We start from the raw sequence: 55435 nt of genomic DNA on the forward strand, positions 1-55435 counted from the left end.
CCGCCGCCATCACCGACGAGCTCGCCGCCCGCAGCGCACCCCCGGAGCCAGGCACCGTCACGGCCGCCGACGTCGACCAGGCCGTCGGCCTGCTCGTCGCCCAGGCCGACGACCGCCACGGCGGCTTCGGCACCGCCCCCAAGTTCCCGCCGTCCACCGTGATCGACGCCCTGCTGCGCCGCGCCGCCCAGGCCGACGGGCCCGTCGCCGACGAGGCCTGGCGCGTCGCCAGCCACGTCCTCGGCGCCATGGCCCGTGGCGGCATCCACGACCAGCTCGGCGGCGGCTTCGCCCGCTACTCCGTCGACGCCGGCTGGGTCGTGCCCCACTTCGAGAAGATGCTCTACGACAACGCGCTCCTGCTCGGCGGCTACGCCCGCGGCGCCGTCGAGGCCGCCCGCCGCGGCGACCACGACCTCGCCGCCCTCTGCGAGCGCGTCGTCACCGACACCGTCGGCTGGCTGCAGCGCGAGATGACCACCCCCGAGGGCGGCCTCGCCGCCTCCCTCGACGCCGACAGCCCCGACGCCACCGGCCACCCGCAGGAGGGCGCCTTCTACGTCTGGACCCCCGCCCAGCTGCGCGACGTCCTGGGCGACGACGACGGCGACCGCGCCGCCGCCCTGCTCGGCGTCACCGAGGCCGGCACCTTCGAGGGCGGCGCCTCCACCCTCCGCCTGCTCGCCGAACCCGACGACGCCGCCTGGTTCGCCGGTGTCCGCGAACGCCTCCTCGCCGCCCGTGCCCAGCGCCCCCGCCCCGCCCGCGACGACAAGGTCGTCGCGGCCTGGAACGGCTGGGCGGTCGTCTCCCTGGTCGAGGCCGCCGTGCTGCTCGACCGCCCCGCCTGGCTCGAGCCCGCCCGCCGCGCCGCGCACCTGCTGCGCACCCTGCACGTGCGCGACGGCCGCGTCGCGCGCGTCTCGCTCTCCGGCCGCCTCTCCCCCGCGCCCGGCACCGCCGACGACCACGGCGCCGTCGCGCACGCATTCCTCGCCCTCGCGGCCGTCGACGGCGACCCCAGCCTCCTGGCCGACGCCCTCGCGCTGCTGCGCACCCTCGACACCGCCTTCGTCGCCGACGCCGGCGGTCTGCACGACACCGCCGACGACGGCGAGCAGCTGGTCCGCCGCCCGCGCGACGTCGCCGAGAACGCCACCCCGAACGGCTCCAGCGCCGCGCTGCACGCCTACCGCTGGGCCTACCGGCTCACCGGCGACCACCACTGGCGCGACCGGGCCGACGCCGTCGCCCGCACCCTCGGCGCCCTCGTCACCCGCGCGCCGCGCGCCGCCGGCTGGGGACTCGCCGACGCCGTCGCCGAGGTCGGCGCCCGCCGGCCCGTCGAGGTCGCGATCGTCGGTCCCGACGGCGACGACCGGGGTGCCCTCGTGCGCACCGCCTGGCGCGAGGCACCGCCCGGTTCGGTCGTCGCGGTCGGCGACGGCGACGGCACCGACCACGGCGTGCCGCTGCTCGCGCACCGCACCACCACGCGCGGCGCCCCGAACGCGTACGTCTGCCACGACCAGGTGTGCGACCTGCCGGTCACGACCCTGGAGCTACTGCGGCAGCGCCTCGGCTGAGGCGCCCCGCGCCCCGACGTCGAGGTCGAAGATCTCGGCGAGCACGCGCGCGACCCCGTCCTCGTCGTTGCTCGGTGCCACCTCATCGGCCACCGCGAGCAGGTCCGGGTCGGCGTTCGCCATCGCGTAGCCGCGCCCGGCCCACGTGAGCATCGGGATGTCGTTGGGCATGTCGCCGAACGCGACGACCTCCTCGCGGGCCACGCCCAGCTCCTCGGCCACCCGCGCCAGCGTCGCCGCCTTGGTGATGCCCGCCGCGCTGATCTCCAGCAGTCCCGGCCCCGTCCAGGTGACGACGGCGCGGTCGCCGACCGCGTCCAGTGTCGCCTCCCGGAACCTCAAGGGGTCGACGCCGGGCGCCATCACCAGCAGCTTGACGACCGGGTCGGTCCAGATCTCGGCGAGCGGGCCACGGTGCTCCTCCGGCGCCGGGTCCCACTCGTCGACGAACCGCGGGTCGTAGCGGATGCCGTGCTCGGTCTCGAGCGCAAAGGTCGCCTCCGGCACAGCCGCCGCGATCGCCGCGGTCAGCGGCACCCCGACCGCGGCGTCCATCCCCCACAGCTGCCGCACCCGGCGACCCTCGACGTCGAACCAGATCGCGCCGTTGCTCACGATCGCCATGCCGTGACCGCCCACGAACGGCCACAGCTCCTCCATCCACCGCAGCGGCCGCGCCGTGACGAACAGCACCGGCACGTCCCGCTCGTCGAGGGCGGCGAGCACCCCGCGGGTGCGGTCGGAGACGGTGCCGTCCGAGCGCACCAGCGTGCCGTCGAGGTCGGTGGCCACCAGCCGCGGGCCCTGCACGTGCGTCCCCCTACCCCTCACGCCGTCCGCGGTCGACGTACGGCGACTCCGACGGGTCGCTCGCCGAGGCGCTCGGGTAGTGGCCGGTCGCGCCCCCGGGCGCCGGGTAGCCGGGCGAGCCCGCCGGGTCGACGGCGTACCCCGCCGACACCGCCGGGTTGCCGCCGTCGTGGGCCGGCACGCTGCGCGCCGCGACCAGCGCGGCCACCCAGCCGACGACGACACCCCAGTACGGGACACGCGTCGCGTAGCCGAGCTGCTCGAGGAAGAAGCTCGACGGGAACTGCTGGAGCACCAGGAGCAGGACCTGCCCGACGAGACCGGCGACGCCGACGGCCAGGACGACCCCCATCCAGGACGCCATGAACACGGTCCCGCGGCTCGCGCGCCCCCGGCCCGTCGCGGCGCGCACCAGCAGGTACACCCCGGCGAGCAGGACCCCGAGCGCGACCAGCAGCCCGACCAGGTCGAGCACCCGGCCGCGTGCGATCGTCTGCACCGTGAACGGGCTGCCCGGCGGCCAGAACTGCTGCAGCGGCGGGTCGATCGAGGCGCGGATCATCAGCGCCCGCACCTCGGTCGTCAGCTGCCACAGCACGACCGCGACGACGGCCGCGCGCAGCGCCGCCCGGCTCCTCTCTCGCGTCTCCATGCCGCCACCGTACGCAACGACCGCTGTCGTCGCCCGTGCGTAGGGTGTTCACGTGCCTGCGACCGCCTTCCCGGAGCACGCCTGGCTCGTCGACCTCGTCGACGACCTGCCCGGCGCCCGCGCGGCCGACCAGCCCGCCTGGGACGCCGTCGTGCTGTGGATCGGCGACAAGATGTTCGGGACGATCGGCACCGACGGCCGCGGGCGCGACCTGCTCACGCTCAAGCTGCCGCCGGAGGACGGCGAGGCGCTGCGCCAGGCGCACGCGTTCGTCGAGCCCGGGTACCACCTGAACAAGCGGCACTGGAACTCGGTCGTGCTCGCGGACCCCGGCGCCCACCGGGACCTGCTCGCCGAGCTCGTCGAGGACTCCTACCACTGCCTGCTCGCCACGCTCCCCCGCTGGCGACGACGAGAGATCGGACTCCTGGCATGACGACCGACCCCGCGGCCACACGCGCCGCACAGGCGGCCTCCTTCGACGCCGCAGCCGACGTCTACGAGCGCGCCCGCCCCGGATACCCGGACGAGGTCGTCGACTGGCTCCTCGCGTCGCGGCCGCGCGAGGTGCTCGACCTCGGTGCCGGCACCGGGAAGCTGACCCGCTCGCTCGTCGACCGCGTCGCGACCGTGCACGCCGTCGACCCCAGCCCCAACATGCTCGCCCAGCTGGGGGCCGCGCTGCCCGAGGTGCGCACCGCCGTCGGGACCGCGGAGGCGGTCCCGCTGCCCGACGCCGCCGTCGAGGCGGTGCTCGTGGCACAGGCGTGGCACTGGGTCGACCCCGAGCGCGCGCTGCCGGAGGTACGCCGGGTGCTGCGCCCCGGCGGGGTGCTCGGCCTGGTCTGGAACGTCCGCGACGAGTCGGTCCCGTGGGTGGCGCGGCTCACCGAGATCATCCACGGGTCCGCCGCCGAGCGGTTCATCGCCGAGGGGCGCGGCATGCCCGACGGCGTGGGCGACGTCGAGCGGCTCACGTGGTCGTGGCAGCGGCCCGTCGACCGGCAGGGCCTGCTCGACCTCGTCGCCTCCCGCAGCTACATGATCACCGCGCCCCCCGAGGTCCGCGCCGACGTGCTGGCGCAGGTGTCCGACCTGCTCGACACCCACCCCGACCTCGCGGGGCGCGACCGCTGGGAGCTGCCCTACCGCACCGAGGCGTTCCGGGTCGCGCTCACCTGACCCGCTGCACGCGGCCCTCGTCCCACACCGGCTCGTCGGACTCGACGACCTGGCCGTCGGCCCGCAGCACGAGGAACCGGTCGAACGAGCGGGCGAACCAGCGGTCGTGGGTGACGGCGAGCACCGTGCCCTCGAACGTGTCCAGCGCGCTCTCCAGCGCCTCGGCGGACTCCAGGTCGAGGTTGTCGGTCGGCTCGTCGAGCAGCAGCAGCGTCGCACCCGAGAGCTCGAGCAGCAGGATCTGCAGCCGCGCCTGCTGGCCGCCCGAGAGCGTGTCGAAGGTCTGCTCGGCCGACCGCGCCAGCCCATAGCGGTCGAGCACGCGCGCCGCCTCGTCGCGCGGGCGGCCGCGCCGGTGCTCGTCGCCGCGGTGGAGGATGTCGAGCAGCGTGCGCCCGGCGAGGTCGGGCCGCACGTGCGTCTGCGCGAACCACCCCGGCCGCACCCGGGAGCCGAGCCGGAGCGTCCCGGTGTGGGCGACCGGCTCGGGCAGCACGTCGCCGACCGGGCGGTGCTCGGGGTCCGGGTCGCTGCCGCCCGCGGCGAGCAGCCGCAGCAGGTGCGACTTGCCGGACCCGTTGCTGCCGAGCACCGCGACCCGCTCGCCGAACCAGACCTCGAGGTCGAACGGCTGCATCAGCCCGGTGAGCTCCAGCCGCTCGACGACCACCGCCCGCTTGGCGGTGCGACCGCCGTCGAGCCGCATCCGGATGCGCTGCGGCACCGGGACCGCCTCCGGCGGGCCGGCCTCCTCGAAGCGCGCGAGCCGCGTGCGCGCGGCCTGCAGCCGCGACGCCATGTCGGAGTTGTACGCCGCCTTCTGCTTGTACATCTGCACGAGCGCCTTGAGCTTGGCGTGCTCGGCGTCCCACCGCCGACGGCGCTCCTCGAGGTCGGCGTTGCGCGCCTCGCGCGCCTGCGCGTACGTCGTGAACGGGCCCGGGTGCACCCACAGCCGCGACCCCGCGCCGCCGGGCTCCAGGGTGGCGACGGCGGTCGCGACGCGGGCGAGCAGCTCACGGTCGTGGCTGACGAGCAGCACGGTCTTGCCCGAGGCGAGAAGCTGCTCCTCGAGCCACCGCTTGCCCGGCACGTCGAGGTAGTTGTCGGGCTCGTCGAGCAGCAGCACCTCGTCCGGGCCGCGCAGCAGCGCCTCGAGCACCAGCCGCTTCTGCTCGCCGCCCGAGAGCGTGCGCACCTCGCGCCACCGGGCGCGCTCGTACGGGACGCCGAGCGCGGCCACCGTGCAGACGTCCCACAGCGTCTCCTGCTCGTAGCCGCCGACGTCGGCCCAGTCGGCCAGCGTCTGCGCGTAGGCCATCTGCACCCGCTCGGAGTCGTCCTCCATCATCGCGAGCTCCGCGCGCTCCAGCGCGGCGGCGGCCGCGCGCACCGGCTCGGGCGCCACCCCGAGCAGCAGGTCGCGCACCGTCGTCTCGTCGCGCACCTGACCCACCAGCTGGCGCATGACGCCGAGCCCGCCCGAGCGGACCACGGTGCCCTGCTGCGGCGCGAGGTCGCCGGCGATCACGCGGGTGAGCGTCGTCTTGCCCGAGCCGTTCGGCCCGACGAGCGCGACGCGCGCGCCGTCGCCGACGCGCAGCGCGACGTCGTCCAGCAGCGGCCGCCCGTCCGGGAGCGTGACGCCGATGCCCGACAGCTCGATGTGACCCACGACCCGAGTCTCGCCCGTGCGGGTGCGTGGCGTCACGTCGATAACACCGGACGGGGCTGTGGACGTCGGCGCGCTCGCGTCGGTGCGCGTGGGTACCGTCGAGGCATGAGCGACGCCAAGCCCTCGACCAGCACCGTGGACGTCGCCGACGGCCCTGACCTGCGCGCGGAGGCCACCGCGGCGCTGCGGCGGCTCGTCGGGCGCGACGACGCCGAGCTGCGCGAGGACCAGTGGCGCGCCATCGACGCCCTCGTGAGCCACCGCCGTCGGGCGCTCGTGGTGCAGCGGACCGGGTGGGGCAAGTCGGCGGTCTACTTCGTCGCCACCGCGCTGCTGCGCGCCCGCGGCGCCGGACCGACCGTCATCGTGTCGCCGCTGCTGGCGCTCATGCGCGACCAGATCGCCGCCGCCGACCGCGCCGGCATCCGCGCGGTCACCGTCAACTCCGCCAACACCTCCGACTGGTCGGCGATCTACGAGCAGATCAACGCGGGCGAGGTCGACGTGCTGCTGTGCTCGCCCGAGCGGCTCAACAACCCCGGCTTCCGCGACGAGGTGCTGCCGCGGCTCGCCGCCGGGGCCGGCCTGGTCGTCGTCGACGAGGCGCACTGCATCTCCGACTGGGGCCACGACTTCCGGCCCGACTACCGGCGCATCCGCACGCTGCTGGAGGAGCTGCCCGAGGGCATCCCGGTGCTCGCGACGACCGCGACCGCCAACCAGCGGGTCACGCGCGACGTCGCCGAGCAGCTCGGTGCGGGCGGGCAGGTGGAGGAAGGCGAGGTGCTCGTGCTGCGGGGCGGGCTCGACCGGGCGTCGCTGCACCTCGCGGTGGTCCGGCTGCCCGACCCCTCCACCCGCCTGGCCTGGCTGGCGGAGAACCTGCGCGGCTACACCGGCTCCGGCATCGTCTACTGCCTCACCGTGGCCGCCGCCGAGCAGACCGCGAGCCGGCTCCGCGAGGCCGGCTACCCGGTCGCCTCCTACACCGGCCAGACCGAGCCCGCCGAGCGCGAGCAGCTCGAGGCCGACCTCAAGGAGAACCGCGTCAAGGCGCTGGTCGCCACCTCCGCGCTCGGCATGGGCTTCGACAAGCCCGACCTCGGCTTCGTCATCCACCTCGGCGCGCCGCCGTCACCCATCGCCTACTACCAGCAGGTCGGCCGCGCGGGGCGGGCGGTCGAGCGAGCCGACGTCGTGCTGCTCCCCGGCGAGGAGGACAAGGCGATCTGGGACTACTTCGGCTCGATGGCGTTCCCGCGGCAGGCCGACGTGCGGGCCACGCTCGACCTGCTCCCCCGGCTCGGCGAGGGCACGATGTCGGTCGCGGCGCTCGAGCCGCTGGTCGACCTGCGCCGCACCCGCCTGGAGATGATGCTCAAGGTGCTCGACGTCGACGGCGCGGTACGCCGGGTCCGCGGCGGCTGGGCGAGCACGGGTGAGCCCTGGACCTACGACGGCGAGCGCTACCAGCGCGTCGAGGAGGCCCGGCTGGCCGAGCAGGAGGCGATGCTCGCCTACGAGCGCACCGAGGGCTGCCGCATGACGTTCCTGCGGCGCTGCCTCGACGACCCCGAGCTCCAGCCCGACGAGCGCTGCGGGCGCTGCGACCGGTGCGGCGGCGTCACGCCGCCCGGGCCGCCGAGCGAGGACGCGGTCGCGGCCGCGCGGGCCGGGCTCGACCAGGTCGGCGTCGAGGTGCTGCCGCGGCGGCAGTGGCCCACCGGGATGGCGGCGCTGGGCGTCTCCCTCAGCGGGCGGCTCGCGGCCGACGAGCAGTACGAGCCCGGCCGCGCGCTCGCGCGGCTCGACGGCCTCGGCTGGTCGCAGCCGCTGCGGGACCTGTTCGCCGGTCCCGACGGCGACCTGCCGGTGCCGCTGCGCGCGCCGCTCGCCCGGCTGCTGCAGGAGTGGCGGCCGGAGGTCGACGCGATCGTCGCGATCGACTCGGCCACCCGGCCGCAGCTGTTGCGGCACCTCACCTCGGGCGTCGCACAGCTGCTCGGCGCGCCGGTGCTCGGCGCGCTGCGCCCCGACCCGGACCGGGCACCCGGGCCGCACGACGTCAACTCGGCGCAGCGGCTGGCGTCGGTCGTCGCGCGGCTGCGGCTGCCGGAGGGGCTCGCGGTCGAGGGCAGGCGGGTGCTGCTCGTCGACGACCGCACCGACTCCGGCTGGACGCTCACCCACGCCGCACGACTCCTGCGGCAGTCCGGCGCGACCGCCGTCCTGCCGCTCGTGCTCGCGCAGGGCTGACCGGCCTGGTTCAGGCGCGTCCGGAGAGGAACCGCTCCAGCGGGATCGTCCCGTCCTGCCACGGCAGCAGCAGCCACCCCACCAGGTAGGCGGCGACGCCGAAGAACGGCAGCAGGAACGCCACGAGCATGAGGACCCGCACGAGGAGCACGGGCAGCGACGTCTTCTCCGCGATGCCGCCGCAGATGCCGCCCACGAGCCGCTGCGGGCCCCGTGTGAAACCGGTCCGTCGGATGCTGTCGAAGAAGGTCTCCATGCGTCCAACCTAGGCGTGGCACACCCGCGCCACCACGGGGATGTCCCCCCTCAGCGGCGCCGGATGACCGCGGCCGTCCCGTGCGCGGGCAGGTCCTCGGCCTCGGCGAGCACGCACAGCCGGTCGGTGACCTCCTCGAGCGCCGCCGCGGTGTACTCGACCACCTGCACCGAGCGCAGGTAGGCGTGCACGTTGAGCCCGGAGGCGAACCGCGCCGTACCGCCGGTGGGCAGCACGTGGTTGGAGCCGGCGATGTAGTCGCCGAGCGGCACAGGCGTGTACGGGCCGACGAAGATCGCGCCCGCGTTGCGCACGCGCGCAGCCACGGCGGCGGCGTCGGCCGTCTGCACCTCGAGGTGCTCGGCGGCGTAGGCGTCGACGACCTGCAGGCCGTGCTCGATGTCGTCGACGAGCACCACCCCTGACTGCGGGCCGCCGAGCGCGGCCCGGATCCGCTCGCTGTGCTTGGCCTGGCGCACCTGCTCCTCGATCTGCGCCGCGACGGCGTCGGCCAGCTCGGTGGAGTCGGTCACCAGCACCGATGCGGCGGCGGGGTCGTGCTCCGCCTGCGAGATCAGGTCCGCAGCGACGAACGCCGGGTCGGCGGTCGCGTCGGCGAGGACGGCGATCTCGGTCGTGCCTGCCTCGGCGTCGATGCCGACGACGCCCATGACCGCGCGCTTGGCGGCCGCGACGTAGATGTTGCCCGGGCCGGTGACGACGTCGACCGGCTCGCACGCGTTGGCCGCGTCGTCCCCCGGCACGCCGTAGGCGAGCATGCCCACCGCCTGGGCGCCGCCGACCGCGTACACCTCGTCGACGCCGAGCAGCTCGCAGGCGGCGAGGATCGTCGGGTCGGGCCAGCCGTCGTTGTCCTTCTGCGGCGGGCTCGTGACCGCGAGGGACTCCACGCCCGCGACCTGCGCCGCCACGACGTTCATGACGACCGACGACGGGTAGGCGGCGAGCCCGCCCGGCACGTACAGCCCCACGCGCCGCACCGGCACCCAGCGCTGGTGCACGAGGCCGCCGTCGGCCATCGCGGTGGTCCGCTCGGTGGGCAGCTGCGCCTCGTGCCCGAGCCGCGCCCGCCGGATCGCCTCGACGAGAGCCTCGCGCACGTCCTCCGGCAGCGTCTCGACAGACCTGGCGAGGACCTCGCGCGGCACCCGCAGCGAGTGCGGCACCATCTGGTCGAGCTCCTCGCTCAGGCGCCGCACACCCTCGGCGCCGTCGGCCCGGACGGTCGCCAGGATCGGCGCGACCCGCTCGGTGGCGACCTCGATGTCGACCTCGGCCCGCGGCAGCCGGTCACGCAGCTCGCTCGGGCTCAGGGTGGTGCCACGCAGGTCGATCGTCCTCATGGGGAGCGAGTGTAGGCAGCACGGCGAGGCGGTCGCGCCGCCGCCCGGGACGTGGCCGCTCAGACCTGCACGAGGAAGAAGAACCCCGTCGGGCGGCAGTCGCCGGGGATGTCGGTGCGGAACCCGGACACCGGGATCTTCACCACGCGGCCGCGCAGCGCGATCGAGCGGTCCAGCGGGTAGCGGCTCCGCTCGACGAACAGCGCGTCGTTCTCCCACCGGGTGCCGAGGTCGGGGAACAGCACGATCCAGCGACGCCCGTCACGCCCGTCGAGGTAGGTGCAGCCGGCCTCGCGGCGCAGGTCCCCTCGGATCACGTCGGGCGAGCGCCCGGTCAGCGGCGGCCGGAACACAGCCACGTCCTCGGCACGACCGTGCGTCGGCTCCTGCGCCGAGACCAGCGCAGCGACCCCGGCGACCGCCAGCGCGAGCGCGGTGATCCCGATGATCACGGGAGCCCAGGCACGCAGCCACGACCGTCGCCGACGCATCGCTACACCAGGCAGTTCGGCCCGAGCAGCGCCTTGAGGTCGCCGTACAGGGCAGGCGTGCGCTGCACCCGCAACGAGTCCTGCAGCCGCAGCACCGTCGCGCGCCCCGGCGACGTCAGCCGCAGGTGCACCTCGGTGACACCGGGGTGGGTGGCGAGGATGTCGCGCAGCTGCTCGACGACCGGCGGCGTGCACCGGTTGGACGGGATGCTGAGCGTGACGGGGGCGTCGTCGACGACCGTCGTGTCCGGCACCGACATCTCCATCGCGAGCAGCGCCATCGTGTCGTCGCGGCGCCGCACCCGGCCCTTGACGACGACGACGGCGTCCTCCGCGAGCTGCGTCGAGTACGCGAGGTAGGTCTCGCCGAAGAACATCACCTCGACGCTGCCGGCCATGTCCTCGATCGTGACCGCCGCCCACGCGTTGCCCTGCTTGGACACCTTGCGCTGCAGACCCGTGATCAGACCCGCGATCGTGACCGTCGAGCCGTCGGGACGCTCGGTGTCCTCGTTGAGGGTCGCGATCGAGACGTCCGCGGCCTGCTCCAGGACGTGCTCCAGCCCCGCGAGGGGATGGTCGGAGACGTACAGCCCGAGCATCTCGCGCTCGAACGCGAGCTTCTGCTTCTTGTCCCACTCCGGCAGGTCCGGGACGGCGACCGCGAACGTCATCCCGCCCATGTCGTCGTCGCTCTCACCGCCGAGCGAGGCGAACAGGTCGAACTGGCCCTCGGCCTCCTTGCGCTTGGCGCCGATCACCGAGTCGACCGCGGCGTCGTGGATCGACAGCAGCGCCCGCCGGGTGTGGCCGAGCGAGTCGAACGCGCCCGCCTTGATCAGCGACTCGATCGTCCGCTTGTTGCAGACGACCGCGGGCACCTTGTCGAGGAAGTCGGTGAAGGAGGTGAAGTCGCCCTTCTCCTCGCGCGCCTTGACGATGGCGTCGACGACGTTGGTGCCGACGTTGCGGACCGCGCTGAGCCCGAACCGGATGTCGTCGCCGACCGGTGTGAACGTGCCCGCCGAGGCGTTGACGTCCGGCGGGAGCACCGTGATGCCCATCCGGCGGCACTCGTTGAGGTAGAGGGCCGACTTGTCCTTGTCGTCGCGCGTGCTCGTGAGCAGCGCCGCCATGTACTCGGTCGGGTAGTTGGCCTTGAGGTAGGCGGTCCAGTAGGAGACCAGGCCGTACGCCGCCGAGTGCGCCTTGTTGAACGCGTAGTCGGAGAACGGCACCAGCACGTCCCACAGCGCCTTGATGGCCTCCTCGGGGTAGCCGTTCGCGCGCATGCCGTTGCTGAAGGGGACGTACTCGGCGTCGAGCACCTCCTTCTTCTTCTTGCCCATGGCGCGGCGGAGCAGGTCCGCCTGTCCGAGCGTGTACCCGGCGAGCCGCCGGGCGATCTCCATGACCTGCTCCTGGTAGACGATCAGGCCGTAGGTCGTGGACAGGATCTCGTCGAGCGGGCCCTGCAGGGCCGGGTGCAGCGGCGTGATCGGCTGCAGGCCGTTCTTGCGCAGCGCGTAGTTCGTGTGCGAGTTCGCACCCATCGGGCCCGGGCGGTAGAGCGCGCCGACGGCGGAGATGTCCTCGAAGTTGTCCGGCCGCATCTGCCGCAGCAGCGTGCGCATGCCGCCGCCGTCCAGCTGGAACACGCCCAGGGTGTCGCCCCGGGAGAGCAGCGCGTACGTCGCGGGGTCGTCGAGCGGCAGCTCCTCCAGGACCACCGGCTCCTTGCCGTTGATCTCGATGTTCTTGACGGCGTCGTCGAGGACGGTGAGGTTGCGCAGGCCCAGGAAGTCCATCTTCACCAGGCCGAGGTCCTCGCCGGCCGGGAAGTCGATCTGGGTGATGACGGCGCCGTCCTGCTCGCGCCGCATGATCGGGATGATGTCGATCAGCGGCTCGGAGGCGATGATGACGCCCGCCGCGTGCACGCCCCACTGGCGCTTGAGGTTCTCCAGACCCTTGGCGGTCTCGAGCACCTCCTGGGCAACCGGGTCGGACTGCACGACCTGGCGGAACTCGCCGGCCTCGGCGTAGCGCTTGTCGTTCGGGTCGAACATCCCGCTCAGCGAGACGTCCTTGCCCATGACGGCGGGCGGCATCGCCTTGGTGAGCCGCTCGCCCGTCGCGAAGTCGTGGCCGAGCACGCGCGCGGCGTCCTTGAGCGCCTGCTTCGCCTTGATCGTGCCGTAGGTGACGATGTAGGCGACCTTGTCCTCGCCGTACTTCTCGCTGACGTAGCGGATCACCTCGCCGCGGCGACGCTCGTCGAAGTCGATGTCGAAGTCGGGCAGCGACATGCGCTCGGGGTTGAGGAACCGCTCGAAGATCAGCCCGTGCTTGAGCGGGTCGAGGTCGGTGATCCCCATCGCGTACGCGGCCAGCGACCCGGCGCCCGAACCACGGCCCGGTCCGACCCGGATGCCGTTGCGCTTGGCCCAGTTGATGAAGTCCGCGACCACGAGGTAGTAGCCCGCGTACCCCTTCGAGGTGATGACCTCGACCTCGTACTCGGCCTGCTTGCGCACGTCGTCCGGCACCCCGTTCGGGTAGCGGCGGTGCAGCCCGGCCTCGACCTCCTTGACGAAGTAGGAGATCTCGTCCTCGCCGTCGGGCACCGGGAAGTGCGGCATGTAGCGGCCGACCTGCTCGGTGAACTCGACCTCGCACCGCTGCGCGACCAGCAGCGTGTTGTCGCACGCCTCCGGGTGGTCGCGCCACACGTCGCGCATCTCGGCGGCGCTCTTGAGGTAGTAGCCCTCGCCCCCGAACGCGAACCGGTTGCCGCCCTGCTCGTAGGTGGGCTCGTTGAGCGTGGAGCCCGACTGCACGCACAGCAGCGCCTCGTGCGCGTGGGCGTGCTCGGCCTTGGTGTAGTGCAGGTCGTTGGTCGCCAGCAGCGGGGCCCCGAGCTCCTTGCTCAGCCGGATGAGGTCGGGCAGCGTGCGCCGCTCGATCTCCAGCCCGTGGTCCATGACCTCGATGAAGAAGTTGTCCTTGCCGAAGATGTCCTGCAGCTCGCCGGCGGCGCGGCGCGCCTCGTCGTGCTGGCCGAGCCGCAGCCGGGTCTGGATCTCGCCCGAGGCGCAGCCGCTGGTCGCGATCAGCCCCTTCGCGTAGGTCTGCATGAGCTCGCGGTCGATGCGCGGCCACTTGCCGAGCTGGCCCTCGAGCGAGGCGAGCGAGCTCATCCGGAACAGGTTGTGCATGCCGGGGGTGTCCTCGGCCAGCAGCGTCATGTGCGTGTACGCGCCGCGCGCGGACACGTCGTCGGTGCGCTGGGACTCGTCGCCCCACCGCACACGGCTCTTGTCGAACCGGCTGGTGCCCGGCGTCACGTACGCCTCGACGCCGATGATCGGCTTGACGTCGAACTGCTTGGCGGTGCGCCAGAAGTCGTAGGCGCCGAACAGGTAGCCGTGGTCGGTGGTGGCCAGCGCGGTCTGGCCGAGCCGTTGCGCCTCGGCGAACAGCTCCTTCACCCGTGCGGCGCCGTCCAGCATCGAGTACTCGGTGTGGACGTGGAGGTGGACGAAGTCGTCGGAGCTGTGAGAGCCAGGGGCGGGCATGATCCTCAGATCTTAGGTCGCCTCTCCGACGTCCGGGCGGCGACCCTCCGTCCGGTCCGCACTAGGCTCGGCGTGGTGCGCACCGGACCCTGGCAGGACGTCGCCCGAGCCGTCGGGCTGCTCGCCCCGGACGGCGGGACCCGACCCACGATCTTCGCCGAGATGTCGGCGCTCGCGCTCGCGACCGGGTCGGTGAACCTCGGGCAGGGGTTCCCCGACGAGGACGGTCCCGAGTCGGTCAAGCAGGTCGCCGCGCGGGCGCTGCTCGACGGCGTCAACCAGTACCCGCCCGGCCCCGGCGTGCCCGCGCTGCGGCAGGCGGTGGCGGCGCACCAGCAGCGGCACTACGGGATCGAGCTCGACCCCGACACCGAGGTGCTCGTGACCACCGGTGCGACCGAGGCGATCGCCGCCGCGCTGCTGGCGCTGGTCGGGCCCGGTGAGGCTGTCGTCACGCTCGAGCCGTTCTACGACGCCTACGCCGCGGTGGTCGCGCTGACCGGCGCCGAGCTCGTCACGGTGCCGCTCGTGCCCTCGGCCGAGGGCTTCCGGCCCGACCTGGCGGCCCTGCGGGCCGCGGCCGCGCGCACGGGCGCGCGGGTGCTGCTGCTCAACTCCCCGCACAACCCGACCGGGTCGGTGCTGCGGCGCGAGGAGCTCGCGGCGGTCGCGAGCGCCGCCGTCGCGCACGACCTGCTGGTCGTCACCGACGAGGTCTACGAGCGGCTCACGTTCGACGGCGCCGAGCACGTCCCGGTCGCGACGCTGCCCGGGATGCGTGAGCGCACGCTGACGATCTCCTCGGTCGGCAAGACGTTCTCGTTCACGGGCTGGAAGATCGGCTGGGTCAGCGGCCCGGCCGACCTGGTCGACGCGGTCCGCGCCGTCAAGCAGTTCCTCACCTACGTCTCCGGCGCACCGTTCCAGCCGGCGGTGGCGCACGCGCTCGACCTCGAGACGACCGACGGGCCCGACGCCGGGTTCGTCGCCGGGCTGGCGGCCTCGCTCGCCCGCCGCCGGGACCTGCTCGTCGAGGGCCTGGAAGCCGCGGGGCTGCGCACCGTGCCCGGCGAGGGCACCTACTTCGTCGTCGCCGACGCGAGCGACGTCGTCGAGGCCCACGGGCTGGCCGACGCCGACGCGCTGTGCCGGGCGCTGCCGGACCTGTGCGGCGTCGTCGCGGTACCGGTCTCGGCGTTCACGGTCGCCGGCTCCCCCACCCGCGAGGCGCTGCGGCACCACGTGCGGTTCACCTTCACGAAGTCCGAGGCGACGCTGGCGGAGGCGGTGCGCAGGCTCGCCCGGCTGGCCTCCTAGCCGACCGAGCCGTCCGGGCCGTTCGAGCCGTCCGGGCCGTCCGGGCCGTCCGATGCCGCCGTGAGCGTCTTGCTCGCGTCCCGGTGCCAGATGCGTGCGTCGAGGTAGCGCTCGCCCGAGATCGCGTAGCCGAGCGTGGTGTAGAACCCGATCGCGGTCTCCTGCGCCGACAGCTCGACGCGCACCGCACGCCCCTCGGGGCCCTCGACGGCGTGGTCGGCCAGCGCGATCCGCTCGACCTCGGCCATCAGTGCGCGCCCGACACCGGTGCCCCGGCCCGCCTGCCGCACCGCCACCCGGCCCACGTGCACGACGCCCGGGTGCTCGGGGTCGGTGAGCAGGCGCGCCGTGCCGACCGGCTCGCCGTCGGGCGCGACCGCCAGCACGTGGGTGGTCGAGGCGAGCTCGTCGAGGCCGTCGTGCTCCTCCTCGAGCGTCACGCCCTGCTCGCCGACGAACACCTCCTCGCGGATGCGCAGCGCCGCGGCCATGTCCTGCTCGTCGGTCACCCGGCGGACCGTCGTCTCCTGTGCCACGCGTCGTATCGTGCCACCGCGCTCAGCGGCGCAGCGTCTCCAGCGCGTGCCGCAGGTCCTCGGGGTAGTCGCTGGTGACCTCGGTCCAGCGCCCCGTCCGCGGGTGCTCGAAGCCGAGCCGCACCGCGTGCAGCCACTGCCGCTGCAGCCCGGTCTCGGCGGCGAGGACCGGGTCGGCTCCGTAGGTGAGGTCCCCGACGCAGGGGTGCCCGATCGCGGAGGTGTGCACGCGGATCTGGTGGGTGCGCCCGGTCTCGAGGTGGATCTCGAGGAGCGTGGCCGCGCGCAGCGCCTCGATCGTCTCGTAGTGCGTGACGCTGGGCTTGCCGTCGGAGACGACCGCCCACCGGTAGTCGTGCGTCGGGTGGCGCCCGATCGGCGCGTCGATCGTGCCGCGCGTCGGGTCGGGGTGGCCCTGCACGAGCGCGTGGTAGACCTTGCTGACCGTGCGCTCCTTGAACGCCCGCTTGAGCACCGAGTAGGCGAGCTCGCTCTTCGCGACGACCATCAGCCCGGAGGTGCCGACGTCGAGACGGTGCACGACGCCCTGCCGCTCCGCGGCCCCGGACGTCGCCACCCGGTACCCGGCGGCCGCGAGGCCGCCGACCACGGTCGGCCCGGTCCAGCCCGGGCTCGGGTGCGCGGCGACGCCCACGGGCTTGTCGACGACGACGACGTCGTCGTCCTCCAGCAGCACCCGCATCCCGGGCACGGGCTCCGGCGGCGCGGCCGGCACGGAGGGCGCGTCGGGGAGCGTGACCTCGAGCCAGGAGCCGGGCGTGAGGCGGTGGGACTTGCCGACCTGGGCGCCGTCGACGCTCACCTCGCCGGCCTCCGCCAGCTCGGCGGCGCGGGTGCGGCTCAGGCCGAGGAGGCGCGCCACGGCGGCGTCGACCCGCTCCCCCGCCAGCCCGTCCGGCACGGGCAGCGACCGTACCTGTGCCATGTCAGCCCGCCGGGTCGGGCTCGGCGCCCGCGGTGCTCGCGTCGTCGGTGCGCTCCGGCTGGGAGTCGGGGTCCTCGGCCGCACCGGTGGCCGGATCCTCGTGGTCCCCGCCGCCCTCGGCGTCCTGCTCCTGCGGGGCGTGGTGCCGGGAGCCGTCGACGCCGATCCCGAGGAACGCGAGCAGCGCCATGCCGGCGGCGCCGAGCACGATCGCGATGTCCGCGACGTTGCCGACGAACCAGCCGTTGTAGTTGAGGAAGTCGACGACGTGGCCGCGGCCGAAGCCCGGCTCACGGAACAGCCGGTCGGCGAGGTTGCCGACGTTGCCGCCCAGCAGCGCGCCGAGCGCGATCGCCCAGCCGCGCGAGCCGAGCCGGCGCGAGATGCGGACGATGACGACCGCCACCACGACGGCCACGATCGTGAACACCCACGTGGAGCCGGTCGCGAAGCTGAACGCCGCGCCGGAGTTGAACACCAGCAGCAGGCCGAACGCCTCGCCCAGCACGGGGACGTTGACACCGGGGGTCAGGCCGGCCAGCGCGATGGCCTTCGTGACCTGGTCAGCGACGAGGACGCCGACCGCCAGCAGCCACAGGGCTGCCGGCAGCCGGCGTCGTCGAACGTCGTGCGAGTCGCGGCCGACGGCCGCGGGTCCCTCGTTACGGACGGTGGATCTCGCTCTCGGGACCGGTACCGGCACCTGCGAGGGAACCGCGCCCCTCGACGTCGTTGAGCAGACCCTCGAGGTAGCTCTTGAGGCGGGTGCGGTAGTCGCGCTCGAACACGCGGAGCTCGTCGATCTTGCGCTCGAGCAGCGAGCGCTCGCCCTCGAGCTGGCCGAGCGTGCGGTTGCGCTGCTCCTCGGCCTCGCGGGCGACCCGCTCGGCCTCGGCACGGGCCTCGGCGAGGATGCGCTCGGCCTCCGCCTTGCCGTTGCTCACGTACTCGTCGTGGACGCGCTGCGCCAGCGCGATCAGGCCGGTCGCGGACTCCGGCTCGCCCTGCGCCGTCTGCGGCGCGGGAGCGGCGTAGGCGGGCACCGGGGCCGGCTGCGGCTCGGGCTCAGGCTCGGGCTCGACGGGCGACTCGGCGACCGCGGGCATCTGCTGCGTGCTCTGCTCGGCCGCCGGCGCAGCGGAGGGCGCCTCCTGCAGGCGCCGCTCGGCGGCCTCCAGCTTGGCCTTGAGCTCGCTGTTCTCGGCGTCCAGCGCGCGCAGCGTGTTGACGACCTCGTCGAGGAAGTCATCGACCTCGTCCTGGTCGTAGCCCTCGCGGAACTTGGTCGGCTGGAACTTCTTGTTGAGGACGTCGTCCGCTGTCAGCAGCGCCATGTCGTCGTCACCTCGGTCTGTCGGTCGTTCGGCAGTGTTGCCACGGATCAAACTAGCTCATGTCAGGAGAACCTGGCGATCAGGCTGCTGAGCACGGCCAGCCCGATCGAGCACGCGAACATCACGATGAGGAACGCGAGATCGAGCGCGACCCCGCCGATCCTGATCGGTCGGATCCTACGCCGCAGCCACCGCAGCGGAGGATCGGTCACGGTGTACACGGCCTCGGCCACGACGAGAGCGATCCCGCGCGGCTTCCAGTCCCGGGCGAACACCTGGACCCAGTCGAAGACGAGCCGGATCAGCATCGCGACGACGAACAGCAGCAGCAGGAGGTAGGCGATCGCGAAGAGCCACCGCATACGTCAGCGGCTCAGCTCTGGTTGAAGAAGCGTGCGTGCGTGACCTCGGGCTCCGCGGCCTCCGCCGCGATCTCCACCGAGGCAGGCGACAGCAGGAACACCTTGTTGGTGACGCGCTCGATCGCACCGCGCAGCCCGAACACGAGACCGGCGGAGAAGTCGACGAGCCGCTTCGCCTCCGCGTCGCTCATGTCGCTGAGGTTCATGATGACGGGCGTGCCGGCGCGGAACGCGTCACCGATCACCTTCGCGTCGTTGTAGGTCCGGGGGTGGACGGTGGTGATGCGGCGCAGCGGACCGGCGTCCAGCCGCGCGGCGCGGTTGATCGGTGTCACCTCGGCGGCCGGAGCCTCCTCCTCGTCCTCGTAGGCCTCGTAGCCACCCTCGTAGGTCTCCTCCTCGGCGTAGCCGTGAGGATCCTCGGTGTGCTCCTCGCGATCGGCCTCGGAGAGGCCGAGGTACAGCATCGTCTTGCGCAGCGCTCCGGCCATGCCTACTCCCGTCGAACGTTGGTGGCTGTCGTCGTGCCTCGAACGCTAGACCAGCCGCGGGATGCGACCGGGCAGCGACGGCGGCGTGTCGTCGCGGCCGCTCACTTGAGGAAGTCGGGGATGTCCAGGTCGTCGGGGGTGGGCCGACGCAGCGGCGCCTCCTCGACGATCCGGGGCACCTCGACCGTCTCGACCGGCGAGCTCTCGTTCTCGACGGCGGCGACCGGCTCGGGCGCGACCGGCTCGGCGGGCACGTCCTGGGCCGGCGGCTCGACGACCGCGGGCGTGGGCGCCGTCCGGACGGCGGCGGGGGCAGCCGCGGCGGCCGCGCTCTCCTTCGCGGCGCGGGCCGCACGGCCGGCCGGGCCGTCGTTGGAGTCGAAGCCCGCGGCGATGACGGTCACCCGCACCTCGTCGCCGAGCGCGTCGTCGATGACCGCACCGAAGATGATGTTCGCCTCCGGGTGCGCGGCCTCCTGCACGAGGCGGGCGGCCTCGTGGATCTCGAACAGGCCGAGGTCGCTGCCGCCCTGGATCGAGAGCAGCACGCCGTGCGCGCCGTCGATCGAGGCCTCGAGCAGCGGCGAGGAGATCGCGAGCTCGGAGGCCTGCACGGCACGGTCGTCGCCGCGCGCGGAGCCGATGCCCATCAGCGCCGAGCCGGCGCCCTGCATGACCGACTTGACGTCGGCGAAGTCGAGGTTGATCAGACCCGGAGTGGTGATGAGGTCGGTGATGCCCTGCACACCGGAGAGCAGCACCTGGTCGGCCGACTTGAACGCGTCGAGGACCGAGACGTTGCGGTCGCTGATGCTGAGCAGCCGGTCGTTGGGGATGACGATGAGGGTGTCGACCTCGGCGCGCAGCGCGTCGATGCCGGAGTCGGCCTGCACGCCGCGCCGGCGTCCCTCGAACGTGAACGGGCGGGTCACGACGCCGATGGTCAGGGCACCCAGCGAGCGTGCGATCTTCGCGACGACCGGCGCGCCACCGGTACCGGTGCCGCCGCCCTCGCCCGCGGTGACGAAGACCATGTCGGCGCCGCGGAGCACCTCCTCGATCTCCTCGGCGTGGTCCTCTGCCGCCTTCTTGCCGACCTCGGGGTCCGCCCCCGCCCCCAGGCCGCGCGTGAGCTCGCGGCCGACGTCGAGCTTGACGTCGGCGTCGCTCATCAGCAGCGCCTGGGCGTCGGTGTTGACGGCGATGAACTCGACGCCCTTCAGCCCGACCTCGATCATGCGGTTGACGGCGTTCACGCCGCCACCGCCGATGCCGACCACCTTGATGACCGCTAGGTAGTTCTGCGGTGCCGCCACGTCAGTCCCTCTCGCCGATGCTGCCTCGGACACTTCCCTCAACCTTCAACCTCAACCTGAGGGTGAGAGTTATGTCATTTCTGATCGCGACGACGGTAGGTCCGCGACCGGGTCCCACCAACGACATCCGTGGGCGTGTCGCAGGTCGGTGCCGGCGGCCTCAGCGCGTGATCGGGTTGAGCGGCGCCGAGACGTCGTAGACCTCCGCCGGCACCTGCAGCAGGCGCTCGAGCACCGCGGCCTTGAGCTCGCTGTCCTCCGCGCTCCCCCACACCACCCGGGCACCCGAGTCGAGCACGAGCTCGACCTCGTACGCGGTCGGCGCCGAGACGCTGACGACGCGCTGCAGCAGGGACTCCCCGAGCGCGTCCATCGCGGTCAGGACGGCCTCCAGGGCCTCCGCGGTCGTGTCGCTGCCCACCGGCACGTCGACGACGGGCACACCCTCGTGGGGCTCCTGCGTGACCGCCAGCTCGACGCCCTCGGCGTCGAGCAGCACGTAACCGTCCTCGGCGGCGACGGTCGCCACCGGCACACGCGGCACGACCGTGATCTCCAGGCCGTGCGGGAGCACGCGCCGCACGGTCGCCTCCCCCACGCCGGCGACGGCCTCCAGCTCGTCGCGCAGCCGTGGCGCGTCGAGGCGCAGCAGCGGCTCTCCCTCGTGCGGCGCGACGACCGCGAGCACGTCCTCGGAGCGCGCGATGTCGTCGGTGCCCACCACCTCGACGTCGTCGAGCCGCAGCGCCAGCAGCGAGGAGGCGAGCGCGACCCAGCCCACCCCGGCGAGCACCAGCACGCCCGCCACCACCATCGCGACCGCGCGCAGCCGCAGCCGCCGTCGGGCACGGCGGCGCTCCTCGAGCCGCTCCGTGAGCCCGTCGCTCACGCGGTCGGTGCGGGCGCTCGCGCGCTCGGCGACCGCCACCGTGGTACCCGTGCCGCCCGAGCGGGCCGTGCGCTGCCGGGAGGCCGGCGGGATCGACGGCGGGAGCGTGGGTCGGCGTGCCATCACGCCTCCTCGCGCGCCGCCAGCGCGGCGAGGATCGTCTCGCCCAGCTCGGTGACGTCGCCCGCGCCCACCGTGAGCACCAGGTCGCCGGGGCGCGCGGCCTCGGCCACCGCGGCGGCCGCCGCGAGCCGGTCGGGCACGTGCCGGCCGGACCGCATGCGGTCGGTCACCAGCGCCGAGGTGACCCCGGGCACCGGGTCCTCGCGGGCACCGTAGACGTCGGTGACGACCACCTCGTCGGCGGCGTCGAGCGCCGCGGCGAACTCGGCGGCGAACGCCTGCGTGCGCGAGTACAGGTGGGGCTGGAACAGCACGAGCACGCGACCGCCCCGCGCCGCCGCGCGCGCGGCCTTGAGGAGCTCGGCGACCTCGGTCGGGTGGTGGGCGTAGTCGTCGACGACACGGACACCGGCGACCTCGCCGCGCAGCTGGAACCGGCGCGCGGTGCCCGTGAACGCGCCGAGGGCGCGAGCCATCGCGGCGCGGTCGACGCCGAGCTCGACGCCGACGCACCAGGCGGCGGTCGCGTTGCGCAGGTTGTGCGCGCCGGGCACGCCGAGCCGCAGCTCGACGTCGTCCTCCCCCTGCTGGCGGAGCACCGCGGTGCTGCCGTCACCGCTCAGGCGCACGTCGTGCAGCAGCACGTCCGGGCGCGCCGAGGGCGGCGGCTCGGGCCACGCACCGCCCGCGACCGCGTCGGCGACGCCGTAGCGCTGCACCCGCACGCCGTTGCCGGCCGCGCCGGCGGCCAGCGCCGCCGAGCCGGCGTCGTCCGCGCAGGCGACGAGCAGCCCGCCGGGCTCGACCCGGTCGACGAACCGCTCGAAGGCCTCGTGGACGGCCGCCGTCGAGCCGTACCGGTCGAGGTGGTCCGCCTCGACGTTGGTGACGACCGCGACGCGGGGACGGTAGTTGAGGAACGACAGGTCGGACTCGTCCGCCTCGGCCACGAACGCCCGGCCCGACCCCAGGTGGGCCCCGGTGCCGGAGCTCACGAGCACGCTGCCGATCGCGTACGAGGGGTCCGCGCCGACCTCGGCGAGCGCGGTGGCGAGCATGCCCGACGTCGTCGTCTTGCCGTGCGCGCCGGCGACCGCGACGAAATCGAGCCCGGCAGCGGCGCGCGCGAGCGCGACCGACCGGTGGATGATCTCGGTCCCGGCGGCGCGGGCGGCGAGCAGCTCCGGGTTGTCCTCGCGGATGGCGGTGCTCACCACCACGGTCGTCGCGCCCTCGACCGCCTCGGCGGCGTGGCCCACGCGCACGTGCGCACCCAGGCCGGCGAGCCGCTGGAGCGCGGCGGAGTCCTTGGCGTCGGACCCGCTGACGGCGTGGCCGCGCGCGAGGAACAGCTCGGCGACGACCGACATGCCGGCGCCACCGATCCCGATGAAGTGGACCCGCTCGGTCATCGGCCCTCACCGATCGCACGCGCGACGAGGTCGGCCAGCCGGGCCGCGCCGTCGCGCACACCGGCGCCTGCGGCGCGCTCCCCCATGCCGGCGAGCCGTCCCGGGTCGGCGAGCAGCGGCACCGCGGTCGCGACGACCCACGCCGGCGTGAGGTCCTCGTCGGCGACCAGCAGTCCGCCACCGGCCTCGACGACGCCCGCGGCGTTGAGCCGCTGCTCGCCGTTGCCGATCGGCAGCGGCACGTACACGGCCGGGATGCCGAGCGCCGCGAGCTCGCACACGGTGCCCGCACCCGCGCGCCCCACCACGAGGTCGGCGCACGCGAGCGCGTGCTGCATCTGCTCGAGGTAGGCGAGCACGTGGTAGTCCGGGTGGGCCTGCGCGCCCAGCGCGCGCGCGAGGTCGCGGCGGGTGTCCTCGTCCTTGCCGGCCCCGGTGAGGTGCAGGACCTGGGCGCCCGTCGCGAGCACCTCGGCCGCCGCACCGGCGACCGCGGCGTTGACGCGCGCCGCGCCCAGCGAGCCGCCGGTCACGAGCAGCACGGGCCGGGACGGGTCGAGGCCGAGCGCCTCGGCGCCCGCGCGGCGTGCGGCCGCGGCATCGTCCTCGCGTGCCGCGACCAGGTCGGCGATCGCCGGGCGCAGCGGCAGCCCCGTCACGGTCGCTCCCGGCAGCCGGGTGCCCGGGAAGGTGACCCCGACCTCCGCGGCCCGGCGCGCACCGAGCCGGTTCGCGAGCCCCGGGCGCGCGTTCTGCTCGTGCACGACGACCGGGACACCGGCCCGGCGTGCCGCGATGTAGGCCGGCGTGGCGACGTAGCCGCCGAACCCGACGACGGCGTCCGCACCGCCGTCGGCCGCGATCGCCTCGGCCGCGACGGCGACCGCCCGGCGCCACCGGCCCGGGAACCGCAGCACGTCGGCCGACGGGCGGCGTGGCAGCGGCACGCGCGGCACCGTGACGAGGTCGATGCCGGCCGCGGGCACGAGCGTGGACTCGAGGCCCTCGGCGGTGCCGAGCGCGACCAGCCGGGTGCCGGGGTCGCGGCGGCGCAGCTCGGCCGCGAGGGCCAGCAGCGGGTTGACGTGCCCGGCCGTGCCGCCGCCGGCGAGCACGACCCTGCGCTCAGCCACGGGCCGCGCTCCGGGCGGCGCCACCCCGACGCAGCCGGGGCGCGAGGACCGCGAGCGAGCGGCGCACGGAACCCCGGCGGGCCGCGAGCGCCTCGCGGGCACCGGGCTCGGTGCGCGCGAACGACAGCAGCACGCCGAGGGCGATCAGCGTCGTGATGAGGGAGGAGCCACCGGCCGACACGAGCGGCAGCGGCACGCCGATGACCGGCAGCAGCCCGATGACCACGCCGATGTTGACGAACGCCTGCCCGATCACCCAGGCGCCGATCGCCGCCGTCGTGATCTTGGCGAACGGGTCGGTGTGACGGCGCACGACACGGGTGATCCCGATGGCGAGCGCGACGAAGAGGAGGATGACGAGCAGCGTGCCGAGCAGCCCGAGCTCCTCGCCGATGATCGCGAAGATGTAGTCGTCCTGCGCCGCGGGCAGCCCGCGCCACTTGATGCGGGAGGCGCCCAGCCCGACGCCGGAGATCCCTCCGGACCCGAGCGCGTCGATCGCCAGCTGCGGCTGGAAGTCGTCGACAGCCGTCGCGGTCGAGCCGTCCGAGAGGTTGAGGAACTGCATGACGCGCGCGCGCCGGTTCTCGGAGGAGAACACGAGGAAGCCCGCCGCGGCCGCGGCGAAGGAGCCGAGCAGGACGAACAGCGAGGCCGGCACCCCCGCGACCCACAGCGCGCCCGCGACCAGCGCCATGATGATGAGCCCGGTGCCGAGGTCGTGGCCGCGCAGCACCAGCCCGAGGAAGCCGCCGGCGACCAGCACGCCCGGCACGAGCGCGTGGCGCCACTGGCGCAGCAGCTCGCCCTTGGTCGCGAGCACGGCTCCGAGCCAGACCGCCAGGCCGAGCTTGGCGAACTCCGACGGCTGGAAGGTGCCGATGCCGGGCAGCTGGACCCAGTTGGTGTTGCCGCCGACCCGGATCGCCAGCGGCGTGAACAGCAGCGCCTGCAGCGCCGCGGCGCCGGCGAGGGCGACCCACGCGAGACGCCGGTACCACTCCGGCCGGAACCGTGAGGCGACGACGGCCAGCGGCACGCCGATCGCGGCGAACGTCAGCTGGTCGAGGAAGTCGCGGAACGGCGTCGGACCGCCTGGGCTGCTCGCCGTCTTGTTGAGCGAGTCGACCATCGAGGCCGACAGCACCATCACGAGCCCGATCGCGAGCAGCAGCACCACGGCGCCGCCGACGAGGTAGTAGCTCGTGGTCGGCGACGCCCACACGGCGGTGCGCCACTGCGCGAACGCCGACGGCGCCTGCGTCCCGCGCGGGCGCGAGGTGCCACGCCGCTGCGTCGCTCGCCCCGGCCGGGCCGTGGTCCGCTTGCGCGTGGCCAGCCCGACGGCGCTCATGCCTGCGCCGCCAGCGCCCGGACGGCCTCGGCGAACGCCTCGCCGCGGTGCGCGTAGGAGTCGAACTGATCCATGGACGCGCACGCCGGTGCGAGCAGCACGACGTCGCCCGGCGTGGCCAGGCGCGCTGCTGCGGAGACGGCGGCGGTCATCACCTCATGCTCACCCGGGTCGATGCGCGTTCGCGGGATCTCGGGGGCGTGTCGGGCAAGCGCGTCCAGCACGGGCTGCTGGTCGACCCCGATGACGACGACGCCCCGCAGCCGGTCGGCCCGGTCGCGGACCAGCTCGTGCAGGCTCGCGCCCTTCGCCAGCCCGCCCGCGATCCACACCGCGCGACCGGGCGGCACCGACGCGAGCGAGGCGGCCGCCGCGTGCGCGTTGGTGGCCTTGGAGTCGTCGACGTAGTCGACGCCGTCGACGGTCGCGACGAGCTCGATGCGGTGCGGCCCGCCCCGGTAGTCGCGCAGCCCCTGCGCGACCGCCTCGGGCGCGGCACCGGCCGCGCGCGCGAGCGCCGCCGCGGCGAGCGCGTTCTCCACGAGGTGCGGCGGCACGCTGGCGCCGCTGCCCGCGGCGAGGTGCGCGAGGTCGGCCAGGTCAGCCACCACCTGGCCGTGGGTGTGCCGGTCGGTGATGAACGCCCGGTCGACGAGGTGGGACTCCACGACGCCGACCTCCGCGACGCGGGGCGCCGCCAGCGTGAACCCGACGGCCCGGGCACCCTCGACGACGTCGGCCTCCTCGACCATCCGGCGGGTCGCGCCGTCGGCCACGTTGTAGACGCACGCCACCCGGGTGTGCTCGTACACGCGAGCCTTGTCCGCCCGGTAGCCCTCGGGACCACCGTGCCAGTCGAGGTGGTCGTCGGTGATGTTGAGGCACGCGCTCGCCAGCGGCGAGGGCGAGCGGGTGAAGTGCAGCTGGAAGCTCGACAGCTCGACCGCGAGACCGTCGAGCGGGCGACCGCCGGCGCGCGCGTCGAGCACCGTCGTCGAGATCGGGGTGCCGACGTTGCCGACCGCCGGGGCGTGCCAGCCGGCCGCCGCGAGCACCGACGCCAGCATGCCGACCGTCGTCGTCTTGCCGTTGGTGCCGGTGAGCGTCAGCCAGCGCGTGCTCGGCCGGTCGATCCGCCACGCGAGCTCGACCTCGCTCCAGACGTCGACGCCGGCGCGCGCCGCGGACGCGAGCACCGGGTTCGCGGGCGGCACCCCGGGCGAGGCGACCAGCAGGCCAGGGTCGGTCGCGGCGACCAGCTCTGCCAGCCGGTGCGGGTCGCGGTCGGCGACGACCGCGACACCCGCGGGCAGGTCGGCGCGCTCGGCCTCCTCGGCGTCGGGCACCGCGACCGTGACGCGCGCACCGACCTCGTGCAGCACCGCCGTGGCGGCGCGGCCGCTCGCGCCCAGCCCGACGACGACGGCGCGCGCAGCGCGCAGCGCGTCGATGTCCTGCACCGTGCCCGCCCCGGCCACTACCGCGGGATCCACTCGGCGTAGAAGATCGCGAGGCCGGTCGCGACGAACAGCACGGCGACGATCCAGAACCGCACGACGATCGTGACCTCGCCCCACCCCATCAGCTCGAAGTGGTGGTGCAGCGGTGCCATCTTGAACACCCGCTTGCCGGTCATCTTGAACCACCCGATCTGGATGACGTCGGAGAGGATGACCAGCACGAACATCCCGCCGATGATCGCGCCGAGGATCTCGGTGCGGGTGAGGATCGTCAGCCCGGCCAGCGCGCCGCCGAGCGCGAGAGAGCCCGTGTCGCCCATGAAGATCTTGGCGGGCGAGGTGTTCCACCAGAGGAACCCGACGCAGGCGCCCACGATCGCGGCGGCGGCGATCGAGAGGTCCTGAGGGTCGCGCACCTCGTAACAGCTCGACAGCGCCTGGCTCAGCACCTGGCAGCTCTGGTTCGCCTGCCAGATCGTGAGGATGACGTAGGCGCCGAACACCAGCGCCGACAGCCCGGTGGCCAGGCCGTCCAGGCCGTCGGCGAGGTTGACGGCGTTCGACCACGCCGTGATGAGGAAGTTCGACCAGATGACGAACAGGACGAGACCGACGGTCGCGCCCGCGAACGCCAGGTCGAGCCCGAGGTCGCGGATGAACGAGATGTGGGTGCTGGCCGGGGTGCGGAACCGCTCGTTGGGGAACTGCAGAGCCAGCACCGAGAACGTGATGCCGACGGCACCCTGCCCGATGATCTTCCACATCGGCGAGAGCCCGAGCGAGCGCTGCCGGCTGATCTTCGTGAAGTCGTCGAGGAACCCGATCAGCCCCAGGCCGACCATGAGGAACAGCAGCAGCACGCCCGAGGCGTTGGGGCTGCGGCCGGCCACGACGTAGGCGACCGCGTAGCCGAGCACGGTCGCGCCGATGATGACGACACCGCCCATCGTGGGCGTGCCGCGCTTGGTGAGGTGCGCCGTCGGGCCGTCCTGCCGGATGAACTGGCCGTAGTTGCGGCGCACGAGGAACCGGATGAACAGCGGCGTGCCCAGCAGCGAGACGAGCAGCGCGACGGCGCCGGAGACGATGACGGAGATGATCATGGCGTGGCGGCTCCCAGCGCTCCCGTGGCGAGCGCGTCGCCGATCCTGGACAGGCCGACACCGTTGGAGGCCTTGACGAGCACGACGTCACCGGGCCGCAGCAGCCCGCGCAGGAGCTGCTCGGCCTCGTCGACGTCGGCGGCGTGGTGCCCGCCGCTGCCGCCCGCGACGGCGGCTGCGAGCAGCGGCGCGGTGCCCGCACCGACGGCGACGACCTCCTCGATGCCGAGCTCGGCGGCGTAGGCACCGATCTCGGCGTGCTCGCGGCCGCTGTCCGGACCGAGGTCGAGCATCTCTCCCAGCACGGCGACTGCGCGGCGCTCGCCCGCGGTCATCGCGGCGAGGGCGCGCAGCCCGGCGCGCATCGAGGTCGGGTTGGCGTTGTAGGCGTCGTCGACGACGCGGATCCCGTCGGCGCTGTCGGTCACCTGCATGCGGTGCGGGCTGATCGGGGCCGCGGCCGCGAGCTCCTCGACGACGTGGGCCAGCGGCAGCCCGAGGTGCAGCGCGACGGTGGCGGCCGCCAGTGCGTTGGTCACGTGGTGCTCGCCCGCGAGCCCGAGCCGCACCGGGAGCCGCTCCTCGCCCGCGGCCAGCACGAACCGGGCGTGGCCCTCGTCGTCGACCGTGACGTCGAGCGCACGCACGTCGGCGTCACCCGACCGGCCGAACGTCGTCACGCGCGGTGCGAGCGGCGCCATCGCGCTCACGCGCGGGTCGTCGGCGTTGAGCACCGCGACGCCGTCGCGGCGCAGCCCCTGCACCAGCTCGGCCTTGGCGCGCGCCACTCCGTCGATCGAGCCGAAGCCGCCGAGGTGGGCGTGCCCGACGATCAGCTCGACCGCGACGTCGGGCGGCGCGACCGAGGTGAGGAACGTGAGGTTGCCGGGGGCGTCGGCGCCCATCTCGAGCACCAGCACGCGGGTGCGCTCGTCGGCGCGCAGCACCGTCAGCGGCAGGCCGATCTCGTTGTTGAACGAGGCCACCGGCGCCACGACGGGGCCCAGCGGCGTGAGGAGCACCGAGAGCAGGTCCTTGGTGCTGGTCTTGCCGACCGAGCCGGTGATGCCGACCACGACGACGTCGTCGGCGGCGCGCAGGCGTGCGAGGACCTCGCGCGCGAGGTCGGCCAGGCCGGCGGCGGTGTCGGGCACCTGCACGCACGGCAGCGGCGGGTCGTCGACCTCGCGCGAGACCAGGGCGGCCACGGCGCCCGCGCGTGCGGCGGCGTCCAGGTAGTCGTGACCGTCGTGGTGCTCGCCCGGGAGCGCGACGAACAGGCAGCCGGGCGCGACCGCGCGCGAGTCGATCTCGACCGACGTCACGACGGCGGCGGAGCCCGGCTCCGCCACTCCACCGCCGAGCGTGCCTGCGGTGATCGCGGCGACCTCGGCCAGGGTGATCGGGATCATGACGTCGCGGGCGCGGCGCCTCGCTGCGCGATGCCGGCCCGCACCTCCTCACGATCGTCGAGGTGCCCCTGCACCTCCCCCGTCTGCAGCCTCGTCAGGTGGCCGCGGCCGGCGACGAGCACGGTGTCCTGGGGCGCCGCGAGCGCGACGGTGCCGCGGATCGCCGCGGCGCGCGGAGCGACCTCGCTGACCGTGGCGGCGCCGGCCTCGCGCGCGGCGGCGAGCACGTCGGCGCGGATCGCCGCGGGGTCGTCGGCGGGGCCGTGGTCGTCGTCGGTCACGACGACGACGTCGGCACCTGCGGCCGCGCGGCCGATCGCCCGACGCTCCTCGGGGGTGTGGTCGCCGCGTGCGCCGACGACGACGTAGAGGCGGCCCTTGGTCGAGCGGCGCAGCTGGGTGACCACGCGCTCCAGGCGCTGCGGCACGTAGGCGATGTCGACGATGCAGCGCGGCCGGTCCGCCACGCGCTCGACGCGGCCCGGGACCGCCGGGCGCAGACCGCGCGGCAGCACGCGCGGGATCGTCGCGCCGCTCACCCCCAGCTCCATGACCGCCACCAGCGCGAGCGCCGCGTAGCCGACCGAGAAGCGAGTCGGGATCCGCAGCGACGTCGACACGCTGCGACCGCTGCGGTGCGTCACGGTGAAGTCGATGTGGTCCGGCCGGCTCGCGTTGACGCTGGCGAGCCAGTCGGTGTCGGGCCCCCGCAGGTGGGTGCCGACGGTGATCGCGCCGGGCACGCGCGCGGCCATCTCGACGCCGCTGTGGTCGTCGGCGAGCACGAGCGCACGGTCGGCCGAGCGCAGCAGCGCCTCGGCGGCGGCCAGGCGCTCGTCGCGGTGCTCGCCCTCGATCCCCTCGTCGAGGTAGGTGAGCATCGCGACGTCGAGGTGCGGCACGTCCGTGCGCTCCAGATCGACCCAGCGCAGCTCGAGGATCGTGTCGTCGACGCCCGCCTGCTCGGCACGCGCGACCAGCGCCGCGACGTCGAGCGCGGCGGCGTCCTCGACGGGGGCGCGCTCCGCCCCGACCTTGAGCTCGACCGTGCTGTACAGCGCGGTGCTGCGACCGAGGGCGGACAGCACGTGCTCCAGCAGGTAGCACGTCGTCGCCTTGCCGGTGCTGCCGACGACGGCGTACGTGCGCCTGGAGTCCTCGGCGCCGGCCTCGATCGTCATGGTCGCGAATCTACCCGTTCAGGTCCTGGCCCCGGCGCAGCCGTGGCTCCCTCGAGCATCGGTCAGCCGTCGGCGCCCGACGGCGTCAGCGGGTACGGCGAGGCGGGCTCGTCCGACGGCCGCACCCCGAGGTCCGGCAGCGCGAACGCCGCGACGTCGCGGAACACCGGCGCCGCGACGGTGCCGCCGAAGAAGCCCGACGTCGGCTTGTAGACGACGACGGCGATCGTGAGCTCGGGGTCGTCGGCGGGCACCAGACCCACGAACGAGGCGGTCGTCGCGCTGATGCCGCCCGCGCCGTCCGCGGTCTGGGCGGTACCGGTCTTGCCGGCCACCCGGTAGCCCTCGACCGCGGCGTGGGTGCCGGTGCCGCCCTCGTCGGTCACCGACTCCAGCATCCGGATCATCTGGGCGCTGGTCTCCGGCGAGAGCACCTGGTCGGGCTCGGGTGCGGGCGCCTCCTCGAAGACGCCGTCGCACGACCAGCCGTCGACCAGGCGCGGGTCGAGGTGCATGCCCTGGTTGCCGATGGTCGAGAACACCCCGGCGTTCTGGAGCAGCGACACCGCCACGCCCTGGCCGAACATCGTCGTGTAGCGCTGGCGGCCGTCCCACGACTCGTACGGGTGCAGCTGGCCGGGCGTGTCACCGGTCAGCCCGATGCCCGACGGCCGGCCCCAGCCGAGCCGCTGCATGTAGGAGTAGCGGGTCTCGTCGGTCATCAACCTGCCGATGTTGATCGTGCCGGTGTTGGCCGACTCGGCGAGGACCCCGGTCGTCGTCAGCACCTGGTCGGGATGCTCGGAGTGGTCGTGGAAGCGCTGACCGTCGACCGTCATCGCGTAGGGGTCGTCGATCGGCGTGAGCGGCGTGACGTGCCCCTCCTCCATCGCGGCCGCGACCGTGAGCACCTTCCCCGTCGAGCCGGGCTCGTAGATCGCCTGGTACGACGGCGCGAGCACCGCGTTGCTGGACGAGTAGCGGTCGATCGGCGGCTTGTTCGGGTCGTAGCTGTTGGAGTCCGCGAGCGCCAGCACCCGGCCGGTCTTGGTCTCGATCACCGCGACCGCGCCCCACTCGGCGCCGTACTTCTTCACGGTCTCGTCGATGACCTGCTGCGTCATGTACTGGATGTCGAGGTCGAGCGTGAGCACGATGTCGCAGCCGGGCCGCGCCGGCACCTGCGACTGGCTGCCGGTGGGGATGAGCTGTCCCGCCGAGCCCAGCTCGTAGCTCTGGGCGCCGTCGGTGCCGGCCAGCAGAGCCTGGTAGGCCTCCTCGACGCCGACGATGCCCTCGCCCTTGCTGTTCACCCAGCCCAGCACGGTGCCCGCGACGTTCCCGTTGGGGTAGGTGCGGGTGTTGTTCTCCTCCACGGTGAAGCCCGGGATCCGCAGCTCGGCCACCTGCTGGCGGACCTCCGGCGTCACCTGCCGGGCGAGCACGTGGTAGCGCCGGCCGCGCGGCTCCTCGGGGTCGCCGACGAGCTCGGCGCCGAGCACGTTCGGGTCGCGGCCGAGGATCGGGGCGAGCTGCTGGGCGAGGGCGGCCGCACCGCGGCCGATCACCTCGCCGTCCTCGTCCTTGAGCGTGTAGGTCGGCACCTGCTCGAGGTCGAGGATGAGGTCGTAGGTGGTGACCGAGGTCGCGAGCACCTCGCCGTCGGCGTCGAGGATGTCGCCGCGCGGGGCGACCAGCACGCTCGTGAAGCTGCGCGCCTGCGCCGCGGCCTGCGCGATCGTCGGCCCGGCGATCGCCTGCACGTACACGAGCCGGCCGGCGAACAGCGTCGCGATCGCGCAGACGATCGCGAGCACGACCGCCTGCCGGCGCTCGGCGCGCGGCGGGGTCGGCCGTGCGGCGGGCCGCCTGCTGCGCACCGACGAGCGACCGCGCGTCGTGGTGCGCGTCCCGGTGCGCGGCGTCGCGCGCCCGGTGCCGCGGGCGGTCCCGGTCCCCCTCGTTCCCCTGCTGCTCATCGCTCCCCCGCGCTCAGCCGTCGCCCTCACCGACCAGCGCCGCCGCCGGGCCGCTGATCGTGCCGGTCTCGAGATCGATGTAGCTCAGACCCTCGGCGGGCACCATCCCCAGTCGCTGCGCCTGGTTGGCCAGCTGCGCCGGCGAGCTCAGCTGCTCGACGGTCGCGGTCAGCTGCTGCTCGCTCTCGGTGAGCCGCGCCAGCTCGACCTGGCGCTCACGCAGCACGTACGCGGTCGTCGCCATCGCGGTGTTGAGCGCGAGCGCGCCGAGCATCGCACCGCCGAGGATGCCCACGCACAGCAGCAGGAACAGCAGCCGGGACCGAGCCGGCGCGGGCGCGCGGACCAGCCGCAGCCGGGGACGCCAGCGCAGGCCGGCGTTCCCGCTCGGTCGTGGTGCGCGCAACGGCATCGCGCTCATGCGGCCTCCTCTCGGTCGCGGACGACCTCGGCGGCGCGCAGCCGGACCGAGGCGGAACGGGGGTTGGTGGCGATCTCCTCGGGCGACGCCGTCTCGGCGCCGTGGGTGAGCAGCCGCAGGTAGGGACGGTGCTCGGGCAGCTCCACCGGGATGCCGGGCGGCGTGCGCGAGGTCGCGCCCGCTGCGAGGGCGCGCTTGACGATGCGGTCCTCCAGCGACTGGTACGACATGACGACGAGACGCCCGGCGACGCTCACCGACGCGATCGCGGCAGGCACCGCGCGGGCGAGCACCTCGAGCTCGGCGTTGACGGCGATCCGCAGCGCCTGGAAGGTCCGCTTGGCCGGGTTGCCGCCACGCCGCCGCGCGGGTGCCGGGATCGCGTCGCGCACCAGCTCGGCGAGCTGGCCCGTGCGCACGACCGGGTCGGTGTCGCGGCGCGCCACGATCGCGGCCGCGATGCGGCCGGCGAACTTCTCCTCGCCGTAGCTGAGCAGGATCCGGCGCAGCTCGGCCTCGGGCGCCTCCGCGAGCAGCTCGGCCGCCGTCACGCCGGTGCTGGTGTCCATCCGCATGTCCAGCGGTCCGTCCTGCGCGTAGGCGAACCCGCGGCCGGCCTGGTCGAGCTGCATCGAGGACACGCCGAGATCCATGAGCACCGCCTGGGCGCGGCCGTCCGCGGTGTGCTCGGCGAGCACCTGCGGGATCTGGTCGTAGGTCGCGTGCACGGCGACGAACCGGTCGCCGTGGGCGGCGAGCCGGTCGCGCGAGCGGGCCAGCGCGTCGGGGTCGCGGTCGATCCCGATGACGCGGACCTCCGGCAGTCGTTCGAGCACGAGCTCGCTGTGCCCGCCCAGCCCCAGGGTCGCGTCCACCAGCACCGGGTGCGGCCGGTCGGCGTCGGCCGTCAGCGCAGGAGCGAGCAGCTCGAGGCAGCGCTCGGCCAGCACGGGCACGTGCACGGGCTGTGCCTCCTCGTGCGGCGTGGGCTGTGTCGGCACGTGTCGCTTCCTGGTGGTGACGGGTGGTGGGTGGTGGTGGGTGGAGCGGTGCGGCGGGAGCCGCCGGTGCGGTGTCTGGTTGCTGGTCGGGAGGCCCTCCACCGCCCGACCAGGACTCCCCCCGCACTGCTCTGACGCCGGGGAAGTGCGTCAGAGCCGCGGTGAGAGACCTCGCCGTACGGTGGTGCGACCGTCAGAAGCCCGGCACCACCTCCTCGGTGATCTCGGCGTAGGTGGCCTCCTGCGCCTCGAGGTAGGTGGCCCAGGCCTCGGCGTCCCAGATCTCGACCTTCGAGCCGGACCCGATGACCGCGAGGTCGCGCTCGAGGCCGGCGTAGCGGCGCAGGATCGCGGGGATCGTCACGCGCCCCTGCCGGTCCGGCACCTCGTCGGTCGCGCCGGAGAGGAACACGCGCATGTAGTCGCGCGCCTGCTTCGACGTGAGCGGGGCCTGGCGGAGCTGCTCGTGGATCTGCTCGAACTCGGCGCGCGGGAAGGCGTAGAGGCAGCGCTCCTGGCCGCGGGTCAGCACGACCCCGCCGGACATCTGCTCACGGAACTTCGCGGGCAGGATCAGCCGGCCCTTCTCGTCGAGCCTCGGCTCGTAGGTACCGAGAAACACCTGTCCCACCCCCTTCCGGCGACGTCCCGTGTCGACCAGATCGCTCCGCGTGGCCCCACATTACTCCACTTTCCTCCCCGCGGAGCGTGACACGCACGCCGATGTGCGCGCAGATGTGCCCATCTGCGCAGGTCAGAACGGGTGGTGGAAGGTGGAGGGAATCGGCCGCCGCGGCGCCGTCGCCACGGCTGCACGGCCCTCTGGCGGCGGTCCGCGCGGGTGTCCAGGCCGTTCGGCCGGTGCGACCCGGCGCACCGGGGAGGGAAGTGGAGGGGTGGGGGCTCGCGCCGGTCCCCCAACCGAGGACGAGCGCGCCGCGGGGTCCCGTACCCTTCCGTCATGACGGCGACGCGACCCTCGACGGCGTCGGCCGGCACGGCTCGCCAGCTCCTGGACAACCTGCGGCACGCCCTGCGCGGGGGCGAGCAGGCCATCCGGATGGCGGTCGCCGTCTTCCTGGCCGAGGGACACCTCCTGCTCGAGGACGTGCCGGGCGTCGGCAAGACGACGCTCGCGCGCGCGCTCGCCGCCTCGGTCGAAGGGACGGTCGGGCGCGTGCAGTTCACGCCCGACCTGCTCCCGAGCGACCTGACCGGCGTCACGATCTACCGGCAGGAGTCGGGGACCTTCGAGTTCCACCCGGGCCCGTTGTTCGCGACGATCGTCATCGCCGACGAGATCAACCGCGCCTCGCCCAAGACCCAGTCGGCGCTGCTGGAGTGCATGCAGGAGCGTCAGGTCACCGTCGACGGCACCTCGCACGCGCTGCCGGAGCCGTTCATGGTCATCGCCACCCAGAACCCTGTGGAGATGGAGGGCACCTACCCGCTGCCGGAGGCGCAGCGCGACCGCTTCATGGCGCAGGTGAGCATCGGCTACCCCGCCGAGGAGAGCGAGCTGGAGCTGCTCGCCGCCGGCGGCTGGCGGCCGGGTCAGACGACGCCGGTGCTCACGCAGGCCCAGGTGACCGACATGATCCGGCACGTCTCCGAGGTGTTCGTGTCCGACGCGGTGCGGCACTACGTGCTCGCGCTGGTGCGCGCGACGCGGCAGCACGACGCGGTCGAGCTCGGCGCCTCGCCCCGCGCGGGGCTGCAGCTGCTCGCGCTGGCGCGCTCGGTCGCCGCGCTGTCCGAGCGCGACTTCGTCATCCCGGACGACGTGCAGGAGGTGCTCGTGCCCGTGCTCGGGCACCGGCTGGCGCTGACGCGCTCGGCCCGCTCGGGGTCGACGACCGCCGCCGACGTGCTCGAGGAGATCCGCCGCACGCTGCCCGTCCCACGATGAGCGGCGCGACCGGCGTCCGTGTCACGGCCCGCGGCTGGGGCATGCTGCTGGTCGGTGCGCTGCTCGCGGCGGTCGCCGCGGCGCTGCAGTCGCTGACGACGGCGCGCATCGCCGCCGTCGTGCTGGCGATCCCCGTCGTCGCGCTGCTGTGGGCACTCGTGAGCAGCGCCTTCGCGTCGCGGCGCGGCCTACGACGCACGCTGCGGCCGCGCGGCTGGCAGGTCGACGTCGGCGGCTCGGTCGAGCTGACGCCGACCGGGGCCGCGCTGCCGCCCTGGTCCTCGCTGCGCGAGCGGGTGCCTGCGACGCTGCGCCGGCGCGGCCTCGGCCCGTACTCCTACGCGGTGCTGCCGTCCCAGCGCGGCCGCCACGTGCTGGGGCCCGCGGTGCTGGTCCGGTCCGACCCGTGGGCGATCGTGTGGTGGCGCACGCCGATCGGAGACGTCGCCGACGTGCTGGTCTGGCCCCGGACCGAGCACGTCGACGACGCGGTCGTGGCGCGCGCGCTGGAGGCGTCGGCGCCGCGCTCGCACGGTCTGCCGCAGCGCACGCTGGAGGACCTGACGGTCCGCGAGTACCGCCGGGGCGACGACCTGCACCGGGTCCACTGGCGCTCCACCGCCCGCCACGGCGAGCTGATGGTGCGGCACGACGAGCCGACGACGACACGCGTGATCGACGTCCTGCTGCTGCTCGGAGACGAGCGCGACGACGCCGCCGAGTGGGCGGTGAGCGCTGCGGCGTCGATGGCCGTGGCGCTGCTGCGGGGCGGCTACACCGTGCGTGTCGTGACCGTCGCCGACGGGCGGCTCGTCGACGTCACGACGACGACGGTCGGTGACGCGCTCGACCTCTTCGCTCTCGCCGAGCCCGCGGCCGAGCACGCCGCGGACGCGCTGCGCTCGGTGCAGCGGTCGACGTCGGCGGGCGTCGTCGCGGTGCTGGACCGTCCGGCTGCGAGCCTCGACGCCTCGATCGCCGCCGGTGGCGCGCTGCGGCAGTCGACCGCTCTGGTCGTCGACCCGGTCGACCCGGACAACGCCCTCGTCGGGCTGCTGCAGCACGGCGGCTGGGTCGTCGGCGGCTGCGAGGGCCGCGGGAGCATCGCCGAGGCGTGGCTCGCCCTGACGAGCGTGGAGGTCCGGTGAGACGGCTGCTCGCGCTCGCCACCGTCGTCGCGATGGTGGGGATCAGCGCCGTGACGCTGCAGTCGCTGGTGGTGCCCGCGCTGTGGCTGGGGCGCACGCTCGTGTGCGGCGGCGCCGCGATGCTGGTGACGACGCTGCTGCGCACGCGGACCCGGTCCGCGGGGCTGCCGTCCCTGCTGGGTCTGGTCACGGGGCTGCTCGCGATCACGGCGGTGTACTTCCCCGACGACGCGCTGCTCGGCGTGCTGCCGACGCAGTCCACGATCCGCTCGGTGGTCGAGCTGGTGCCGCCGACGCTCGAGCAGATGCGCACCTCCTACCCGCCGATCGGCACGGGCGACGGCGTGGCGCTGCTGGTGACGGCGGGCGTGCTGCTCCTGCTCGTGCTGGCGGAGATGCTCGCGATCGGCGCCTGGGCGCCGGCCTGGTCCGGCCTGCCGGTGCTCGGGCTGTGGTGCGTGCCGATCATGCTGGGCGCGCCGGTCAGCACGCCGGTGCTCGTGCTCGCGGCCGCCGCCTACGTGCTGCTCATCGCCGTCCAGGCCAGGGACGACACCCGCTACCGGCGCCGGCCGAGCGCGGCGTCGGCGGCCGCGACCGCCGCCGTCACGGTGACCGCGCTGGTGGCGGCGTTCGCCCTCGCGCCGACGCTGCTGCGGGTCCCGGTCCCGGTGCGCTGGCACCCGATCTACGAGCTCGTGGGCTCCAGCACCACGCGTCTGGATCTCGGGCTCGGCCTGCGCGACGACCTGCTGCGCTCCACCGACTCCGACCTGTTCACCTGGACCGGCGCCGAGCCGGAGCAGGTCGGCCCGCTGCACGCGTACACCGTCGACACCTTCGACGGCAGCAGCTGGTCCCGCCCGGACCGTGGCGAGCTCGTGCCGTTCGAGGGCCAGCTGCTGTGGCCGACGCCGACCGACGGGCTGCCGAGCGGCGACCCGGTCGACATCCGGATCTCGGTGCAGCACCTCGGCCAGGACCGGTTGCTGCTGCCGGGCGAGCCGCGGCTGCTCGACCTCGACACCGGTGCCGACTACCTCGCGGCCGCGGACGAGGTCGTCGCGCACGTCGGTGGCGCGATCACCTACGGGGTGCGGATCGTGCCGCGCGAGCTCGACGGCGACCGGCTGGCGTCGCTGCGCCCGCCCGACGACGTGCCGGCCGAGCTGCTCGCGCTCCCCGAGACCGGCTACGAGAGCGACATCGCCGAGGTCGCCCGCGACGTCGTGGCCGAGGCGGGCGCGGAGACGCCGTACGAGCAGCTCCTCGCGATCCAGAACTACCTGCGCGACCCTGCACGGTTCGTCTACTCGACGTCGGTCGCTGCGCCCAGCACGCCCGACGCGGTCTGGGACTTCCTCAACGACAGGCACGGGTACTGCGTGCAGTTCGCGACGGCGATGGTCGTGATGGCGCGCACGCTCGGCTTCCCGGCGCGGCTCGCGGTGGGCTTCCTGCCGGGCGAGGCCAGCAGCGACGGCGTCGTCGCCGTGACCTCCCACGACGCGCACGCGTGGCCGCAGGTGCTGTTCGACGACGTCGGCTGGGTGCGGTTCGAACCCACGCCCGGCGTGCAGGCGGGACCGCCGCCCGAGTACGCGCCCGAGCAGCCGACGGCCGCCACGACCGAGCCGACGACGTCGGCGACGAGCACGCAGCCGACCGCCGGCCGGTCGGAGGCGACGACGACCACCGGCGGGCAGACGCCCGCGACGGAGGAGACCAGCGGCGGGTCGCCGTGGCTGCTGGTGCTCGCGCTGCTGGTCCTGGCCGCGGTCGGCGCGAGCACCCTCGCGACCCGACGCGCCCGGCGCTCGCCCGACCTGCGCGAGCGGTGGGACCACGTGCTGCACCACCTCGCGCGGCTCGGTGTGGACGTCTCCCCCACCCGCACGCCGCGCGCCGTCGCGCGCGAGGCGGCCGAGCTGATCGACGACGACGGTGCGGCGGCGCTGCTACGGCTCGCCGGCGCCGTCGAGACGTTCAGCTACGCCCCGCGGGGCACCGCGCTCCCCGACGACGCCGAGCTCACCGGGTGGCTCGACGCGGCGCTGTCCTCGGCGCGCGCAGCGCACCGCGAGCAGCGGCGGGACCGCGTCGGGGTCTGACCCCTCGCGGCCCGGTGTCGCGACGCGTCAGCGGTCGTCGCGGCGGCGTCGGTCCCAGCGCTCCTCGAGGCGGTCCATGAAGGACGACCCGGTGCTGCGCTGGCGGAGCGGGCGCACGTTGTCGCCCTGCCGCGCCGGTGCGGTCGGCTCCCCCGAGGCCTGCGGCCGTCGCAGCGCCAGCAGCACGCCGGCGAACATCGCGACGAAGGCCAGCAGGCCCAGCCAGATCTGTGCGTAGAAGAGGCCCGCGAACAGCAGGCCGATCCCTGCGAGCACGACGACCCCGCCGAGCGCGACGTGGAGCGGGCGCCTCGGCACGCCACCCGAGATCGCCTTCGCGAGTCTGGGGTCGTCGGAGCGGAGCTGTTGCTCCATCTCGTCCAGCACGCGCTGCTCGTACTCGGAGAGAGGCATGTCACCTCCGGTTCTGCCCCGTTGTCCACCGGGTGCACCCTCAGGATATGTCCCCTCCGTCAGGTTCGGTAGTTGGTTGGCGCAGGAGTGACCCGGCCGTGACCGCGGCGCGTCCGAAACGGGCCTGCACCTGGTCCATCGCGCGCTCCGCGACCCGACGTTCCGGGCCGGCCGCATCCAGCGGGACCTGCACGAACGTCGTCGACGCGTCGCTGAGCGCCTCGCACCGCACGCCGAGCAGACGCACCCCGTCGCGGGGCAGCGTCACGCCCGCGAGGAGCTGCCGCGCGGCCTGGTAGATGTCGTGCGCGACGTCGGTCGGGGCGTCGAGCGTGTGGGAGCGCGTGAGCGTCGTGAAGTCGGCCATCCGGACCTTGATCGACACGCAGCCGGTGACGAGCCCACCGGCGCGCAGCCGGGCGGCGCAGCGGTGCGAGAAGTCGAGCAGCGCCGCGGTCATCTCGGCGACGTCGGTGAGGTCGGTGCCGAAGGTCTGCTCGTGCCCGATCGACTTCTCGTGCCGCACCGGCTGCACCGAGCGCGGGTCGCGCCCCCACGCGAGGTCGCGCAGCCGCTTGCTGCCGTGGCCGCCGAGCGCGCGCTCGAGCGTGCCCATCGGCGCGTGCGCGAGCTCCGCGACCGTGCGGATGCCGGCGCGCGCCAGCACCTCCTCGGTGCGCTCCCCCACGCCCCACAGCGCACCGACCGGCAGCGAGTGCAGGAACGGCACGGTCGCCTCGTGCGGCACGAGCAGCAGCCCGTCGGGCTTGGCGTGGCTGGAGGCGAGCTTGGCCACGAACTTCGTCGACGCGATCCCGACCGACGCGGTCACCTGCAGCTCGTCGGCGATCCGCTGCCGGATCAGCTCGCCGATGCGGCTGGGCGAGCCGATGCGGCGGCGGGCGCCGGAGACGTCCAGGAACGCCTCGTCGATGCTCAGCGGCTCGACGACCGGGGTGATGTCGCCCAGGATCCGCATCACCGCCGTCGAGACGTCGCGGTAGCGGTGGTGGTCGGGCGGGATGACGATCGCGTGCGGGCACAGCGCACGTGCACGCGCCATCGACATCGCCGAGCGCACGCCTGCGGCGCGGGCCTCGTAGGTGGCGGACAGCACGACGCCACGCTGCGCACCGCCGACGATCACCGGCAGCCCGCGCAGCTCGGGTCGGTCGATGAGCTCGACGGCGGCGAAGAACGCGTCCATGTCGACGTGGAGGATCGGCGTCGCGCTGTCGTCGCCACCCCAGTCCCGGCGGACGTTCTCGTTCCGCGGGGCCCTGCTCACGCCACCCCACTCATGTCGCCCAGCTCATCGCACCACGCCGCTCGCCCGCGCCTCAGGACGCGAGCGACGGCACGGCGACCGTCTCGGCCTCGCGCACGGTGGCGCGGACCTCGTCGTGGAAGTCGCGTGCCGAGTCGAGGGCGACGGCGGCGACCCGCTCGTCGAGCTCGGGGAGCCGCCCCGCCTCGATCGCGGCCCGCACGGGTGCCCCGGCCGCGAAGGTCGCGGCCCAGCGCTCCCACGCGGGGCCGGCCTCGGCGAGCTGCTCCCAGACGCTGAGCACCCGACGGCGGCGCCGCGGTGCGCCGGGCGCGATCGCGAGCACGGCCGAGGCGGTCCGGATCGCCGCCATGTGCGCGTGCAGGAACGCCGTCTGCGGGTCGGCGCTGGCATCGGCGGCGTCGAGCTCGAGCTGCGCCCGACGCAGCAGCTGGTGCGCCGCGGGGTACCCGACCGCGGTTCGCATGGTCGTGACCACCTCGGCCTCCTTCCCTCCGCTCGCCCCGCCATTCGGCGGGTGTCCATTGTCGAACATTCGTACGAATCCGTCAAGGGTCGGGGCCGGTGTGCCGCAGCCCTACCCTCGAGGCATGCCCAGGCGCCGCGCCCCCTCCCTGCTGCCCGACGAGCCGGTCATCACCTCGACCGCCACCGTAGAGCTGAGGTCCGACACCGACGGCGTGATGCTGCTGCTCGACGGCGTCGAGAGCTCGCACCTCGACCTCGACGACCCCAGCCACCTGGTCTTCGAGTACATGCAGCAGATGATGGTGGTGCTGCGGGCCACCCACGGCGACGTCGACCGGCTGCGCGCGGTCCACCTCGGCGGCGCGGGCTGCACGCTCGCGCGTGCGGTCGACGCGCGGTGGTCCGAGCCGCGCCAGCTCGCGGTCGAGATCGACGCCCAGCTCGCCGAGCGCGTGCGCGAGTGGTTCGACCTGCCGCGCTCGCCGCGGCTGCGGATCCGGGTCGGCGACGCGCGCGCCGAGCTGGCGACGCTGCCCGAGGCCGGCGCGGACGTCGTCGTCCGCGACGCCTTCGCGGGCAGGCACGTGCCCGATCACCTGCGCACGCTGGAGTTCACCGAGGAGGTGGCGCGGCGGCTGCGGCCCGACGGCCTCTACCTGGCCAACCTGGCCGACTCCCCGCCGATGAAGACCGCGCGGCGCGAGGCCGCGACCGTGCGGACGGTGTTCCCCCACGTCGTCGCGATCGGCGAGCCGAGCGTCCTCAAGGCGCGACGGTACGGCAACGTCGTGCTCGCCGCCTCGCACGCCCGTGTCGAGCGCGACGGCCTCGCCCGCGCGCTGCGCACCCTGCCGGTGCCGGCGGGTCTCGTCGGCGAGGCCGAGCTCGAGGACTTCGTCGCCGGCGCCACCCCGCTCACCGACCCGCCGCCGCCCGCGGCCGGCTGACCGCCGCCGTCGGTCCGCGCGGGGCCGAGATCGAGGTTCTGGGCCGAGATCGCGGAGACATCTCCTCGATCTCGACACGTCTCTTCGATCTCGGCGAGGGCGGTGGGCGGACGCGCCGCGCCGACACGCGGACGGGCCCGCACCTGGAGAGGTGCGGGCCCGTCGTCACGCGCCGGTCGGGGGCGCGTCAGGGGCGTCTCAGAGCGGACGGACGCTCTCCGCCTGCGGGCCCTTGGGGCCCTGGGTGATCTCGAACTCGACGCGCTGCGCCTCGTCCAGCGAACGGTAGCCATCGGCCTGGATCGCCGAGAAGTGGACGAAGACGTCGTCGCCGCCGCCGTCCTGGGCGATGAACCCGTAGCCCTTCTCAGCGTTGAACCACTTGACGGTTCCCTGTGCCATCTGTTGCGTGTCCTTCCGGGACTTCCATGAGCCGACCTCGGGTAGACCGGCTCGTTGTGCCGCAATGCCTCACCCACGTCGTGCTCTGGGTCATGCCCCGGAAAAACGTAGAGAAAACCTGCAACGTCGGCAGTCTTGCACGGGCCCCGCGCGGGCGCCACAGAGTAGCGCTCGCATTTCGTTCGGCGGTCGCTCAGCCGTCGGCGCCCGGCTCCTCGGCGGTGCCGTCCTTGCCGGCGAGGAACGCCTCCACCTGGGCCGCGAGCTCGTCGGCGCTCGGCAGCTCCTCGGTCTGCGCGAGCAGCGGCGCGCGGCCGCGGCTGGCGGCGTCCTCGGCGAAGCTGTCGAACTGCGTCTCGAGCGCGCGCACGACCGCGAGCACCTCCTCGGAGCCCTCGATCTGCCGCTCGATCTCGGCGAGCACGCGGGCACCCTCGGCCTCGAGGTCGCCCACCGGCAGGCTCAGGCCGGTCGCGCGGGAGACCTGCCGGATCAGCTCGGCGGCGGACTGCGGGTACTCGGTCTGCGCCAGGTAGTGCGGCACGTTCGCCGCGAAGCCCAGCGCGTCGCGCCCCTCCTCGCCCAGGCGCAGCTCGAGCAGGGCGGCGGCCGACCCCGGAACCTTGAGCGAGCCGAAGAAGCTCGGGTGGTCGGGGATCAGGTCCGCACGGGTGGCGTGCGCCGTCACGGTCGCGGGCCGCGTGTGCGGCACGCCCATCGGGATGCCGTGCACGCCGACGGTCGCGGTGACGCCGAAGTCGTCGATGATCTGCCGCACGGCGGCGACGAACGCCTCCCAGTGCAGGTCGGGCTCGAGCCCGTGGAGCAGCAGCAGCGGCACGCCCTCGTCGTCGCGGAGCAGGTCGACGACCAGGCTCGGCGCCTCGTAGTCGACCCACGAGCCGCCGTCGAAGGTCATGACGGGCCGACGCGAGCGGTAGTCGATGAGCTGGTCGACGTCGAACGTCGCCACGCGCTCGCTCGGCAGCTTGGCGGTCAGGTGCTCGGCGACGAGCCGGCCCGCGTGGCCCGCGTCGACCGATCCCGACAGGGCGTGCACGAGCACCGCCGCACGGCGCCCCTGGGCGCCTGTGGTGGTGTAGAGCTCAGCTGGGTTGCGCACCTCATCCTCCTCGCCTACGCAACACGACTCAGCACGATCGCATTCCCGCGCGAGGCCGCCGGCGCCCGCGCGAGGCCGTCCGCACCCTCGCCCGTCCGCGGGGTGGATAATGGACGGCCGCCCGTGCAGCCGCCGACCCGACAGAACCCGACCGAGGGGGACCGCTCCATCGTGCCTGATGACGTGCCTGACGACCAGGAGGCCACGTCCGCGCTCGAGCGCGCCCTCGCGCACGAGCAGCGCTACGTCGACACGGTCTACCACCGCATCGACGAGCTGCGCGACGACGCCCGCCGGCGGCTGCGGTCGGTGCAGCGCGCCGGCGCCTCCGGGACGCACCAGAACCGGTCGGAGCGCGACGCGTTCGCGACGCTGTACGCCGACCGCCTCGCGCAGCTCGACGCGGTCGAGGAGCGCCTCGTGTTCGGCCGTCTCGACCTCGACGACGGCGCCCGGCGCTACGTCGGTCGCATCGGCGTCTCCGACGCCGAGCAGGTGCCGCTGCTGACCGACTGGCGCGCGCCCGCGGCGCGGCCGTTCTACCAGGCGACCGCCGCCTCCCCCGAGGGCGTCGTGCTGCGACGGCACCTGCAGACCCGCGGCCGTCGGGTGATCTCGGTCGAGGACGACCTCCTCGACGCCGACGGTCTCGACGACGCCACGCCGCTCGCGGGCGAGGGCGCGCTCATGTCCGCGCTGCTCGCGCACCGCACCGGGCGGATGGGCGACATCGTCGCCACCATCCAGGCCGAGCAGGACGCCGTCATCCGCTCCGAGGCCGACGGCATCCTCGTCGTGCAGGGCGGGCCGGGCACCGGCAAGACCGCGGTCGCGCTGCACCGCGCCGCCTACCTGCTCTACGCCAACCGCGAGGTGCTCGAGCGCTCGGGCGTGCTGCTCATCGGGCCGAGCCGCGTGTTCCTGCGCTACATCGAGGCCGTGCTGCCCTCGCTGGGCGAGACCGGCGTCGTGTCGCTCACCCTCGCCGACCTCGTGCCCGGCGTCTCCGCGACCGGCAGCGAGCCGGACGAGGTCGCCGAGATCAAGGGCCGCGCGGTGTGGTCACGCATCATCGCCCGCGCCGTGCGCGCCAAGGAGCGGGTGCTGCCGGCGCGCGACCTCAAGGTCGGGTCGCACACCGTGCGGCTGCTGCCCAGCGACGTCCGCGAGGGCCACGCGCGTGCGCGCCGCGCCCACCGCACCCACAACGAGGGCCGCGTGACGTTCGTGCGGCACATGCTCACCGTGCTCGCCAGGCAGTACGCGGAGGCGCTCGGCGGGGTCGACCCCGACGAGCGCGCCGACCTCGTCGAGGAGCTGCGGACCGCGCGCGACGTGCGGGTCGCCCTCAACCTGTGCTGGATGCCGCTGACGGCGACCGGCCTGGTGACCGAGCTCTTCGCCAAGCCGCACCGGCTCGCCGAGGCCGCTCGCGGCGACCTCACACCTGCCGACCTGAGGCTGCTCGAGCGCCCGGCCGACGCACCGCTGACGCCGGCCGACGTGCTGCTGGTCGACGAGGCCGCCGAGCTGATCGGCCCCGAGGACGCCGCCGAGCGCAGCCGCGCCCGCCAGGAGGCCGAGGCGCAGCGGCGCTCGGAGCTCGAGTACGCCCAGCAGGTGCTCGGCGAAGGACTGGGCGGCGGTCTGGTCACCGCCGAGCAGCTGGCGGCCCGGTTCGCCGAGTCCGGCCCGCACCTGACGACCGCCGAGCGCGCGCTCGCCGACCGCGGCTGGACCTACGGGCACGTCGTCGTCGACGAGGCGCAGGAGCTGTCCGAGATGGCGTGGCGGGCGCTGCTGCGGCGCAACCCGCGCCGCTCGATGACGATCGTCGGCGACGTCGCCCAGACCTCCGCGCGCGCCGGCGTGCGGCGCTGGGAGGACGCGCTCGACGGCCCGCTGCGCGGCGACTGGCGGCTCGTCGAGCTGACGATCAACTACCGCACCCCGCGCTCGGTCATGGACCTCGCCGTGGCCGTCGCGACGGCGGCCGACCCGGACCGCCCGCCCTCGCCGGTGCGCTCGGCGCGCGACGAGCCCGACGCCGTCCGGCTGCTGCCGACCGACGACGTCGTCGCGACCGTCCGCGAGGCCGTCGAGCGCGCGCAGGCCGCGGGCGGCACCGTCGCGGTCGTCACCGCCAGGGCGTCGCGGGCCGAGATGGCGGCGGCGCTGGGCGTCGAGGGCGAGGCCGACCTCACCGCACCGCTCGTCGTGCTCGACCCCGAGCGGGTGAAGGGCCTGGAGTTCGACCACGTCGTGCTCGTCGAGCCGGCCGCGATCGCCGAGGCCGCGACCGGTGCGGGCGACCTCTACGTCGCGATGACCCGCCCGACGCGCCACCTCGACGTCGTGCACAGCCGTCCGCTGCCGGCGGGGTTCGAGCAGGCCGAGGGCTGATCGGGCGCGCACCGTCCGGCACGAGGGGCGTGACGTGCGTCCCACTGTGTGGTCCAGGGGCGTCGGTCGGCTCGGGCGCCTGAGACGATGGACGTGTGAAGGCCCTGCTGCTGGAGAACGTGCACGCACTCGCCCGCGAGACGCTCGAGAAGGCCGGAGTCGAGGTGACGACGCTGCGCGGCGCCCTCGACGAGGACGAGCTGATCAGCGCCCTCGACGGCGTCGAGCTGCTGGGGATCCGCTCCAAGACGCAGGTCACGGCGCACGTCATCGACAACGCCCCGTCGCTGCTCGCGATCGGCGCCTTCTGCATCGGCACCAACCAGATCGACCTGCGGCACGCGGCCCAGGCCGGGGTCGCGGCGTTCAACGCGCCGTTCTCCAACACCCGCTCGGTCGTCGAGCTCGCGCTCGCCGAGATCATCGCCCTGACCCGCCGGCTCACCGAGAAGGACAAGGCGCTGCACGACGGCGTCTGGGACAAGTCGGCCACCGGCGCGCACGAGGTGCGCGGCCGCACGCTGGGCATCGTCGGCTACGGCAACATCGGCACCCAGCTGTCGGTCGTCGCCGAGGCGCTCGGTCTGCGCGTCGTGTTCTACGACACCGCCGAGAAGCTCGCGCTCGGCAACGCGGTGCGGATGTCGTCGCTCGACGAGCTGCTCGAGGTCGCCGACATCGTCACGCTGCACGTCGACGGGCGCCCCGGCAACGCCGGCATGTTCGGCGCCGAGCAGTTCGCGCGCATGCGGCCGGGGTCGGTGTTCCTCAACCTCTCGCGCGGCTTCCTCGTCGACTACGGGGCGCTGCGCGAGCGGGTGCTGTCGGGCCACATCGTCGGGGCCGCCGTCGACGTCTTCCCTGAGGAGCCCAAGAACGCGGGCGACGCCTTCGACTCCGAGCTGCGCCACCTGCCCAACGTCATCCTCACGCCGCACATCGGCGGCTCGACCGAGGAGGCCCAGCAGGACATCGGGCTGTTCGTGTCGGCCAAGCTGCGCGACTACGTCGACTACGGCACGACCAGCCTCTCGGTCAACGTGCCCTCGCTGATCCTCGACCGGCCGCGCGAGGGCGGGCACCGCATCGCCCACCTGCACCGCAACGTGCCGGGCGTGCTCGCCGGGGTCAACCAGGCGCTGTCGAAGGTCGGCGTCAACGTCGAGTCGCAGGTGCTGGGCACGTGGGGCGACATCGGCTACGTGGCCACCGACGTCGACGCGCCGGTGCCCGCGGAGGCGGTCGCCGAGCTCGAGGCGATGGACCCGACGATCCGGGTCCGGGTGCTCGAGGCGACCGCCTCGCGCTAGCGGGCGGGCAGCTCTCAGCCGCCCGACTTGCGGCGGAACATCCGCCGACCGCCGGCGACCTCCGAGCCGTGCACCTGGCCGGTGTTGCGCCGGCCCTCCGCGGTGAGGTGCTCCTGCTCCTTCTTGCGCTCCAGCGCCTCGCGCATCTTCGCCTTGGCGTCGGCCAGCGGGTTGTCCTCGGTGCTCTTGTCGTCGCTCATGCGGCTCATCCTTCCCTACCCTCGTCCTGCTCCCAGCCTGCCCGACGGCGTCGGCCCGTACCAGCGGTTATCGACCGGCGTGCCGGCCGGTCACGTGGCGCAGCGCCTCGGGGAGGAGCTCGGCGAGCGGCCGGACCGAGTCGAGCACGAGCCGGTCGTCGTCCCAGGGCTCGACGACGCGCGCCTGCACCTGCGACCACGTCGGCTCGGCGAGCTCCGCGTAGCGGCTGCCGCGCTCCTCGAGGCGGGCGCGGTGCAGCATGGGGTCGGAGCACACCACCTCGATCCAGCGCAGCGCGACACCGTGCTCGCGAGCGAGCCCGCGCCAGGCGTCGCGCGCCGGCGCGACCGCGTTGACGGCGTCGACGACCACCGTGTGACCGGCGTCGAGCGCGGCGGCGGCCGCGGTGTGCACGACGGCGTAGGCGGCGAGCCCCACCCCGTCGCGCTGCGTCGCGTCGATCCCCGATCGCCACATCGCGGCCTCGGCGGCGTCGACAGCCAGCACGGGCGCGCGCAGCTCGCGCCCCAGCGCCGCCGCGACAGCACTCTTGCCTGCGCCGGGAAGACCGGCCATCGCGACGAGCACGCGCTCAGCCTGCCAGGATCGCGAGCGAGCCGAGCGCGATCATCCAGCTGACGAACGACCCGACGAGGAAGTACTCGGTCAGGCGGTGCACCTGCTCCTGCTCCTTGCGCGAGCTCAGCTCGGGGAACCGCAGCAGCCCCTTGGCAGCGACGACGATGCTCGCCGCGGTGAGGTTGCCCGCCAGCCCGAGGCCGACGATGAGCAGCCGCTCCATCGGGCCGAGCAGCCGCCCGCCCTTGAGCTCGTGCGAGGGGTCGCCCGGGTCGGCCGCGGCCTGGGTCGCGGTGCGGGCGGGGTCGACGGTCCCGGTCGCGGCCAGCGCGAGCCGGACGACGACGTTGCCGGTGCTGGGCTGCAGCAGCAGCACGCCCAGCACGAGCAGCGCACGCTCGACCGGGACGCCCTGGGCGAGCGGCCACGTCAGCCCGTGCCACCAGCCGTCGAGCGGGCCGGCCGCGGGTGCGACCAGGCCCGAGGTGACCAGCGCCAGCAGGACGCCGCCACCGAGCACGAGCAGCGGCGGCCACGCCCGGCCGCCGTCGAAGGCCCGGGCCACGGTGCGGCTCCACAGCACGACCAGGGCCGCGACCACGAGCAGCGCGAGCAGCCGCAGCCCGGTCTGGCCGGCGAGCAGCCCGAGCACGAGCGCGACGCCCGCGCCGAGCACGGGCGGCAGCCACCGCGGCGCCCGCTGCCGGTTGGCGAGGTCGACGACGCCGCAGCCCACCAGGAGCAGGGCCAGCCAGGTCATGCGACCTCCCGCAGCATCTCGTCGGCCGCGACGATGACCGCGAGCCCGTCGTTGCGCACCCGCTGCGACACCGCCGACGGCGAGATCCCCTCGTCCTCGGCCAGCTCGACCTGGGTGCGGCCCGCGAGCAGGCCGCGCAGCAGCCGCAGGGCACGCTCGTCGCCCTGCGCCAGCAGCTGGTCGCGGCACAGCAGCGCGGCGTTGACGGCGCCGGCGTCCGGGCCGTCGCTGCCGGGAGCGCGCTCGTACCGGGTCCGCACCGCGCGCGTGGCCGCCCGGCGGCTCTCGCTCTCGGCGGTCTCGATCGCCGCCCGCGCCGCCCACCAGGCGGGCCCGTCCTCGACGCGCGGCTCCTCCTCGAGCACGCGCGCCTCGCCCCACCCGATCCCGTGCCGCAGGTCGCCGAGCGGCAGCAGCTGCAGCCGCAGCCACAGCGCCGCGTGCAGCGCCTGGCCGACGGTGTCGAAGGCGCCCTGGTACTCGTCGCCGACCGTGATGCGCAGCGGCGTGCGCGGCTGCAGCTCGGCGTTGGCGCGCTCGATGGCCTCGCGGAACCGCGCGTGCAGCGCGGCGCGGTCCTTCGTGCGGCGCGAGTCGACGAGGTCCCCGAGGACAGCCGCACACATCATTCCAGCCATATGAAGATCATAACTTCTTCTTGTAGGAATGAAGCAAGATACTGAAAGCCGTCGACAGCGCCGGCTTCCCCTCCGGCGCCGCCGACGGCAGCCCTGTCAGCCTACGACCCCGTCCGGCTCCTCGTCCTGGGCTTCGTCGGCCGTGCGGCGGTCGCGGTCGTGTCGCAGCGCCGTGATCGCGGCCTCGAAGTCCTCCAGCGAGGTGAACCCCCGGTACACGCTCGCAAAGCGGAGGTAGGCGATCTCGTTGAGCTCCTGCAGCGGGCCGAGGATCGCCAGGCCCACCTCGTGCGCGTCGACCTCCGCGGCACCGGTGCTGCGGATCGACTCCTCGACCTGCTGGGCCAGCCGCGCGATGTCGTCGTCACCGACGGGCAGGCCCTGGCTCGCCTTGCGGACGCCCGCGGCGATCTTGTCGCGGCTGAACGGCTCCGCGGCGCCCGATCTCTTGACGACGACGAGGCTGGTCGTCTCCAGCGTCGTGAAGCGACGGCCGCACTCCGGGCAGTGGCGACGACGGCGGATCGACGCCCCGTCGTCGGCCGTCCGGGTCTCGACCACGCGCGAGTCGGGATGACGGCAGAACGGGCAGTGCACGCACCGGCTCCCCTCGCCACGGCCGTCCGTCGCGCCGGTGCGGCCGTAGCCGCGCCGAGCCCGAGCAGACGCTACATCTGTCAGATCACACCACTGTAAGTACTAGATGTAGGAATCTAGGTGGCCGGGCGAGGGCAGCGCAACCCGAGCCCACCGGCGGCACCCGCGCCTCAGTCGCGCGCGGGGACCACCAGCTCCGAGCCGGCCACGATCGTCGAGCCCTCGAGGTCGTTGAGGCGGGCGATCTGGGCGACGACGTCGCGCACGTCCGCACCGGGCTCGGCGACCTGGCTCGCGATGCCCCACAGGGTCTCGCCGGCAGGGACCGTGATCGTCTCCACCTCCGCGGGCGTCGCGTCCGAGGAGACCACGGCCCCGAGCACCGATCCCACCACCCCAGCCGCGACGACCAGCAGCGTCGCGAGCACGCGCCGACCGCGGACGGTGAGCCGCAGCGGCGCCTCCGCCTCGGCGACGCGCGCCGGCTGCCGGGCAGGGACCGGACGGGCCGCCGGTCGACCGACCGGCTGCGCCTGCACCGGGAACGGGATGACGTCGGCCAGCGGCGCCTCCTGCGGAGCGGGGACGAGCGCGAGGTGGCGCCGGCGCGGCAGCGGTGCGACCGAGCCGGAGAACGGTGCGGGGTGGGCCAGAGCGCTCATCGGTACTCCTCGAGGGGGAAGGGCGGGAGCCGGTGCGACGGCCGCCCGGCGAGCCTCGGGCCGCCGATCGGTCGTACGCACGTTCGTCGTACGCGTGTTCGACACTAGCACGCATGTTCGGAGCGTGTCGAGATCGACGCCGCCGGGCGTCGCCGCCGTCGTCGCCGCGGGGCGCGCAGCGGACGGCGCCGCCCCGACGTGCGCGGCGCGGCAGGGCGCGCCCGCGCCGCCGCCGACACGCGGGTCGAACGGATGTTTGTCCTGCAGGTGCCCTGCTCGTACGCTTGTTCTCACGAGGTCCACACCACCACGCACCACCGACATCCGCCCCGACGGGCCTCGGGACGCGGTCGACCCGGCACCCGGGATCGGCGAGATGTCGCGGAGAAGCCGGCGCGAGACAGGAGCCATCGATGACCCCCACCGACCCGGACGTGCGGACCGGCTCACGACTGACCGAGCGTCAGCAGCGGATCATGGAGGCCATCCGCAGCAGTCTCGCCTCGCGCGGCTACCCGCCCACGATGCGCGAGATCGGTGACGCGGTCGGGCTCGCCAGCCCGTCGTCGGTGAAGTACCAGCTCCAGGTGCTCGAGGAGAAGGGCTACCTGCGCCGCGACCCGATCTCGACCCGTGCGATCGAGATCGTCGCTCCCGACGACGACGTGGCCGTCGCCGCCGAGGGCGCGGGCCGGCACCTGACCCTGCACGACGGCGACACCACCGCGGCCGCGCCGTCCTACGTGCCGGTCGTCGGTCGCATCGCCGCCGGTGGCCCGATGCTCGCCGAGCAGGCGGTCGAGGACGTCTTCCCGCTCCCCCGTCAGCTGGTCGGTGAGGGCGAGCTCTTCCTGCTCAAGGTCGTCGGCGACTCCATGATCGAGGCGGCGATCTGCGACGGCGACTACGTCGTCATCCGGCGCCAGCAGGTCGCCGAGAACGGCGAGATCGTCGCCGCGATGATCGACGGCGAGGCCACCGTGAAGACGCTCAAGCGCGACAACGGCAAGGTCTGGCTGCTGCCCGCCAACCCGGCCTACTCCCCCATCGACGGGACCGACGGCGAGATCCTCGGCCGCGTCGTCAGCGTGCTCCGCGCCCTCTGAGGCACCCGCGCCGCGCCCGGTCCTGCGTGCTCAGGTCGGCTGCTCGTCGCGCAGCCGACGCAGCGCGGCCCGCACGACGGCGGGGTCGGTCGTCGGCCACAGCGGCGGCAGCGACCGGGTGAGGAAGCTGCCGTAGCGCGCCTTGGCGACCCGTGGGTCGAGGATCGCGACCACGCCGCGGTCCTGCACGCGCCGGATCAGGCGCCCGGCGCCCTGCGCGAGCAGCAGCGCCGCGTGGGTGGCCGAGACCGCCATGAAGCCGTTGCCGCCGCGCTGCGCGACGACCTCCGCGCGCGCGGACATCACGGGGTCGTCGGGTCGCGGGAACGGGATGCGGTCGATGAGCACGAGCTGGCACGCGTCGCCGGGGACGTCGACGCCCTGCCACAGCGACAGCGTCCCGAACAGGCAGGCGGCGGGATCGGCGGTGAACTCGCGGACGAGCGAGGCGATCGAGTCCTCGCCCTGCACGAGCACCGGCACGTCGAGCCGCTCGCGCATCGCCTCTGCGGCTGCGGTGGCGCCACGGCGCGAGGAGAACAGGCCGAGCGTGCGCCCGCCCGCGGCCTCGATCAGCTCGGCGATCTCGTCGAGCACCCGCGGGTCGGTGCCGTCGCGGCCGGGCGGCGGCAGGTGCCGCGCGACGTAGAGGATCCCCTGCTTGCCGTAGTCGAACGGCGACGGCACCTCGCTCGCGCGGTAGTCGCCGCCACCCAGCCCGACCGCCGCGGCGGTCGCGTCGAAGGTGCCGCCGAGGGTGAGCGTGGCGGAGGTGAGGACCGCGCCGCGGTCCGCCAGCAGCGCGTTCGCGATCGGGCCGGCGACGTCGAGCGGCGCGACGTTGATGCGCGTCGGCTCGCCGGGGCCGCTGCCGCGGCTGCACCAGACGACGTCCTGGCGGTTCTTCAGCCGGTTGGACAGCAGCCGGTCGGCGATCTCGAACAGCACGAGCGCCGCCGAGCGGGTCTGCACGAGCGCACCGCCGGCGTCGCCCTGCGACGCGCCCGCCTTGACGCTGTCCTGCTTGATCGCGGAGACGACCTGGCGCGCCGCGTCGCCGACCGCGCGGACGGCGCCCTCCACCTCGGGCGGCAGCGCGTCGGCCCACCGCCCCTCCGGCGTCTCGGTCAGCACCGTGCGCAGCACCGAGCCGGCGTCCTCGAGCGCCTGCGCGGCGTCGGCGGCGTGCCGCCGGGCGAGCCGGGCGACGCGCTCGACGGCGGGCGCCGTCAGGTCGACCGAGGCCTGTGCCGTCACCCGCGCGGGCAGCTCGTGCGCCTCGTCGACGACGAGCACGTCGAACTCGGGCAGCGCTCCCGGCGACCCGGAGGCGGCGATGCCGAGCATCGCGTGGTTGGTGACGACGACGTCGGCCGCCCGGGCCGCCTGCCGCGCCGCCTCGGGGAAGCACTCGCTGCGCAGCGGGCACGTGGGGCCGAGGCACTCCATCGCGGTCACGGAGACCTGGCGCCACGCGCGGTCGCTGACGCCGGGCACCATGTCGTCGCGGTCCCCGGTGGCGGTCTCCTCGGCCCATGCGCGCACCCGCACGACCTGGGCGCCGAGCGAGTCCTCGCGGCCGGCGCCGGCGGGGTGCTCCTCCGCCGCCGACGGCGCCGCAGCCGCGACGTCGAACAGGGCGGCGTCCTCCTCGGCCGGGTAGCCGCCGGCGATCTTGTGCTTGCAGACGTAGTTGTGCCAGCCCTTGAGCAGGGCGACCGAGGGCTCGCGGGGCAGCCGGTCGGCGACGACGTCGGCGACCAGCGGCAGGTCGTGCCCGATCACCTGCCGCTGCAGCGCGAGCGTCGCGGTCGAGACGACGGCGCGCTCGCCGCTGCGCACGGTGTGCAGCAGCGTCGGCACGAGGTAGGCGAGCGACTTGCCGGTACCGGTGCCGGCCTGCACCATCAGCCGCTCGCCGTGCTGCAGCGCGCTCGCGACCGCGCGCGCCATCTCGTGCTGCCCGTCGCGTCGGGCGCCGCCCATCCGGGCGACGACGGCGTCGAGCACCTCGTCGACGTCCTCGAGCTCGCCGAGCGGCAGGACGTCGTCGGGCTGGGCGACCTCGGGCGACGGCACGTCCGACATCGTCGCACCGTCGACGGCGGCCGCGGTCAGCACGCGCCGGTCCGACCGCCACCCGGCGCCGGAGCGTTGCTCAGAGGGCGACGGCGCGGTCCAGCTCGGCCGCGAGCGCGCCGTCCACCCGCGCGTGCAGCCGGGTGCCGTCGGCGGTGTGCTCCTCGCTGAGGACCTCGCCCGAGACGTGAACGCGGTGCACGAGGTCGCCCCGCTGGTAGGGCACGACGACGTCGACCTCGACGGCGGGCCGCGGCAGCAGCTCGGCGAGGCGCTCCTGCAGCTCCTCGACGCCGGCGCCGGTCTTCGCCGAGACGGCGACGGCGTCCGGCTCCCGGGTGCGCAGTCGCGCGATCGTCTCCGGCTCGGCGAGGTCGGCCTTGTTGAGCACGACGAGCTCGGGCAGCCGCGAGACGCCCTCGATGTCGCGCAGCGTGTCGCGGACCGCGGTCAGCTGGCCCTCGGGGTCGGGGTGCGAGGCGTCCACGACGTGCAGCACGACGTCGGCACCCGCCACCTCCTCGAGCGTGGACCGGAAGGCCTCGACGAGCTGGGTGGGCAGGCTGCGCACGAACCCGACCGTGTCGGCGATCGTGTAGACGCGGCCGTCCGGGGTGGCGCTGCGCCGCACGGTCGGGTCCAGCGTGGCGAAGAGCGCGTTCTGGACGAGCACGCCGGCGCCCGTGAGCCGGTTGAGCAGCGAGGACTTGCCCGCGTTGGTGTACCCGACGATCGCGACCGATGGCACGTGCCCGGCGCGGCGGGCGTGGCGCTGCGCCTCGCGCGCGGGCGCCATGTCCTTGATCTGGCGCCGCAGCCGTGCCATCCGGGTGCGGATGCGCCGTCGGTCGAGCTCGATCTTCGTCTCACCGGGTCCGCGCGAGCCCATGCCCGCACCGCCGGCGGCGACCCGGCCACCGGCCTGCCGGGACATCGACTCGCCCCATCCGCGCAGGCGCGGCAGCAGGTACTCCAGCTGCGCGAGCTCGACCTGCGCCTTGCCCTCGCGGGACTTGGCGTGCTGGGCGAAGATGTCGAGGATCAGCGCCGTCCGGTCGATGACCTTGACCTTGACGACATCCTCGAGGCCGCGCCGCTGGGACGGCGAGAGCTCGGTGTCGACGATGACGGTGTCGGCACCGGTGGCGCGCACCAGGTCGGCGAGCTCGGCAGCCTTGCCCGACCCCAGGTACGTGCCCGGGTCGGGCTGGCCACGACGCTGCAGGACGCCGTCGAGCACCTGCGAGCCCGCGGTCTCGGCGAGCGCTGCGAGCTCGCGGAGCGAGATCTCGGCGGCCTCGGCGCGGGCGGGGCCGCTGCCGCTGTAGAGGCCGACGAGCACGACCTTCTCCAGCCGCAGCTGCCGGTACTCGACCTCGGAGACGTCGCTGAGCTCGGTGGACAGGCCCTGCACGCGCTGCAGCGCGCTGCGCTCCTCGACCTCGAGCTGGTCGCCGTCGTAGTCGGTCCAGCCTGCCGTGGCGTCGTCCTGCAGCGCGGTGCCGGCTCGTGCGAGCACGCGGGCGACGACGTCCTTGGCCCGCCTGTCGATCTCGGATGCGTCAGGCCGACCCGTCGCCACGTCCGCCTCGGCGCCACTGCTTCCGGCGGGTGTCGGGTCAGCCATGGATCTCCTCGGGGGTGGGTGGGCACCGAGAGGTCTCGGTGCG

Annotated in this window: 51 protein-coding genes (1 of these 51 only partly in view); 12 read left to right on the forward strand and 39 right to left on the reverse strand. The window is 74.3% G+C overall.

Annotated elements, in window-relative coordinates:
* Positions 1–1586, forward strand: the 3' portion of a protein-coding gene (locus tag GPA02_RS01615) for a thioredoxin domain-containing protein (protein WP_156198076.1). It extends 466 nt beyond the left edge of the window; only the last 1586 of its 2052 coding nucleotides appear in the window; its start codon lies off the left edge, out of view; its stop codon occupies positions 1584–1586.
* On the opposite strand, the gene GPA02_RS01620 is transcribed toward GPA02_RS01615, so the two are convergent.
* Entirely contained in the window at positions 1563–2417 is an 855-nt protein-coding gene (locus GPA02_RS01620; protein ID WP_240133811.1) for an HAD family hydrolase, read from the reverse strand. The two genes, GPA02_RS01615 and GPA02_RS01620, sit on opposite strands and share 24 nt — an antisense overlap.
* Positions 2407–3048 (reverse strand): hypothetical protein, encoded by a 642-nt coding sequence (locus GPA02_RS01625; protein ID WP_156198078.1) that lies wholly within the window; start codon positions 3046–3048, stop codon positions 2407–2409. The genes GPA02_RS01620 and GPA02_RS01625 overlap by 11 nt, the downstream gene beginning before the upstream one ends.
* Positions 3049–3100: 52 nt before the next feature.
* Between GPA02_RS01625 and GPA02_RS01630 the strand changes: the two genes are divergently transcribed.
* The gene (locus GPA02_RS01630) at positions 3101–3484 is read left to right on the forward strand and encodes an MmcQ/YjbR family DNA-binding protein (RefSeq protein WP_156198079.1); all 384 of its coding nucleotides are present in this window, start codon (positions 3101–3103) and stop codon (positions 3482–3484) included.
* Entirely contained in the window at positions 3481–4230 is a 750-nt protein-coding gene (locus GPA02_RS01635; RefSeq protein ID WP_156198080.1) for a class I SAM-dependent methyltransferase, read from the forward strand. The genes GPA02_RS01630 and GPA02_RS01635 overlap by 4 nt, the downstream gene beginning before the upstream one ends.
* Here the strand turns inward: GPA02_RS01635 and GPA02_RS01640 are convergent.
* Positions 4223–5905, reverse strand: coding sequence for an ABC-F family ATP-binding cassette domain-containing protein (locus GPA02_RS01640; RefSeq protein WP_156198081.1), 1683 nt, complete (start codon positions 5903–5905; stop codon positions 4223–4225). The genes GPA02_RS01635 and GPA02_RS01640 overlap by 8 nt on opposite strands.
* A 105-nt stretch (positions 5906–6010) precedes the next feature.
* Here GPA02_RS01640 and GPA02_RS01645 point away from each other — a divergent pair, with 105 nt between their 5' ends.
* Positions 6011–8161 carry a RecQ family ATP-dependent DNA helicase gene (locus tag GPA02_RS01645; RefSeq protein ID WP_156198082.1) on the forward strand — a complete coding sequence of 717 codons (2151 nt, stop codon included), beginning with the start codon at positions 6011–6013 and terminating at the stop codon, positions 8159–8161.
* A gap of 10 nt (positions 8162–8171) precedes the next feature.
* Here the strand turns inward: GPA02_RS01645 and GPA02_RS01650 are convergent, their stop codons facing one another.
* From GPA02_RS01650 to dnaE, 4 genes are read right to left on the reverse strand one after another with little or no spacing between them, the layout of a single operon-like run.
* On the reverse strand, positions 8172–8417 hold the full coding sequence (locus GPA02_RS01650; RefSeq protein ID WP_156198083.1) for a PspC domain-containing protein: 246 nt from the start codon (positions 8415–8417) through the stop codon (positions 8172–8174).
* Between the two features lie 50 nt (positions 8418–8467).
* Entirely contained in the window at positions 8468–9781 is a 1314-nt protein-coding gene (gene hisD / locus GPA02_RS01655; RefSeq protein ID WP_156198084.1) for a histidinol dehydrogenase, read from the reverse strand.
* Positions 9782–9840: 59 nt separating this feature from the next.
* Positions 9841–10272, reverse strand: a complete 432-nt coding sequence (locus tag GPA02_RS01660) for a hypothetical protein (protein ID WP_156198085.1) — start codon at positions 10270–10272, stop codon at positions 9841–9843.
* Positions 10273–10274: 2 nt separating this feature from the next.
* On the reverse strand, positions 10275–13850 hold the full coding sequence (dnaE, locus tag GPA02_RS01665; protein WP_156198086.1) for a DNA polymerase III subunit alpha: 3576 nt from the start codon (positions 13848–13850) through the stop codon (positions 10275–10277).
* Positions 13851–13925: 75 nt separating this feature from the next.
* Between dnaE and GPA02_RS01670 the strand changes: the two genes are divergently transcribed.
* Complete coding sequence (locus GPA02_RS01670; protein ID WP_240133812.1) at positions 13926–15167, forward strand: aminotransferase class I/II-fold pyridoxal phosphate-dependent enzyme; 1242 nt, start codon at positions 13926–13928, stop codon at positions 15165–15167.
* Here the strand turns inward: GPA02_RS01670 and GPA02_RS01675 are convergent.
* From GPA02_RS01675 to mraZ, 19 genes are all read right to left on the reverse strand, one after another.
* Positions 15164–15703: a GNAT family N-acetyltransferase gene (locus GPA02_RS01675; RefSeq protein ID WP_240133813.1), complete on the reverse strand. Its 540-nt coding sequence runs from the start codon at positions 15701–15703 to the stop codon at positions 15164–15166. The genes GPA02_RS01670 and GPA02_RS01675 overlap by 4 nt on opposite strands.
* Positions 15704–15725: 22 nt before the next feature.
* Positions 15726–16649: an RluA family pseudouridine synthase gene (locus tag GPA02_RS01680; RefSeq protein WP_156198087.1), complete on the reverse strand. Its 924-nt coding sequence runs from the start codon at positions 16647–16649 to the stop codon at positions 15726–15728.
* 1 nt (position 16650) lies between these two features.
* Positions 16651–17352, reverse strand: a complete 702-nt coding sequence (gene lspA, locus GPA02_RS01685) for a signal peptidase II (protein WP_156198088.1) — start codon at positions 17350–17352, stop codon at positions 16651–16653.
* A complete protein-coding gene (locus GPA02_RS01690) occupies positions 17312–17983 on the reverse strand; it encodes a DivIVA domain-containing protein (RefSeq protein ID WP_156198089.1) in 672 nt (223 codons plus the stop codon). Before GPA02_RS01690 ends, lspA begins: the two co-directional genes overlap by 41 nt.
* A 62-nt stretch (positions 17984–18045) precedes the next feature.
* Positions 18046–18345: a YggT family protein gene (locus GPA02_RS01695; RefSeq protein ID WP_156198090.1), complete on the reverse strand. Its 300-nt coding sequence runs from the start codon at positions 18343–18345 to the stop codon at positions 18046–18048.
* A gap of 11 nt (positions 18346–18356) precedes the next feature.
* A complete protein-coding gene (locus GPA02_RS01700) occupies positions 18357–18836 on the reverse strand; it encodes a cell division protein SepF (RefSeq protein ID WP_156198091.1) in 480 nt (159 codons plus the stop codon).
* A gap of 101 nt (positions 18837–18937) precedes the next feature.
* Complete coding sequence (gene ftsZ, locus GPA02_RS01705) at positions 18938–20152, reverse strand: cell division protein FtsZ (RefSeq protein WP_156198092.1); 1215 nt, start codon at positions 20150–20152, stop codon at positions 18938–18940.
* Positions 20153–20312: 160 nt separating this feature from the next.
* On the reverse strand, positions 20313–21164 hold the full coding sequence (locus tag GPA02_RS01710) for a cell division protein FtsQ/DivIB (RefSeq protein WP_156198093.1): 852 nt from the start codon (positions 21162–21164) through the stop codon (positions 20313–20315).
* Positions 21164–22576 carry a UDP-N-acetylmuramate--L-alanine ligase gene (gene murC, locus GPA02_RS01715; protein WP_156198094.1) on the reverse strand — a complete coding sequence of 471 codons (1413 nt, stop codon included), beginning with the start codon at positions 22574–22576 and terminating at the stop codon, positions 21164–21166. Before murC ends, GPA02_RS01710 begins: the two co-directional genes overlap by 1 nt.
* A complete protein-coding gene (locus tag GPA02_RS01720) occupies positions 22573–23709 on the reverse strand; it encodes a UDP-N-acetylglucosamine--N-acetylmuramyl-(pentapeptide) pyrophosphoryl-undecaprenol N-acetylglucosamine transferase (protein ID WP_240133814.1) in 1137 nt (378 codons plus the stop codon). The genes murC and GPA02_RS01720 overlap by 4 nt, the downstream gene beginning before the upstream one ends.
* Complete coding sequence (locus GPA02_RS01725) at positions 23702–25063, reverse strand: peptidoglycan glycosyltransferase FtsW (RefSeq protein WP_156198095.1); 1362 nt, start codon at positions 25061–25063, stop codon at positions 23702–23704. Before GPA02_RS01725 ends, GPA02_RS01720 begins: the two co-directional genes overlap by 8 nt.
* Positions 25060–26541: a UDP-N-acetylmuramoyl-L-alanine--D-glutamate ligase gene (gene murD / locus GPA02_RS01730; RefSeq protein ID WP_240133815.1), complete on the reverse strand. Its 1482-nt coding sequence runs from the start codon at positions 26539–26541 to the stop codon at positions 25060–25062. The genes GPA02_RS01725 and murD overlap by 4 nt, the downstream gene beginning before the upstream one ends.
* Positions 26541–27626, reverse strand: coding sequence for a phospho-N-acetylmuramoyl-pentapeptide-transferase (mraY, locus tag GPA02_RS01735; protein ID WP_414635364.1), 1086 nt, complete (start codon positions 27624–27626; stop codon positions 26541–26543). The genes murD and mraY overlap by 1 nt, the downstream gene beginning before the upstream one ends.
* On the reverse strand, positions 27623–29038 hold the full coding sequence (locus GPA02_RS01740; protein WP_156198096.1) for a UDP-N-acetylmuramoyl-tripeptide--D-alanyl-D-alanine ligase: 1416 nt from the start codon (positions 29036–29038) through the stop codon (positions 27623–27625). Before GPA02_RS01740 ends, mraY begins: the two co-directional genes overlap by 4 nt.
* Positions 29035–30219: a glutamate ligase domain-containing protein gene (locus tag GPA02_RS01745; RefSeq protein WP_156198097.1), complete on the reverse strand. Its 1185-nt coding sequence runs from the start codon at positions 30217–30219 to the stop codon at positions 29035–29037. Before GPA02_RS01745 ends, GPA02_RS01740 begins: the two co-directional genes overlap by 4 nt.
* 62 nt (positions 30220–30281) lie before the next feature.
* Positions 30282–32198, reverse strand: a complete 1917-nt coding sequence (locus GPA02_RS01750) for a peptidoglycan D,D-transpeptidase FtsI family protein (RefSeq protein WP_156198098.1) — start codon at positions 32196–32198, stop codon at positions 30282–30284.
* 13 nt (positions 32199–32211) lie between these two features.
* Complete coding sequence (ftsL, locus tag GPA02_RS01755; RefSeq protein ID WP_156198099.1) at positions 32212–32619, reverse strand: cell division protein FtsL; 408 nt, start codon at positions 32617–32619, stop codon at positions 32212–32214.
* Entirely contained in the window at positions 32616–33620 is a 1005-nt protein-coding gene (gene rsmH, locus GPA02_RS01760) for a 16S rRNA (cytosine(1402)-N(4))-methyltransferase RsmH (RefSeq protein ID WP_156198100.1), read from the reverse strand. The genes ftsL and rsmH overlap by 4 nt, the downstream gene beginning before the upstream one ends.
* Before the next feature lie 193 nt (positions 33621–33813).
* The gene (mraZ, locus tag GPA02_RS01765) at positions 33814–34242 is read right to left on the reverse strand and encodes a division/cell wall cluster transcriptional repressor MraZ (RefSeq protein WP_156198101.1); all 429 of its coding nucleotides are present in this window, start codon (positions 34240–34242) and stop codon (positions 33814–33816) included.
* Between the two features lie 339 nt (positions 34243–34581).
* On the opposite strand from mraZ, the gene GPA02_RS01770 reads away from it, so the two are divergent.
* Genes GPA02_RS01770 through GPA02_RS01780 form a run of 3 tightly spaced genes read left to right on the forward strand, consistent with a single transcriptional unit; the run spans position 34582 to position 38788 of the window.
* Positions 34582–35529 carry an AAA family ATPase gene (locus GPA02_RS01770; RefSeq protein WP_156198102.1) on the forward strand — a complete coding sequence of 316 codons (948 nt, stop codon included), beginning with the start codon at positions 34582–34584 and terminating at the stop codon, positions 35527–35529.
* Positions 35526–36677: a DUF58 domain-containing protein gene (locus GPA02_RS01775; protein ID WP_156198103.1), complete on the forward strand. Its 1152-nt coding sequence runs from the start codon at positions 35526–35528 to the stop codon at positions 36675–36677. The genes GPA02_RS01770 and GPA02_RS01775 overlap by 4 nt, the downstream gene beginning before the upstream one ends.
* Positions 36674–38788 (forward strand): transglutaminase TgpA family protein, encoded by a 2115-nt coding sequence (locus GPA02_RS01780; RefSeq protein WP_156198104.1) that lies wholly within the window; start codon positions 36674–36676, stop codon positions 38786–38788. Before GPA02_RS01775 ends, GPA02_RS01780 begins: the two co-directional genes overlap by 4 nt.
* 27 nt (positions 38789–38815) lie before the next feature.
* Here GPA02_RS01780 and GPA02_RS01785 read toward each other — a convergent pair whose 3' ends face one another.
* Genes GPA02_RS01785 through GPA02_RS01795 form a run of 3 tightly spaced genes read right to left on the reverse strand, consistent with a single transcriptional unit; the run spans position 38816 to position 40968 of the window.
* The gene (locus GPA02_RS01785) at positions 38816–39202 is read right to left on the reverse strand and encodes a DUF3040 domain-containing protein (protein ID WP_162457668.1); all 387 of its coding nucleotides are present in this window, start codon (positions 39200–39202) and stop codon (positions 38816–38818) included.
* A gap of 40 nt (positions 39203–39242) precedes the next feature.
* A complete protein-coding gene (dinB, locus tag GPA02_RS01790; RefSeq protein WP_156198106.1) occupies positions 39243–40490 on the reverse strand; it encodes a DNA polymerase IV in 1248 nt (415 codons plus the stop codon).
* Positions 40491–40542: 52 nt separating this feature from the next.
* Positions 40543–40968 (reverse strand): SAV_6107 family HEPN domain-containing protein, encoded by a 426-nt coding sequence (locus GPA02_RS01795; protein ID WP_156198107.1) that lies wholly within the window; start codon positions 40966–40968, stop codon positions 40543–40545.
* Between the two features lie 112 nt (positions 40969–41080).
* On the opposite strand from GPA02_RS01795, the gene GPA02_RS01800 reads away from it, so the two are divergent.
* Positions 41081–41905, forward strand: a complete 825-nt coding sequence (locus tag GPA02_RS01800; protein ID WP_156198108.1) for a spermidine synthase — start codon at positions 41081–41083, stop codon at positions 41903–41905.
* Positions 41906–42103: 198 nt separating this feature from the next.
* Here the strand turns inward: GPA02_RS01800 and GPA02_RS01805 are convergent, their stop codons facing one another.
* On the reverse strand, positions 42104–42307 hold the full coding sequence (locus GPA02_RS01805) for a cold-shock protein (RefSeq protein ID WP_156198109.1): 204 nt from the start codon (positions 42305–42307) through the stop codon (positions 42104–42106).
* A gap of 193 nt (positions 42308–42500) precedes the next feature.
* Entirely contained in the window at positions 42501–43430 is a 930-nt protein-coding gene (locus GPA02_RS01810) for a proteasome assembly chaperone family protein (RefSeq protein WP_156198110.1), read from the reverse strand.
* Between the two features lie 183 nt (positions 43431–43613).
* On the opposite strand from GPA02_RS01810, the gene GPA02_RS01815 reads away from it, so the two are divergent.
* Positions 43614–45833, forward strand: coding sequence for a HelD family protein (locus tag GPA02_RS01815; protein ID WP_156198111.1), 2220 nt, complete (start codon positions 43614–43616; stop codon positions 45831–45833).
* Positions 45834–45928: 95 nt separating this feature from the next.
* Positions 45929–47143 carry a phosphoglycerate dehydrogenase gene (serA, locus tag GPA02_RS01820; RefSeq protein ID WP_156198112.1) on the forward strand — a complete coding sequence of 405 codons (1215 nt, stop codon included), beginning with the start codon at positions 45929–45931 and terminating at the stop codon, positions 47141–47143.
* Between the two features lie 14 nt (positions 47144–47157).
* Here serA and GPA02_RS01825 read toward each other — a convergent pair whose 3' ends face one another.
* The 6 genes from GPA02_RS01825 to GPA02_RS19505 all read right to left on the reverse strand — a co-directional run bounded on the left by GPA02_RS01825 (position 47158) and on the right by GPA02_RS19505 (position 50580).
* A complete protein-coding gene (locus tag GPA02_RS01825) occupies positions 47158–47343 on the reverse strand; it encodes a DUF5302 domain-containing protein (RefSeq protein ID WP_156198113.1) in 186 nt (61 codons plus the stop codon).
* Between the two features lie 67 nt (positions 47344–47410).
* Positions 47411–47932 (reverse strand): P-loop nucleotide/nucleoside kinase family protein, encoded by a 522-nt coding sequence (locus tag GPA02_RS01830; protein ID WP_156198114.1) that lies wholly within the window; start codon positions 47930–47932, stop codon positions 47411–47413.
* A gap of 4 nt (positions 47933–47936) precedes the next feature.
* On the reverse strand, positions 47937–48683 hold the full coding sequence (locus GPA02_RS01835) for a hypothetical protein (RefSeq protein ID WP_156198115.1): 747 nt from the start codon (positions 48681–48683) through the stop codon (positions 47937–47939).
* Positions 48680–49321, reverse strand: a complete 642-nt coding sequence (locus tag GPA02_RS01840; RefSeq protein ID WP_204986464.1) for a SatD family protein — start codon at positions 49319–49321, stop codon at positions 48680–48682. The genes GPA02_RS01835 and GPA02_RS01840 overlap by 4 nt, the downstream gene beginning before the upstream one ends.
* A 96-nt stretch (positions 49322–49417) precedes the next feature.
* On the reverse strand, positions 49418–49918 hold the full coding sequence (nrdR, locus tag GPA02_RS01845) for a transcriptional regulator NrdR (protein WP_156198116.1): 501 nt from the start codon (positions 49916–49918) through the stop codon (positions 49418–49420).
* 170 nt (positions 49919–50088) lie between these two features.
* Positions 50089–50580, reverse strand: coding sequence for a LysM peptidoglycan-binding domain-containing protein (locus GPA02_RS19505; protein ID WP_156198117.1), 492 nt, complete (start codon positions 50578–50580; stop codon positions 50089–50091).
* A 413-nt stretch (positions 50581–50993) separates the two neighbouring features.
* Here GPA02_RS19505 and lexA point away from each other — a divergent pair, with 413 nt between their 5' ends.
* A complete protein-coding gene (gene lexA, locus GPA02_RS01855; RefSeq protein WP_156198118.1) occupies positions 50994–51686 on the forward strand; it encodes a transcriptional repressor LexA in 693 nt (230 codons plus the stop codon).
* Between the two features lie 30 nt (positions 51687–51716).
* On the opposite strand, the gene GPA02_RS01860 is transcribed toward lexA, so the two are convergent.
* Together GPA02_RS01860 and hflX are read right to left on the reverse strand one after the other, a co-directional pair.
* On the reverse strand, positions 51717–53774 hold the full coding sequence (locus tag GPA02_RS01860) for an ATP-dependent DNA helicase (RefSeq protein WP_156198162.1): 2058 nt from the start codon (positions 53772–53774) through the stop codon (positions 51717–51719).
* A gap of 70 nt (positions 53775–53844) precedes the next feature.
* Positions 53845–55392, reverse strand: coding sequence for a GTPase HflX (gene hflX, locus GPA02_RS01865; protein WP_156198119.1), 1548 nt, complete (start codon positions 55390–55392; stop codon positions 53845–53847).
* Between the last annotated feature and the right edge of the window lie 43 nt (positions 55393–55435).

The organism is Actinotalea caeni (assembly GCF_009733795.1).
Taxonomy (GTDB): Bacteria; Actinomycetota; Actinomycetes; order Actinomycetales; family Beutenbergiaceae; genus Pseudactinotalea; species Pseudactinotalea caeni.

What these genes read in the sequence shown, in the direction of transcription:
- GPA02_RS01625 (WP_156198078.1), bottom strand. Translation starts at nt 3,048, where the DNA reads ATGGAGACGCGAGAGAGGAGCCGGGCGGCGCTGCGCGCGGCCGTCGTC.
- GPA02_RS01635 (WP_156198080.1), top strand. Translation starts at nt 3,481, where the DNA reads ATGACGACCGACCCCGCGGCCACACGCGCCGCACAGGCGGCCTCCTTC.
- GPA02_RS01645 (WP_156198082.1), top strand. Translation starts at nt 6,011, where the DNA reads ATGAGCGACGCCAAGCCCTCGACCAGCACCGTGGACGTCGCCGACGGC.
- GPA02_RS01650 (WP_156198083.1), bottom strand. Translation starts at nt 8,417, where the DNA reads ATGGAGACCTTCTTCGACAGCATCCGACGGACCGGTTTCACACGGGGC.
- hisD (WP_156198084.1), bottom strand. Translation starts at nt 9,781, where the DNA reads ATGAGGACGATCGACCTGCGTGGCACCACCCTGAGCCCGAGCGAGCTG.
- GPA02_RS01660 (WP_156198085.1), bottom strand. Translation starts at nt 10,272, where the DNA reads ATGCGTCGGCGACGGTCGTGGCTGCGTGCCTGGGCTCCCGTGATCATC.
- dnaE (WP_156198086.1), bottom strand. Translation starts at nt 13,850, where the DNA reads ATGCCCGCCCCTGGCTCTCACAGCTCCGACGACTTCGTCCACCTCCAC.
- GPA02_RS01680 (WP_156198087.1), bottom strand. Translation starts at nt 16,649, where the DNA reads ATGGCACAGGTACGGTCGCTGCCCGTGCCGGACGGGCTGGCGGGGGAG.
- GPA02_RS01690 (WP_156198089.1), bottom strand. Translation starts at nt 17,983, where the DNA reads ATGGCGCTGCTGACAGCGGACGACGTCCTCAACAAGAAGTTCCAGCCG.
- GPA02_RS01695 (WP_156198090.1), bottom strand. Translation starts at nt 18,345, where the DNA reads ATGCGGTGGCTCTTCGCGATCGCCTACCTCCTGCTGCTGCTGTTCGTC.
- GPA02_RS01700 (WP_156198091.1), bottom strand. Translation starts at nt 18,836, where the DNA reads ATGGCCGGAGCGCTGCGCAAGACGATGCTGTACCTCGGCCTCTCCGAG.
- GPA02_RS01710 (WP_156198093.1), bottom strand. Translation starts at nt 21,164, where the DNA reads ATGGCACGCCGACCCACGCTCCCGCCGTCGATCCCGCCGGCCTCCCGG.
- murC (WP_156198094.1), bottom strand. Translation starts at nt 22,576, where the DNA reads ATGACCGAGCGGGTCCACTTCATCGGGATCGGTGGCGCCGGCATGTCG.
- GPA02_RS01725 (WP_156198095.1), bottom strand. Translation starts at nt 25,063, where the DNA reads ATGAGCGCCGTCGGGCTGGCCACGCGCAAGCGGACCACGGCCCGGCCG.
- mraY (WP_414635364.1), bottom strand. Translation starts at nt 27,626, where the DNA reads ATGATCATCTCCGTCATCGTCTCCGGCGCCGTCGCGCTGCTCGTCTCG.
- GPA02_RS01740 (WP_156198096.1), bottom strand. Translation starts at nt 29,038, where the DNA reads ATGATCCCGATCACCCTGGCCGAGGTCGCCGCGATCACCGCAGGCACG.
- GPA02_RS01745 (WP_156198097.1), bottom strand. Translation starts at nt 30,219, where the DNA reads ATGACGATCGAGGCCGGCGCCGAGGACTCCAGGCGCACGTACGCCGTC.
- GPA02_RS01750 (WP_156198098.1), bottom strand. Translation starts at nt 32,198, where the DNA reads ATGAGCAGCAGGGGAACGAGGGGGACCGGGACCGCCCGCGGCACCGGG.
- ftsL (WP_156198099.1), bottom strand. Translation starts at nt 32,619, where the DNA reads ATGAGCGCGATGCCGTTGCGCGCACCACGACCGAGCGGGAACGCCGGC.
- GPA02_RS01770 (WP_156198102.1), top strand. Translation starts at nt 34,582, where the DNA reads ATGACGGCGACGCGACCCTCGACGGCGTCGGCCGGCACGGCTCGCCAG.
- GPA02_RS01775 (WP_156198103.1), top strand. Translation starts at nt 35,526, where the DNA reads ATGAGCGGCGCGACCGGCGTCCGTGTCACGGCCCGCGGCTGGGGCATG.
- GPA02_RS01785 (WP_162457668.1), bottom strand. Translation starts at nt 39,202, where the DNA reads ATGCCTCTCTCCGAGTACGAGCAGCGCGTGCTGGACGAGATGGAGCAA.
- GPA02_RS01800 (WP_156198108.1), top strand. Translation starts at nt 41,081, where the DNA reads ATGCCCAGGCGCCGCGCCCCCTCCCTGCTGCCCGACGAGCCGGTCATC.
- GPA02_RS01805 (WP_156198109.1), bottom strand. Translation starts at nt 42,307, where the DNA reads ATGGCACAGGGAACCGTCAAGTGGTTCAACGCTGAGAAGGGCTACGGG.
- GPA02_RS01825 (WP_156198113.1), bottom strand. Translation starts at nt 47,343, where the DNA reads ATGAGCGACGACAAGAGCACCGAGGACAACCCGCTGGCCGACGCCAAG.
- GPA02_RS01835 (WP_156198115.1), bottom strand. Translation starts at nt 48,683, where the DNA reads ATGACCTGGCTGGCCCTGCTCCTGGTGGGCTGCGGCGTCGTCGACCTC.
- GPA02_RS01840 (WP_204986464.1), bottom strand. Translation starts at nt 49,321, where the DNA reads ATGGCTGGAATGATGTGTGCGGCTGTCCTCGGGGACCTCGTCGACTCG.
- GPA02_RS19505 (WP_156198117.1), bottom strand. Translation starts at nt 50,580, where the DNA reads ATGAGCGCTCTGGCCCACCCCGCACCGTTCTCCGGCTCGGTCGCACCG.
- lexA (WP_156198118.1), top strand. Translation starts at nt 50,994, where the DNA reads ATGACCCCCACCGACCCGGACGTGCGGACCGGCTCACGACTGACCGAG.
- GPA02_RS01860 (WP_156198162.1), bottom strand. Translation starts at nt 53,774, where the DNA reads ATGTCGGACGTGCCGTCGCCCGAGGTCGCCCAGCCCGACGACGTCCTG.
- hflX (WP_156198119.1), bottom strand. Translation starts at nt 55,392, where the DNA reads ATGGCTGACCCGACACCCGCCGGAAGCAGTGGCGCCGAGGCGGACGTG.